Annotated in this window: 46 protein-coding genes and 2 riboswitches (1 of these 48 running past the window's edge); of the genes, 14 read left to right on the top strand and 32 right to left on the bottom strand. The window is 44.8% G+C overall.

Annotated elements, in window-relative coordinates; all coding sequences use genetic code 11:
- Positions 1–815, bottom strand: partial view of a site-specific DNA-methyltransferase gene (locus H525_RS25045; protein WP_035102223.1) — the 5' portion only. It extends 808 nt beyond the left edge of the window; only the first 815 of its 1,623 coding nucleotides appear in the window; its start codon is at positions 813–815; its stop codon lies beyond the left edge, outside the window.
- Between the two features lie 16 nt (positions 816–831).
- Complete coding sequence (locus tag H525_RS0120900) at positions 832–3,717, bottom strand: SNF2-related protein (RefSeq protein WP_027417793.1); 2,886 nt, start codon at positions 3,715–3,717, stop codon at positions 832–834.
- A 163-nt stretch (positions 3,718–3,880) separates the two neighbouring features.
- On the opposite strand from H525_RS0120900, the gene H525_RS0120895 reads away from it, so the two are divergent.
- The gene (locus H525_RS0120895) at positions 3,881–6,604 is read left to right on the top strand and encodes a TrlF family AAA-like ATPase (RefSeq protein ID WP_027417792.1); all 2,724 of its coding nucleotides are present in this window, start codon (positions 3,881–3,883) and stop codon (positions 6,602–6,604) included.
- Positions 6,605–7,649: 1,045 nt separating this feature from the next.
- On the opposite strand, the gene H525_RS25040 is transcribed toward H525_RS0120895, so the two are convergent.
- The 7 genes from H525_RS25040 to H525_RS0120850 form a co-directional block, all read right to left on the bottom strand.
- A complete protein-coding gene (locus tag H525_RS25040) occupies positions 7,650–7,826 on the bottom strand; it encodes a helix-turn-helix domain-containing protein (protein WP_211237053.1) in 177 nt (58 codons plus the stop codon).
- Between the two features lie 146 nt (positions 7,827–7,972).
- Positions 7,973–8,440: a hypothetical protein gene (locus H525_RS0120875; protein WP_211237052.1), complete on the bottom strand. Its 468-nt coding sequence runs from the start codon at positions 8,438–8,440 to the stop codon at positions 7,973–7,975.
- Positions 8,441–8,606: 166 nt separating this feature from the next.
- Positions 8,607–9,188 (bottom strand): Uma2 family endonuclease, encoded by a 582-nt coding sequence (locus H525_RS0120870; RefSeq protein WP_342664302.1) that lies wholly within the window; start codon positions 9,186–9,188, stop codon positions 8,607–8,609.
- A 145-nt stretch (positions 9,189–9,333) separates the two neighbouring features.
- Positions 9,334–10,338, bottom strand: a complete 1,005-nt coding sequence (bioB, locus tag H525_RS0120865; RefSeq protein ID WP_035102219.1) for a biotin synthase BioB — start codon at positions 10,336–10,338, stop codon at positions 9,334–9,336.
- Positions 10,339–10,621: 283 nt separating this feature from the next.
- Positions 10,622–11,122: an acetone carboxylase subunit gamma gene (locus H525_RS0120860; RefSeq protein ID WP_027417787.1), complete on the bottom strand. Its 501-nt coding sequence runs from the start codon at positions 11,120–11,122 to the stop codon at positions 10,622–10,624.
- 23 nt (positions 11,123–11,145) lie between these two features.
- Complete coding sequence (locus H525_RS0120855) at positions 11,146–13,410, bottom strand: hydantoinase B/oxoprolinase family protein (protein WP_027417786.1); 2,265 nt, start codon at positions 13,408–13,410, stop codon at positions 11,146–11,148.
- A 23-nt stretch (positions 13,411–13,433) separates the two neighbouring features.
- Positions 13,434–15,581 carry a hydantoinase/oxoprolinase family protein gene (locus H525_RS0120850; protein ID WP_027417785.1) on the bottom strand — a complete coding sequence of 716 codons (2,148 nt, stop codon included), beginning with the start codon at positions 15,579–15,581 and terminating at the stop codon, positions 13,434–13,436.
- Positions 15,582–15,851: 270 nt separating this feature from the next.
- Between H525_RS0120850 and H525_RS0120845 the strand changes: the two genes are divergently transcribed.
- Complete coding sequence (locus tag H525_RS0120845) at positions 15,852–17,837, top strand: sigma-54-dependent Fis family transcriptional regulator (RefSeq protein ID WP_027417784.1); 1,986 nt, start codon at positions 15,852–15,854, stop codon at positions 17,835–17,837.
- Positions 17,838–18,020: 183 nt separating this feature from the next.
- Here the strand turns inward: H525_RS0120845 and sdhB are convergent, their stop codons facing one another.
- The 3 genes from sdhB to H525_RS0120825 are packed head-to-tail and all read right to left on the bottom strand — an operon-like array spanning position 18,021 to position 21,214.
- Positions 18,021–18,770, bottom strand: coding sequence for a succinate dehydrogenase iron-sulfur subunit (sdhB, locus tag H525_RS0120835; RefSeq protein ID WP_027417782.1), 750 nt, complete (start codon positions 18,768–18,770; stop codon positions 18,021–18,023).
- A gap of 5 nt (positions 18,771–18,775) precedes the next feature.
- Positions 18,776–20,551, bottom strand: a complete 1,776-nt coding sequence (gene sdhA / locus H525_RS0120830) for a succinate dehydrogenase flavoprotein subunit (protein ID WP_027417781.1) — start codon at positions 20,549–20,551, stop codon at positions 18,776–18,778.
- 12 nt (positions 20,552–20,563) lie between these two features.
- On the bottom strand, positions 20,564–21,214 hold the full coding sequence (locus H525_RS0120825; protein ID WP_027417780.1) for a succinate dehydrogenase cytochrome b558 subunit: 651 nt from the start codon (positions 21,212–21,214) through the stop codon (positions 20,564–20,566).
- A 528-nt stretch (positions 21,215–21,742) separates the two neighbouring features.
- Here H525_RS0120825 and H525_RS25035 point away from each other — a divergent pair.
- Complete coding sequence (locus tag H525_RS25035) at positions 21,743–22,945, top strand: esterase/lipase family protein (RefSeq protein ID WP_051331208.1); 1,203 nt, start codon at positions 21,743–21,745, stop codon at positions 22,943–22,945.
- Positions 22,946–23,014: 69 nt separating this feature from the next.
- On the opposite strand, the gene metX is transcribed toward H525_RS25035, so the two are convergent.
- The 7 genes from metX to H525_RS0120765 form a co-directional block, all read right to left on the bottom strand.
- Complete coding sequence (metX, locus tag H525_RS25030) at positions 23,015–24,133, bottom strand: homoserine O-acetyltransferase MetX (protein ID WP_051331207.1); 1,119 nt, start codon at positions 24,131–24,133, stop codon at positions 23,015–23,017.
- 109 nt (positions 24,134–24,242) lie between these two features.
- Positions 24,243–24,354, bottom strand: a riboswitch (SAM riboswitch).
- Positions 24,355–24,525: 171 nt separating this feature from the next.
- Positions 24,526–25,767, bottom strand: a complete 1,242-nt coding sequence (locus H525_RS0120795; protein ID WP_027417779.1) for an aspartate kinase — start codon at positions 25,765–25,767, stop codon at positions 24,526–24,528.
- A gap of 136 nt (positions 25,768–25,903) precedes the next feature.
- A riboswitch (Lysine riboswitch) is annotated at positions 25,904–26,091 on the bottom strand.
- Between the two features lie 89 nt (positions 26,092–26,180).
- On the bottom strand, positions 26,181–27,965 hold the full coding sequence (uvrC, locus tag H525_RS0120785; RefSeq protein WP_027417778.1) for an excinuclease ABC subunit UvrC: 1,785 nt from the start codon (positions 27,963–27,965) through the stop codon (positions 26,181–26,183).
- Between the two features lie 201 nt (positions 27,966–28,166).
- On the bottom strand, positions 28,167–28,484 hold the full coding sequence (trxA, locus tag H525_RS0120780) for a thioredoxin (protein WP_027417777.1): 318 nt from the start codon (positions 28,482–28,484) through the stop codon (positions 28,167–28,169).
- Between the two features lie 257 nt (positions 28,485–28,741).
- Complete coding sequence (locus H525_RS0120775) at positions 28,742–29,710, bottom strand: electron transfer flavoprotein subunit alpha/FixB family protein (RefSeq protein WP_027417776.1); 969 nt, start codon at positions 29,708–29,710, stop codon at positions 28,742–28,744.
- A 13-nt stretch (positions 29,711–29,723) separates the two neighbouring features.
- Entirely contained in the window at positions 29,724–30,491 is a 768-nt protein-coding gene (locus H525_RS0120770) for an electron transfer flavoprotein subunit beta/FixA family protein (RefSeq protein ID WP_027417775.1), read from the bottom strand.
- A 183-nt stretch (positions 30,492–30,674) separates the two neighbouring features.
- Positions 30,675–31,262 carry a fatty acid metabolism transcriptional regulator FadR gene (locus H525_RS0120765; protein ID WP_027417774.1) on the bottom strand — a complete coding sequence of 196 codons (588 nt, stop codon included), beginning with the start codon at positions 31,260–31,262 and terminating at the stop codon, positions 30,675–30,677.
- Positions 31,263–31,686: 424 nt separating this feature from the next.
- On the opposite strand from H525_RS0120765, the gene csaB reads away from it, so the two are divergent.
- Positions 31,687–32,796: a polysaccharide pyruvyl transferase CsaB gene (gene csaB / locus H525_RS0120760; RefSeq protein ID WP_027417773.1), complete on the top strand. Its 1,110-nt coding sequence runs from the start codon at positions 31,687–31,689 to the stop codon at positions 32,794–32,796.
- Between the two features lie 136 nt (positions 32,797–32,932).
- Complete coding sequence (locus H525_RS27675; protein ID WP_155837489.1) at positions 32,933–33,244, top strand: hypothetical protein; 312 nt, start codon at positions 32,933–32,935, stop codon at positions 33,242–33,244.
- Here the strand turns inward: H525_RS27675 and H525_RS0120755 are convergent.
- Together H525_RS0120755 and murJ are read right to left on the bottom strand one after the other, a co-directional pair.
- Positions 33,159–34,076, bottom strand: a complete 918-nt coding sequence (locus H525_RS0120755) for an NAD-dependent epimerase/dehydratase family protein (RefSeq protein WP_027417772.1) — start codon at positions 34,074–34,076, stop codon at positions 33,159–33,161. The two genes, H525_RS27675 and H525_RS0120755, sit on opposite strands and share 86 nt — an antisense overlap.
- A 5-nt stretch (positions 34,077–34,081) precedes the next feature.
- Positions 34,082–35,647 (bottom strand): murein biosynthesis integral membrane protein MurJ, encoded by a 1,566-nt coding sequence (gene murJ, locus H525_RS0120750; protein ID WP_027417771.1) that lies wholly within the window; start codon positions 35,645–35,647, stop codon positions 34,082–34,084.
- 171 nt (positions 35,648–35,818) lie between these two features.
- Here murJ and H525_RS0120745 point away from each other — a divergent pair, with 171 nt between their 5' ends.
- The 6 genes from H525_RS0120745 (at position 35,819) to H525_RS0120720 (ending at position 40,885) form a co-directional block, all read left to right on the top strand.
- Positions 35,819–36,946: a glycosyltransferase gene (locus H525_RS0120745; protein WP_027417770.1), complete on the top strand. Its 1,128-nt coding sequence runs from the start codon at positions 35,819–35,821 to the stop codon at positions 36,944–36,946.
- Positions 36,947–37,071: 125 nt separating this feature from the next.
- Complete coding sequence (locus tag H525_RS25860) at positions 37,072–37,572, top strand: DUF4330 domain-containing protein (RefSeq protein WP_051331206.1); 501 nt, start codon at positions 37,072–37,074, stop codon at positions 37,570–37,572.
- Positions 37,572–38,045 (top strand): DUF4330 family protein, encoded by a 474-nt coding sequence (locus H525_RS0120735; RefSeq protein ID WP_027417769.1) that lies wholly within the window; start codon positions 37,572–37,574, stop codon positions 38,043–38,045. The genes H525_RS25860 and H525_RS0120735 overlap by 1 nt, the downstream gene beginning before the upstream one ends.
- Positions 38,046–38,052: 7 nt before the next feature.
- Positions 38,053–38,424 (top strand): hypothetical protein, encoded by a 372-nt coding sequence (locus H525_RS0120730; RefSeq protein ID WP_027417768.1) that lies wholly within the window; start codon positions 38,053–38,055, stop codon positions 38,422–38,424.
- A gap of 18 nt (positions 38,425–38,442) precedes the next feature.
- A complete protein-coding gene (locus tag H525_RS0120725) occupies positions 38,443–39,825 on the top strand; it encodes an O-antigen ligase family protein (protein WP_027417767.1) in 1,383 nt (460 codons plus the stop codon).
- A complete protein-coding gene (locus tag H525_RS0120720; RefSeq protein ID WP_027417766.1) occupies positions 39,815–40,885 on the top strand; it encodes a glycosyltransferase in 1,071 nt (356 codons plus the stop codon). Before H525_RS0120725 ends, H525_RS0120720 begins: the two co-directional genes overlap by 11 nt.
- On the opposite strand, the gene pdxR is transcribed toward H525_RS0120720, so the two are convergent.
- Positions 40,866–42,320, bottom strand: a complete 1,455-nt coding sequence (gene pdxR / locus H525_RS0120715; RefSeq protein ID WP_027417765.1) for a MocR-like pyridoxine biosynthesis transcription factor PdxR — start codon at positions 42,318–42,320, stop codon at positions 40,866–40,868. The genes H525_RS0120720 and pdxR overlap by 20 nt on opposite strands.
- Before the next feature lie 142 nt (positions 42,321–42,462).
- On the opposite strand from pdxR, the gene H525_RS0120710 reads away from it, so the two are divergent.
- Positions 42,463–43,083 (top strand): LysE/ArgO family amino acid transporter, encoded by a 621-nt coding sequence (locus tag H525_RS0120710; RefSeq protein WP_027417764.1) that lies wholly within the window; start codon positions 42,463–42,465, stop codon positions 43,081–43,083.
- Here H525_RS0120710 and H525_RS29775 read toward each other — a convergent pair.
- Positions 43,080–43,238, bottom strand: coding sequence for a hypothetical protein (locus H525_RS29775; protein WP_211237051.1), 159 nt, complete (start codon positions 43,236–43,238; stop codon positions 43,080–43,082). The two genes, H525_RS0120710 and H525_RS29775, sit on opposite strands and share 4 nt — an antisense overlap.
- Before the next feature lie 1,013 nt (positions 43,239–44,251).
- Here H525_RS29775 and H525_RS0120690 point away from each other — a divergent pair.
- The gene (locus tag H525_RS0120690; RefSeq protein WP_027417763.1) at positions 44,252–44,512 is read left to right on the top strand and encodes a hypothetical protein; all 261 of its coding nucleotides are present in this window, start codon (positions 44,252–44,254) and stop codon (positions 44,510–44,512) included.
- A gap of 13 nt (positions 44,513–44,525) precedes the next feature.
- Here the strand turns inward: H525_RS0120690 and H525_RS0120685 are convergent, their stop codons facing one another.
- The 5 genes from H525_RS0120685 to H525_RS0120660 form a co-directional block, all read right to left on the bottom strand.
- Positions 44,526–44,942, bottom strand: coding sequence for a DUF2642 domain-containing protein (locus H525_RS0120685; RefSeq protein ID WP_027417762.1), 417 nt, complete (start codon positions 44,940–44,942; stop codon positions 44,526–44,528).
- A 227-nt stretch (positions 44,943–45,169) separates the two neighbouring features.
- Positions 45,170–46,552, bottom strand: coding sequence for a glycosyltransferase family 4 protein (locus H525_RS0120680; protein WP_027417761.1), 1,383 nt, complete (start codon positions 46,550–46,552; stop codon positions 45,170–45,172).
- Positions 46,553–46,589: 37 nt separating this feature from the next.
- A complete protein-coding gene (locus H525_RS0120675) occupies positions 46,590–47,885 on the bottom strand; it encodes a nucleotide sugar dehydrogenase (protein ID WP_027417760.1) in 1,296 nt (431 codons plus the stop codon).
- A 280-nt stretch (positions 47,886–48,165) separates the two neighbouring features.
- Complete coding sequence (locus H525_RS0120665; protein ID WP_027417759.1) at positions 48,166–50,523, bottom strand: endonuclease MutS2; 2,358 nt, start codon at positions 50,521–50,523, stop codon at positions 48,166–48,168.
- A gap of 94 nt (positions 50,524–50,617) precedes the next feature.
- Positions 50,618–51,922: an amino acid permease gene (locus H525_RS0120660; RefSeq protein WP_027417758.1), complete on the bottom strand. Its 1,305-nt coding sequence runs from the start codon at positions 51,920–51,922 to the stop codon at positions 50,618–50,620.
- Between the two features lie 120 nt (positions 51,923–52,042).
- On the opposite strand from H525_RS0120660, the gene H525_RS0120655 reads away from it, so the two are divergent.
- Positions 52,043–52,936, top strand: a complete 894-nt coding sequence (locus H525_RS0120655; RefSeq protein WP_027417757.1) for a LysR family transcriptional regulator — start codon at positions 52,043–52,045, stop codon at positions 52,934–52,936.
- A 45-nt stretch (positions 52,937–52,981) separates the two neighbouring features.
- On the opposite strand, the gene H525_RS0120650 is transcribed toward H525_RS0120655, so the two are convergent.
- The 4 genes from H525_RS0120650 to pheS form a co-directional block, all read right to left on the bottom strand.
- The gene (locus H525_RS0120650) at positions 52,982–53,533 is read right to left on the bottom strand and encodes a CvpA family protein (RefSeq protein ID WP_027417756.1); all 552 of its coding nucleotides are present in this window, start codon (positions 53,531–53,533) and stop codon (positions 52,982–52,984) included.
- Between the two features lie 5 nt (positions 53,534–53,538).
- Positions 53,539–53,877, bottom strand: a complete 339-nt coding sequence (gene zapA / locus H525_RS25020) for a cell division protein ZapA (protein WP_081413541.1) — start codon at positions 53,875–53,877, stop codon at positions 53,539–53,541.
- Positions 53,878–54,021: 144 nt separating this feature from the next.
- Positions 54,022–56,448, bottom strand: coding sequence for a phenylalanine--tRNA ligase subunit beta (gene pheT / locus H525_RS0120640; RefSeq protein ID WP_027417755.1), 2,427 nt, complete (start codon positions 56,446–56,448; stop codon positions 54,022–54,024).
- A gap of 17 nt (positions 56,449–56,465) precedes the next feature.
- The gene (pheS, locus tag H525_RS0120635; RefSeq protein WP_027417754.1) at positions 56,466–57,500 is read right to left on the bottom strand and encodes a phenylalanine--tRNA ligase subunit alpha; all 1,035 of its coding nucleotides are present in this window, start codon (positions 57,498–57,500) and stop codon (positions 56,466–56,468) included.
- Between the last annotated feature and the right edge of the window lie 171 nt (positions 57,501–57,671).

Raw genomic sequence — 57,671 nt, 5'->3', positions numbered from 1 at the left:
CCTTTCTGCTCATTCAAATATGTTCTACGGATTAACCTTTTGCCATCATCCGAAAACCTCAGTTCTCCTGTTTTCAATTTCTCATCGATTGTTTCCTTTGACCATCTCCAACCATTTGGCGGATGCTTAATAATATCCCCATAAGGACCTATAAGATTAAATTGTAAATTTGGTCTTAAACCAGGATTATTTACAGGGTTACCATCAAACCATGGACCTCTCGGATCGTTGTCAGGATTTTTAAAATGCTTTCTTTTTTCAGGATCATTAAGAAATTTAGGTGTCCAGTTCGGCTTTTTAGAATAAACCAGAACATAATTATGATCCTGGGAAAAAGTAGTAACATTATTATTGCTGTTATCTGAGTTTCGCCAAATTACAGAGGATATAAAGCAGTTCCTCCCAAAAATCTCATCACATAATATTTTCAAATAATGAACTTCATTATCATCAATTGCAATCCATATTGAACCATCTTCGGATAATAGATTTCTCAGTATCTCCAACCGAGGTTTTATCAAATTCAACCAAATCGAATGTTCTAGACCGTCATCATAATGTTCAAAGGCACTACCAGTATTATAAGGAGGGTCAATAAAAATACATTTAACTTTCCCCGTATATTTCTGTTCTATTGCCTTAAGAGCTAATAGATTATCACCAAAAATCAATGTATTATCAAAGATATCATTTTCATTAACTCTCTTACTCGAATGGTATGATAGTAATTGATCTTCAAGTAAAATACGTGGTTCTACTTTAATTCCTTCATCCTTACCAATCCAAGTCAATTCCAACTTCGTCTTCTTGCTCATCTTTACACCTCAATTGTTATACTAATTCCCATTTAATCAAGAACAAATGCTTTCTATTAATCTTCTGCTCTAGCTTTTTCTCAACCTCGGCAAAAAGCTGTTCCTTTTGACGATCAATCTCATCTTGCGCATCAAAAAGATTGCGTCGCAGTTCACTACGATGCTTTTCTCGTTCACGTATTGTCTTGTTTAATTCCAGCTTTTCTGCAATTTGCCGAACCATTCTTGCGTCTTTTTGGAGTTGAGTAATTTCTGCATCTAATTCCTTTAATTCAATTTCTAGCTTCTCCTTCAAGTCCTTCGACCACTTATCCAGTCTTTCTAGTTCACGGTCAAGAAACTCATTCGTTCTCTCTTGAATACCCCAAAGGATTGCCGACTCTTGTTGCTTGTTAATCTCTCTTATTTGATTAGCAAAATCCGTATCTTTATTCTCCTCACCGTCAACAAGTTCCAACTCATCTGCGGGTAAATCGAATAATTTCTCACATATTTCTTGATCAATCTGATTTCCATTAGAATCAATTGCTGAGAAAATCAAATGCTCTTCATCCTCAGCAGATTTTACTTGCAAAAAGTCAAGAGACAACCAGCCATTATTCCCAATTAAGTTTTGTAATAGGCTTACTTTGCCTTCATAGTCAGAATAACGGAATAGGACTTTCTTCTTGAGCAATTGCCGACCTTTTGCTTGCTCAATCCAATTTATTGCCAATGGATGACCTAATCGATAGTGATGTACATGATCGTTTGTTGTATTCTTCTTCACTTGAGAAATCAACTGGTAATTATCATTACTATTCAATAGCCTAAAGCTTAAATTCTCTGAATCAAAGTGTGCTTGCGCTCTGCCTTCGTAAACAGACATAGCCCATAAATAACGCTCCATCTTATTTAACTGAAGAGTCGTTTGCTCGTAATGGTTTCTTAACTTCTCACGTACTTCATCATCGAAGTTTTCGAGTAGGTTCTTCCTTGTTTCCTTCATTCTGCACTGGATCTGCTCGTCCAGTTCTAATTGTAATTGATTGAATGCTTCTTGAATTTCTTCAGCAGACCGACAGGATTGATAAATTCGCTGGATTCTTTTTTCGAAGTCAACACCTGATTCGAGAGAGCCAAGCACTTCATCTGAAGAACCGAATACCCCTTCGAACAAACTGAATTTCTGATCCAGCAATTCATAAACTCTTCGATCAGCGGCATTTTTACGATTTAAAAAATTTATAACGACCACATCATGCTTCTGACCATAACGATGACATCTGCCAATCCGTTGCTCAATTCGTTGCGGGTTCCAAGGCAAGTCATAATTAACAACGAGACTGCAAAACTGAAGGTTAATTCCTTCCGCCGCTGACTCCGTCGCAATCATAATAGACGCTTCATTACGAAAATATTCTACTAATGCTGCCCTTGTATCCGCCGTTTTGGAGCCAGTGATTTGATCATCGTCTTGATGCTTCTCAAGCCATCTTTGATAAATTTCCTTAATTTCGGGTGAATTGTTTGTACCATTGAATACTACAATTTTACCATGATAGCCGTTCTGCTCAAGCATTTCCTTCAAATATGTCTGTGTTCTTCTGGATTCTGTGAAGATAACCGCTTTATCATTCGCTCCAAGTTCACGCAGTTTCTCAAAACCATTGGAGAGGGCAATAAGCAATGCTTGTCCCTTCTCGTTCTCTGTAATTGAACTGGCGAGTTCATAGTAAGAAAGCAACTCTTCACGTTCTCGGAGTAAATCTTCTCTTTCAGTAGCACGAGCGTCATCTATTTCTGATTGATCTTCATCGACATTATCTTCTGTCCATTCCTCTACCGTGCTATCCAATTCATCAATATCATTATAGATGTTCTCAATCTCATCTGTTGAACACGATTCTTCCAATGAGGCATCTAGTCTTTTGACCAGCGATAATAATGTATCCGAAATTGCGAATGACGAAGACGCTAATATTTTTCGCACCACCAATGTCATCAAATTTCGCTGACTTTTCGGCAACGCAAAAATGTCTTCACGTTGAAGGTAATTGGATACTTTTTCGTATAACTCCCACTCTAAGGCGCTGGATGTAAACTCCTGTACTAGTGGTATTCTTTTTGTATATGGAACGTACTCCGTTACCTGCCTGCGCAGTGTTCGATGGCAGACAGGTCTCAAACGGTCTTTTAAATCCAGAAAATCGTATTTCGTCATTTCCTTTGTTCCGTGACCAAATTGCTTACGAAATGTGGTCTCATCTCCAAATAATCTCGGATCAATAAAACTCACCAATCCGTACAATTCCATTAACGAGTTTTGTAGTGGAGTGGCTGTCAACAATATTTTTGGATAACCTTCCGTTGCCTCACGCAGTACCCTTGCGATTTTGTTTGACTTTTTATATACATTGCGAAGACGGTGAGCCTCATCAATGATGATTAAATCCCATTGTGTTCGCTTTATATCAGCCGATTTATTGCGGGCAAATTGAAAAGAAGTGATAACGACATTATCTCTTTGCTCAAATGGGAATGATTGCCCTTCTCGAACAGACTCATTATAGTTCTTGCTCTCCATTATAACTGAAGGTATGTAGAACTTCTCAATAAGCTCCCGATTCCATTGCTTACGCAGCGGCGGAGGGACAATGATTAAAATTTTACGCTTACGTTCCGCCCAAAGTTGGCTAATGATCAAACCTGCTTCAATCGTTTTACCGAGACCGACCTCATCTGCAAGAATTGCCCCTCGCTCTAGTGGCGCCCGAAAGGCAAACAATGCCGCTTCAACTTGATGAGGATTAAGATCAACTGTTGCATTAATCAAACACTGGCTTAAACGACTTACTGTATTAGAAGCACTCTGCTTGGTTAGCTCGTATGCAAAATATTGACTGTGATATGCTGTACTCATTTCAAGCGTCACCCTGATTTTCTATTCTTATAGCCCTAAGAGATTTATTCGACAGGATAGGTCTGTTTTCCTTGTTTTAAGGCAGACAAGTGTCGTTACTAGGAGGAAAATGTAATCATCTTGTAGAACTATCTCTTAATTAGTTTATCGGAGGAGAGTTTTAATGAGCTATATAAGAGGTTCTGAATGGAGGAAATGGGATCTACATATTCATACACCAAAATCAATCGAACAAAGATATAACGGGGACACTCCAGAAGTATGGGATAAATTCGTTGAACATTTAGAATCTTTACCTAGCGACGTTGGAGTTATAGGGATCAACGATTATTATTTTATAGACGGATATGAAAAGTTAATGAAGGAATACCGATTTAATGGTCGACTTAAAAATATTTTAAAAATCTTCCCAGTACTTGAGTTTCGAATTGATACTTTTGGAGCAGCGAACCCTAGTGAACTCCAAAAAGTAAATTTGCACATTGTTTTTAATGTTAATGAAGAAGACTTTGATAATGACATCAAACAAATTAAAGAAGAGTTCATTGAACGCATTAACGTAAGTAGCTTAAAAATACATGCAACAAAAAAGTTAAGCAGAGAAAATTTACAACTATGCTCAAGTGATAACACGTTAAAATCAGGTTTTGCGCAACTAATTCCTTCAACGGAGCAAGTATTTGATTTACTAAACTCGGAAATTTGGAGAAATAAGGTCTTCCTATTACTTGGGTACAAAGAATGGAACAATCTTGACAAAGGAAATCAACTCAAGCCCTTTAAAGAACAATTATATGATCGGGTCAGTGCATTTTTCACTGCTTCCCAAGATGATAATATTACTAAGAAAGATATCATACTGTCACATTTTGGTAACAAAAAACTCCTTCATTCAACTGATATTCATGGGTTTGATCAGCTTACCGATTACAAATGTTACACTTGGATAAAAGGAGACCCAACTTTTGAAGGATTAAAACAGTTTATTTTCGAACCTGATAGAATAAAAATTCAGGAGAATAATCCGCAACACGACTTTAAAAAACCATATTTTTCACATATATCAATAAATAGTACAACAATCTTCCCAAAACAAAAAGTGCGTTTTTCGGATACGAAGCTTGAACTTAATCCAAATCTCGTTGCAATTATTGGGGGTAGAGGTTCAGGAAAAAGCATCTTGCTTAGCTCCATAGCTAAAATGTTTAATAAGACATCTCGTATCGTAAATGATATTGAAATTCAAAAAAACTTCGATATTACATTTACTAAACAAGATGGCTCAAGCGATATTTTTAATATCGAAACTGAAAATAACTTGGACTATCTACATGTACATCAAGGGGAAGTAAAAGGAATTGCTGAAAACCCTGAACAACTCCATAAAGAAATTAAATCTTTACTCGGTTTAAAAGACAGAAAAACAGACGATGAAGTTGAGAATGCCAGGGGAGCCATTTTAAACAAAATACAAGAAATCAATGACTGGTTTACCACATCTGATCAACACGGAAATTTAATACATAGCAAAGAATATAACGAAAAATTAATGAAGAAAAATGAAGACTTTATTAAAACGGTCACAACAGAACAAAATGCTTCATTAATTAAACAATATCGTGATAATAATATTATTCTTGGTAGTGTCGAAAATAGTGTCGGGACTCTAACACAATTAAAGAAGAGAGTTATTGAATCAGTTGCAAGCTTACAAGCAGAAATCCAAAAAGCTAATGAGTTAATTGATATTGAAGAGAATAAAATACCTCTTCTAGACTGTGAGCCACAAATAAACGCCATCGACAAAGCACTTAGCATTAAGAATGCACAGCTCAAGGTGATTATTGAAACAAATAATTTAATCAAGTCCCAATTCCAACAAGCTGGGATTGAAGGAGACATTACCTCATTACTTGAAAAAGTAAAGAATTATCAAGAAGAGATTGACTCAATTAAAGAAATCATTAATGAAATCGAACTAAAAGAAAAGGAATTGTCGGAGTTATACGAAAAACGCCATAACATTGGCAACGAGTTGTTTAGTGAACTCCAATCGGAGATTAAGGAAATAGAAGGGGAATGGATCAAACTTCTAAGTGGACGAGACGGTTGGTCAGATGAACAAAAGAATATTGTATCTGAGCTTCTTTCAGACATCGAGATTTATGGGGATATTCATATTGATTTGAATTATTTCTATTCAACAATAAGTAATTTCATTAATAGAACTAAATTCAGATCAACAGGAGGGGAAACTTCCGATCAAAAGATCAGAAAAACGATAAATGTGGAGAATCCTGATGACTTTCTTCGATTAATTAAAAATGAGAAAATCATTAATCTGGCTGGAGAGAGTATTTCACTTCAAGAGTTTCTTGAGTATGAGGACTTTTTTACTCGAAATGGCGAAAAAGAATTGTTGCAATTCTTTTTCAGCGCTTTGCATAGAAGTAAGTATCTTTTTGTTATCGCAAAAACAAAATACAAAGGGAAAGAGCCAAGCGAATTATCAGTTGGACAACGTGGCACATTTTATGTTTGCTTAAAATTGGCGACAGACCCTTTCCTCACTCCATTTGTATTCGACCAGCCTGAAGATGATCTTGATAATAACTTTATTATGGAGCAACTAGTTCCACTTTTTAAGAAAATTAAAAAATACCGACAAATTATTGTCGTAACACATAATGCCAACATTGTAGTTAATGCTGACGCTGAACAAATTATTGTTGCAAGCAATAATTCAGAGGAGTTATCTTATATCAGCGGTTCCCTTGAACATACCCTAAAAGCCCAAGGGAAAGAAGGAATACGTGAATATGTATGTAACATTTTAGAAGGTGGAGAGCGTGCGTTTAAAAACCGAGAATTGAAGTATGGTATTTGAATTTAGCTTGGACTATATCCGCATTTCAAATTGGAACATTTTATTGAATTATGTTGTTCTTCGTATATATCCCTTTCTATAGGATTATCAGAGTCTATTGTATTATCGAAAAGTAGATAATATGCCTTCTGTCTCTGGGCATCGAATGTTAGCAGTTTTGAATTGCATCTCGGACATCGTTTATACATTTCCGCAATGTACTTAACTGAAGTCCTTATCGTTTTCTCCGAAGTGTTCAAAACTAATTGATTTAACCTCGAATCAATTAATTCATTTTTCGCTGAAATATAAGAATCAGCTAATAATGTTGAGTAACCATCAATTGAAAACTTAACTAGAAAGTATTTCATAACAATTCACCTGCCTCTTTCTTTAAGTACTAATATATATTCTTGTCCAATCGTAATAATGTTTAGACTATCCATAACTTAAATCAAAATTAAAAACCATGCCTAATATATCTGCGGCATGGTTTTTAATCTATTTGTTCAGTCCATTTATTTTAATAATATCCTCAAAATTATTGCTATACATCCAGTGCTGATCGTCTCACTCGCTTCTCGCAAACTTCTCTGCTACTTCCTGTGAGTTGCTTCCTGCATTAGTCTAGATCTCGAGTTCATTGAATTTTAGGAATGAGTTCAGCTTCTTTATCCATTCCATCATAGTAGACTGGCGCTCGGCTTGGTCTTCTGCATAATCCAAGTACATTGTAACGATGCCTGCGCTGGTTAACACAGCTCCGCAATTGCCTTTTGCGTCATCCAGACGGTACATTTCTCTCGCTTGACATTAATCTTAGTATTCCCATCTTCTGTTTAATATATAAAGATATCTGTATGGTTGTCCATTTCCTAAAATCCCGTGTTCCCAACTAATAAATTCGATTGCGTTTTTAAATAGCCTTTTTACCCTACCTGATCTTCTTCACCGACAGAAAAAGCACCCTACAAGGCTTGACTCGCCTCCAGAGTGCTTCCCACGCTCAATCCTACCCAAATTCCCTCAGTACCAAAAACCAATGAAATCAAGGCTTTTAGACGTTTTAGAATGGGTGTATTTCAAACCACACCACATTGCTTATGTGATTGCGCACCGTTTTCTCACTGATGAAAAGCTGCTGTGCAATGTCCCTGGTCGTCTTATCAAGCACTAATAATTCAAAAACTTCTCTTTCTCGGTTGGTTAATAACGGCTTCGCTTTCTGGTCGTTACCCAAAATGTGCTACCCCTCCTTGCTCGGGCTCTCAAGTACAAGGCAAAGGGATACAGTCACCATAGTTTATGACCAGGGAGGAAGGGTGGTGCAGTGACGGGGGAATTTTGGGCCTGCGACACATTATATTCCAGCCGGATAATTCTCGTTCCTTAATCAGAAACCTCAATTAATGCAATATGCGGAAATAACTTTTTAAGTTTAGCTATATGTGCATGTTTCTTGGTAAAAATCCAGCGGGCGAGCCGCATATCAAGAACCACAACCCCAATCTCATGACGGCTTAACTGCCAGAATGGCAAAGGGAGCGAGCGAAACGCCAACACCACATCACCGAATTCGAAGCAGGATGTAAGGCAATCTTGCAGCGTATACTCCCCGCGAATATACTCCAGTAAATGAACCGGCTCCACACCGAATTTTTCAATCAGATGCCGCCTGTCAGCCAACTGCTCCTTATTTTTCCCCCTGCTCTGCCGCGGTGAGAGAACCGGATAATGCAGGGTAAGGTACTTGTAATCAATCCCGTGAAAAAACATGGCTAAATCATCTCCAACTTTCCAACAGTAGTTGTCCATATTTTTTCCGGCTACGTTTTTGGATATGCCTAACGTAAACACTAAGTAAGCGTCGGCAATAGAATAAACCCTTTTTCTTTTTTTCGTGGTCTTTCCTTGCAGAAAAAAATTATTTTTTTCACTGCCGTATACGACAAAACGTCCCAGAAAGCTCTTCTAAGCCTTCCGGGACGCATTAACACAGTTGATTGGAGTCAACTAAACATTTTTATTCCTTGAATATCACTTTCAAATCGATGAGAAGGTCAGCGAAAATTCCAACTCGCACGGTGTCCTCTTGTCCATAAACCGAATTCAGTTCAAAATGTCCAGTCTGATTCAAAATAAAAACCTCGATTGTACTATTCGTTGGCTCAACAATCCAATATTCTTTGACACCTGCACGTTCATACAACTTATATTTAATCCAACGGTCCAATTTCCCTGTTGATGGAGAAAGAATTTCGATAACGAGGTCAGGGCTTCCCTTACAACCTTTGTCATCCAATTTATTCGGATCACAGATCACGCTGATGTCAGGCTGAACGACATTCATGATTTCGTCATCTGTCTTTTCCTCAACGAAAAGTCTGACATCAAATGGTGCAACAAATGCCTCACATGGTTTGCCCCGCAGGTAAGAGGTGAACTCAGTTGCCAATTCTCCTAAGATTTGCTGGTGTTTTCTGGATGGAGAAGGAGACATATTAAACGGAACACCATCAATGAGTTCCCATCGTTCTTTATTTGGCCAATTCAGGTAATCCTGATAGCTATACTTCTGTTTTGGATGCTGCATAAACGAACTCACGATGCATCCTCCTTCCATTTGGGCAACCTTTATCACAATTATACCATACACAATTTCTTTTTCCCAAGATAGTAAAACACCTCAGAACGTGTGAAATGCGCGAAGCCAACGCAAGATCTCAGAGGCAGTGCACCTCAACTATTTTTTACAGCGCGCACTCCTCAATTTCAAACCCGAGATCCTCAATCATTTGATGGTCGAGTGATGTTTTTTGCCCATCTGTTGTTAAATAATCGCCGATGAAAATCGAGTTGGCCGCATATAAACCCATTGGCTGAAGGGAACGGAGATTGACTTCACGGCCGCCGGAAATGCGAATCTCTTTTGTCGGGTTAATATATCTGAACAAAGCAAGCACTTTCAGGCACTTTCTTGGGTCCAATTGTTTGCTGTGTTCCAGCGGAGTTCCGGGAATTGCATTTAAGAAATTAACCGGTATGGAGTCAGCATCCAGTTCATGTAAAGCCAACGCCATATCGACAATCTCCTCATCGGATTCGCCCATGCCTATGATTACACCCGAACAAGGCGACATGCCCGCTTCCTTTACGGTATTCACCGTATTTACCCGATCTTGATACGAATGAGTGGTTGTAATCTGCGCATGGTGGCTTTCCGCCGTATTAAGGTTATGATTAAAACGGTCGGCCCCTGCTTCTTTTAACCTTTTCGCCTGTTCAGGTGTAATCAAGCCAAGGCAGGCACAAATTTTAAGGGGATTCTCTGCTTTAATTTCACGGATAGCTTCCACTACGTTATCGACTTCCGAGTCGGTCGGGCGTCTGCCGCTCATAACGATGCAGTATGTACCGGCTTTTAAATCCTTTGCTTTCTGCGCGCCTTTAACAAGCGTATCCTTCTCTAATAAGGGGTACTTCTCAATCGGAGCAGTGGATACGATAGACTGGGAACAGTATCCACAATCCTCCGGACACAGGCCGCTCTTGGCGTTAATAATCATATTCAGCTTCACTTTATTGCCATAGTAATGTTTCCGAATGTTATAGGCTCCTTGCAGAATCAGCAGCATTTCGCTGTCCGGTGCCTGAAGCAGAGCAAGCGCCTCTTCTTTTGTTATTGTTCCTCCAGCAATGATCTCATCGCTGCGTGTTAACCAATCCTTGGCCGTGTCTATCGTTCTCGTTTCCATAGTCCCTCTCCTTTTCAATATGTTAACTGTAAAACAAAATAAGTTAACATTAATTATAGATGTAGTGGGAATATACTGTCAATAAGTGGTTTGCATTTGATTTTAGAACAGGCGATAGCATAACATACATTGAGCAGCGTGACTCCCAATATGAAAAAAAGGGGTGGTACTCATGCTATCGCTATGAGTACCACCCTTTTTCAACGATTGACTTTTTATAATTTTAATCCCACAATCGACCTGCCTCTTGGAACAGCGGTAACGACCGCCGTCCACTCGCCTATTATTTCGCCTGCGGAAGCGGGCGATGTAACCATTCACTGTAAAACGCGTCAATATCCGGCTCAAAGTCTTTTAAAATTGGATACCATGGAGTCACCGCTTCTACTTCTAGCTGGGTCGCGCATTCAGGACAGTAGTATTCGCGTATCACCTGCCACTCCGGATCTGGCGCAAGCATCTTCGGGTAAAGTTCGGCCATCTTTTCCTCTGTATCGCGTACATGGATAAGGGCATGCATCTTCCAATTGTCGCTCGCTTCACAAAATTCATGTCCGCAATCACATTTTACGATTCGATCACCATTTTTCTTCTGTACAATATACAGGTGCAGCCCAGCCGGAAGCAAAATGGGATCTTCCCACGAGACGCGTTCCTGGAGAATGCTCAGATACTTATCGAAGCGGTCAGTATCCTTAAAATTAGAAAGCATACTTTTCAATTTATAAAAATCAATTGTGCCATCGATTAACTCTTCAATTGTTTTTCGATCATACGTTGTCATGTTCTCACCCCTATCATATCGATTTATTGGCGTTTAATTTTCGCACCGAAAACCGGAATCTCTAACTCGTCCTCTGTCAGTTCCCAATTTTTAGGTAAATCCCAAAATTCTTTAAACTCATTCGCAAACGATTCACTCAGTGCGAAGCTGCCAGCATACATATGACGAACTTGAACAGCCGCATCTTTGTTGACGATTTTCTCTCTTTCCTTCTTCATCCACTCTTTCGTTTTCATACCACGCTTGAGCCGTTCTTTTCTAATTTCCTTGCGGCGTTTTTCTGTCTCTTTTTCATCAACGATATAGTTACCATGTTCATCCTGGCTGATAATCGCACCGTACACCTTTTCCGCATAACGCGGCAAAATGTGCCCGTCGTTCAGGTCATCCTGAATCATTTTCGGTTTGCGCTCCAGCGGATCACCGAATCCAGGACCCCCACGAAGATAGTTTAAATACAAATCGTAATTGTCAAAAATCGTTTCCGTCGTAATCGATTGCTTGTGTCGGATAATTTCTTTCGCTTCCATTAGCTTGTCGTATTCAGGATGGTCAGGATCAGGATCCCCCCCTGTTGGAATCGGCTGTTTGTTATCGATCAATTCCTTTAGGTTCGTGCCATGAGCTTCAAATCGATAGCCTGATGCTGCCGGATATCCACCCATTAAGCCGCAGTCGCTCGACATATAGCCGTTACCCATGAAGAACATCGTCCAGTCTTTTGCACCGTACACCATTCTTAGTGTTTCATACCCGCTTCCGCCGCGGTATTTTCCATAACCAGCCGTGTTTGGCTTAATGCTTCGTCCAAGGTAAAGAAGCGGTTCAGCCAGTTCCCAAATCTCCATATCCCCCATATCACCTTCAGGGTTCCAGATGGCCGCCGCGTGGCTAATACCGTCTTTTACCGCACTTGCCCCGACACCTTCAGCAGCAGATTCAAAGCTGTTGACGGCGTGATTTTCGTTAAACTGGTTATATCCTCCACCCTGCAACCAGTTCGAGGTATTCGCGTTGCCGGCATTAACTTCTTCCAAATACCCGCGTGCAAAGTAGTTACGGCTGAGCGCACGCCATAACGGGCTCCACGCAGAAACGAGGAAGTGCCATGCATAGCTGTGTGCCGTTCGGATATCGTCGGGATTCAGCCATGAACCATATGGCAATTCAAACTTACTAGCATAGAGTGCACCGTCATTGACCCTATCGTTTGGAATCAATGTTTGGGACATCATTACCCAGATTCCGCTTGTAATCGAAACTGGTGTGGCATTATAACTGTGCCATCCCCAGCGGTTTACTCCTTCAAAATCAATCTGGAATTGGCCGTTTTTATGGACGGTAAGCTCAGTCGGTGCGTGCATGATCGTATTCACTCGCGCATACGGCGGAACATCAAGATTTTCATATGGAACATCAACAAACGACACCTGGCGATACTTGCCCGGAATTAGCAATGTTTTGACCTGATTTAAAAATCCGCGGCGTCCGTCTTCAATAACTTCACGAATAAATTGTTTGTAGTCATCAACACCTTCTTCTTTTACGATATCAAGGACAAGGTCCCTAATCATATGGCAGCCAGCAAGACGCGTGCGCTCGTCCAGCAGCCAATACTTCGTTGTACGGACAGACCGCTGGCTCTCAATTAACCAGTCTTTCGATAATGTATCGTTTTTCCCGATTTTGCGGCAGGCGACCTGGTAGCCATCATCGTAACGCGTCACAGGACCCACCGTCATACTTCCCGGAGCAGTTGCGCCTACGTCAATAACGTGTGTTACACCGCCTACCCAGCCAATAAGCTCTCCTTCATGGAAAATCGGGACAATCGTATGGACATCACACGGGTGAACATTTCCGATTTGACAGTCGTTATTACAGAAAATATCGCCGTCCTCAATTCCCGGGTTCACCTCATAATCATTTTTGATCATATATTTGATCGCTGCACCCATCGTACCCACATGTATGATAATCCCCGTGGATGTAACAACCGAATCGGCTTCAGGCGTATATAGGGTAAAGCATAATTCACCTTCTTGCTCAACAATTGGAGAGGCGGCTACTTTTTTCGCTGTTTCCCTTGCATGCACGACGCCCCCACGAAGTTTTGCAAAAATTTTCTCATAGCGGATCGGGTCAGATTCCTTCAGGGGCAATGTTTTCAGACCGGCATAGTGACCTGTGGTACGGCTGATTTCATCAATTTCCTGGCGCATTTCTTTAACGGTTTTTCCGTCCCACCCAATCGTTTTTCGCTGTTTCCTTTCTAAGATAGTCTCCATACGGTAGTACCCTCCTTTTTAAGTTAGATTTCTTTCAAATGGAAGATGCGGTGTGCATCAAGGTATGTTTCAAACCCAGGCGGAATGACAAACGTTGTTGCCGGAGATTCAATAATCGCAAATGAGTTGATTTTGTTGCCTGGTTTGAGTTTTTCCATCTCCCAAATATCCGCGTTGAGGTATTTGCCTTTCCAGTACACATTACGCTTGCCAAGAAACGCGTCTGCAGACGGTGTCTCGCTAAACATCGGTTCTTCAGGGATTCTCGGTTTTGCCACTTCCACAATTCCGCGAACGATTGCACCGGTTATACTGTAACCTAATTCGGGAGATCGTGCCGCTTTTGCGTACACTCGTGTATATGTTTCTTCAAACGCTGTGACAAGTGCATCCCAATCATCCACCCCGATAAATGCTTCAATCGGTGCTTCAATTTCCAGGTCGTTTAACTGCCCCTGATACTGCATGCGAAAATAGAGCCTGAAGTCGACATCCTTTCTCTTAAACTGGTTTTTCTCAAATTCGACGGCCACCTTTTCCATAAGCTCATCCCAGGCTTCCTGCAGTTCTTTACCTGCTTTGATCTTCTTTTCATCCTTGGCGCCGTCGTCGACATTAATATCGAGCGTTTTATCATAACGATACTCAAAGTCCGCCGCGCCGCAGCCAAATGCAGAGAATCCTGCCGCCCACGCCGGAACAAGAACATCTTCAAAACCAAGTCCCTTCGTATACCCGGCCGTATGCAACGGACCTCCTCCCCCGTAAGAGAAGCATACATATTGCGAAGGTGAATACCCTTTTCCCAGGATCATCGACTCAAGATAATTGCGCAGTTGTGACTCCAAAAGGTCAATGACACCGTAAGCTGCATCTTCAACAGACAACCCGAGCGGTTCGGCAATTTGTTTTTTTACCGCTTCATAAGCACGTTCCGGATACAGCTTCACTTCGCCGCCAAGAAAGTTATCAGGATTAATCAATCCAAGGACCACGTGGCAATCTGAAACCGTTACCGTCTCGACTCCGCCTTCTGGATAACAAACTCCTACTCTTGAACCTGCGCTATCCGGTCCAAGTGTGAGTGACTTAAAGTTCGGATCAATTCTTACATAGCTTCCGGCACCCGCTCCAACAGTATCCATCGCAACAAGCGGGAGAGAAAGAACGAGTCGAGCCATGTCAGGGCTGGTATTAATGCTTAGATCCCCCTGGGTAATGAGCGCCATGTCAAAACTTGTACCACCGATATCAGAACAGGCAATATTCGGAATACCTAGATTTTCGCCAAGGTATTTTGCACCGATTACCCCACCTATTGGACCGGACACAAGCGTTCGCGCAAGCTCATTTGCTTGCGTGCTAATCGTACCGCCGTGGCTTGCCATCACTCGTAAATCGAAATTCGCTCCGTGATCTTTTAATCGGGTGTCGATTTTTTGCAGCGTTTCACGCGAAGGATCGGCAGCGTATGCTTCAATAATTGTTGTGTTGGTACGATGGGATTCTTTTCTAACCGGATAGTAATCAACAGACGCAAATACAGGAACTTCCTTGCCAATCTTTTTCATCGTATTTTTTACAATGTCACGCACCTTCTTCTCATGTGCCGGATATTTATAAGAATGGAGTAAGCTGATAACAATAGCTTCCACATCCCGTTCTAATAGATCCTGTACGGCTGGCTCTACCTCATGTTCATACAGCGGAATGACAACATTTCCGAATAAATCAACCCGCTCTGTCACTCCCTTTGTCAATTCACGCGGAACCAGTGGCGGATCATAGCGATGTGTATTTAAATGTAGTCGGTCGGAGTAAGAATAGCCGAGATAGGCCTGGATCGCTCTTCCCATTCGGTGAAAATCTTCCATCCCTTTGTTGACAATTAAGCCAACCCGCCGCCCTTTTCTTGACACAAGTCTGTTTAACATCGCTGTTCCGGAATAAACGCCGGCAAGTAATTTTGGAAATTCCTCATCGACGGTCGTATTCCAATACGTAAGCGCATCTTTTGCAGAGTTAAGAAGACCTACAGATTCGTCTTCCGGAGTGGATTGTGCCTTTCCAACGACAAAATCACCGTTATCATCAATGATGAACGTGTCTGTCATGGTTCCTCCCGCATCAATGGCGAGAATTTGCGCATTTTTTGTTGTCACTGTTTTCATTACTTCCTCCCCTTTCTCAGCTCAGAAATGGTATTTGATTATCACTTACTTATATTGCAATCACCGTGCCATTTTTAAAATATTCATAATACGTTGTTATTATTGTTCGTTTCTCAATAACCTCTGTCTCAGATTGTAGCAATATACTACACCTGTTACGCTACAATCGTGAAACAGTGTCTTACTAAAAAAATAGGAAGATAGCCAATTTCTTTTTGAGAAAAATATGTTAAAATATTATGAATAGTTTATTTTTAAAGGGGGAAGGCAATGAGAAATCCTTACATATCGATCTTCTCTATGCATAACCTGCCCGACAAGAAAAAAGAGTTAGGCTTTTTATGGGAATGGTTTGTAACTAAATCGAAAGAGGAGGTAGTTGTGAATAATGTTCGGAAAAACGTTTTAGATTCATGGAAGCGCTGTCAAGTTACGGGTGTAAATCCAAGACAATTGCAAACAAAGCCCGCACTATCCAATCTTGAACTTAACAATTTGTTAGAAGAATCCGAACTCTACCAAGTCGCTAAGCCAATCATTGATGATTTATTTCACAAAATGGCTGGCACCGGCTATCTCATTACGTTGAACGATCAAAATGGGCGCATAATTTATTTAAAGGGTGAATCCGAAATTATAAGGCGTGCTGAAAAAATGAATTTTGCCCCCGGAATGGACTGGAGTGAACAAACCGCCGGAACAAACGCGATTGGAACAAGCATTGTAACGAAGAGTCCCATTCAAATTTTTTCAGCGGAACATTTTTGTCAGGGATGTCATCCATGGACATGCTCATCAGCTCCGATTTTCCACCCCCTGACAAAGAAAGTGATCGGTGCGATTGATTTTACCGGTCAATGGTATACTGCCCAACCGCACACGCTCGGTTTTGCCGTGTCGATTGCCCAAATGATCGAAAAGCAACTTGAATATGTTTACATGCAAGTGAACAACTATTTAACAGAATATTTTTACCAGTCGGTTAAAAAATGGAAAAACCATCACGTTCTTGTTTTGACTCATACCTTGCAGGTCTTCAAAAGTGATGGAACACTGGCCGATTCTCTCAAACTTTCACCGCTGACCAAGTTAAAACATGAACCTCGTTTCCACTCCTTAGTAAATGAACTTACAATGCTGGCAAATTTCCCAACGCAAATCTACGATGACAACCAAATATTTGTTCAAGATTTCAAAGTGATTCATCTAGAACCGATCCTCTTTAAGGGGGAAATTGGCGGATATATGGTCGTTTTTAAAGAAAACAAAAAAGCAACCCCCTTTCCATCTGCATGGATTGATCAAAATCCATGGAACAACATCATAGGAAAGTCGGATATCTTTATCAATTCATTATATAAATGCCGTAAAGCAGCACCGACCAATGTTCCTATCCTCTTGATGGGTGAAAGCGGAACAGGCAAAGAGAAAATTGCGCAATCGATACATGAAGCAAGTCAACGAAAAGATCAACCTTTTCTGGCCATTAACTGCGGCGCCATTCAAAAGGAACTAATCGGAAGTGAACTATTCGGCTATGAAAGAGGAACGTTTACAGGAGCCAGGAATGAAGGAAAAAAGGGGAAATTTGAAGAAGCAAACGGAGGAACTTTGTTTTTAGATGAAATTGGGGAAATGCCTTTGGAATTGCAGGTTCACTTATTGAGGGTGCTTCAGGAAAAAGAAATCACAAGGCTCGGATCGTCAAAACCAATCCCGGTCAATGTTCGAATCGTTGCGGCGACGAATAAGGATTTACACACGCTGATTCAAAACGGACAGTTCCGTGATGATCTATTCTTCAGATTAAATGTTGTAACGGTTAACGTTCCACCGCTCCGTGAACGAAAGGAAGACATTCCGCTGCTCGCTGATTATTTTTTAAGGCAGTTTGCCGAAAAGTACGAAAAGCAGTCACTATCTCTTGCACCAGATACACTGGATTTTCTCTATAACTATAGGTGGCCGGGTAATATAAGGGAGCTACAAAATGCTCTAGAGCACGCCGTGATTTTTAGTGATTCTTCTATTATAAAACTAATAAATTTACCCTCTTACTTATTGGAAAACCGCATGAGGCTTGCCCTATCCGAACAAAGTGACGGATTTTCATTAATCGAACAAGAAGAGAAAAAAATGCTGCTTAAACTATTAGACGAGACCGACTGGAACCTGTCCGCGGTCGCCAAACGAATGAATATTGCCCGCACCACCCTTTATCGGAAGCTTAAAAAACATGAGATAAAACATGGTTAAACTAAAGAAATTAGAGTTCCCTGGTGATTTAGTGGTTTACTACCGGCCTATGTTTAATGGCCAACATACGTTCGACGATGAATTGTACGAGAAGGGCCTGCCGTTAGAACACCCCTCTACTGCTAATATCCCATATAAAAAGCCCGTTCTAAAAAGAACGGGCTTTTTGATTATAAAAAATATTTAACTGCGGAAGAAATTTTTAATCGATTGAACGGTAGTCGCACGATTCATAGCTGCGATGGAAGTCGTGAGTGGAATACCTTTCGGACAGGATTGAACACAGTTTTGCGAGTTACCGCATCCCTCGATTCCGCCTTCTCCCATCAGGGCCTCCAGACGCTCTTCTTTGTTCATTTTTCCTGTAGGGTGTTCATTGAATAAGCGAACCTGAGAAATTGCGAACGCACCCATAAACGCTGACTTATCATTTACGTTCGGGCATGCTTCCAGGCATACTCCGCAGGTCATGCATTTTGAAAGTTCGTACGCCCACTGGCGGTCTACTTCCGGCATGCGTGGACCCGGACCGAGGTCATGTGTTCCATCGATTGGGATCCATGCTTTTACGCGTTTTAACGCATCAAACATACGATTCCGGTTAATAGCAAGGTCACGCATAACCGGGAAGGTGCTCATTGGTTCGAGCCGAATCGGTTGCTCCAATTTGTCAACAAGTGCCGTACAGGACTGGCGAGGTTTACCATTAATCACCATGGAACATGCGCCGCACACTTCTTCGAGGCAGTTCATTTCCCATACAACCGGTGCCACCTTTTTACCGCTGGCATTTACCGGATTGCGGCGAATTTCCATCAGACATCCGATGACATTCATGTTCGGGCGGTATGGGATTTTGAATTCTTCCTTATATGGTGTCGTATCAGGTCCATCCTGACGCGTAATAATTAAATGAATGGTTTTTTCAGCCATGAATATTACACCTCTTTCTTCTCAGCAACTTCATGCTTACTCGAATAGTCACGTTTACGAGGCTTAATTAAAGATACATCAACATCTTCATAGGAAAGGTCCGGACCGTTGTTGCTTGCATTAAACGAAGCAATGGTCGTCTTCAAGAAGTTCTCATCATCACGTTCCGGGAAATCAGGCTTGTAGTGGGCACCGCGGCTTTCATTACGGTTGAGCGCTCCTAGCGTAATGACGCGGGCAAGTTGAAGCATATTCCAGAGCTGGCGTGTAAAGGCCGCACCCGCATTGCTCCATTTGGATGTGTCATTAATGTTTATTTGTTTATAGCGTTCCATAAGCTCCTGGATTTTCTCATCCGTTTTCTGCAGGCGGTCATTATAACGAACAACCGTTACGTTGTCCGTCATCCATTCGCCAAGCTCACGGTGAATGACGTACGCATTTTCCGTACCGTTCATGTTCAAAATAGAATCATATTTGCTTTGCTGTTTTCGAACTTCTGTATTAAATACGGAATCTGATACATCTTCGGCCGATTTTTTAAGGCCATTAATGTACTCGATGGCTTTTGGACCGGCAACCATGCCTCCAAACACGGAAGAAAGGAGTGAGTTCGCACCGAGACGGTTCGCTCCGTGTTGCGTGAAATCACATTCACCCGCGGCGAATAATCCTGGAATATTTGTCATTTGGTTGTAGTCAACCCACAGGCCGCCCATTGAATAGTGTACAGCCGGGTAGATTTTCATCGGAACTTTGCGCGGGTCATCCCCTACGAATTTTTCATAGATTTCAATGATACCGCCGAGTTTAACGTCCAGTTCGTGCGGATCTTTATGGGAAAGGTCAAGATAAACCATGTTTTCGCCGTTGATGCCCAACTTTAAGTCAACGCAGACATGGAAAATTTCACGTGTTGCAATGTCACGTGGAACCAGGTTACCATAAGCCGGATATTTTTCCTCCAGGAAGTACCACGGTTTCCCATCTTTATACGTCCAGATACGTCCGCCTTCTCCACGTGCCGATTCGGACATCAGGCGAAGCTTGTCATCCCCCGGAATTGCTGTTGGGTGGATCTGAATGAACTCGCCGTTCGCATACTTGACACCCTGCTGGTACACAGCCGATGCAGCTGTACCTGTATTGATCATAGAGTTGGTAGATTTACCGAAAACGATACCAGGGCCGCCTGTTGCCAGAATAACAGCATCAGCTTTGAACGCCTGAATTTCCATTGTCCGCAGATTTTGAACCGTAATCCCGCGGCAAACTCCCTCATCATCGATGATAGAGGACAGGAATTCCCAATTCTCATACTTTGTTACAAGCCCGTTTACTTCCCAGCGGCGAACTTGTTCATCCAACGCATAGAGCAGCTGCTGGCCTGTCGTCGCACCGGAAAAAGCCGTGCGGTGGTGTTGGGTGCCCCCGAAACGGCGGAAATCGATGAGACCTTCCGGCGTGCGGTTAAACATAACACCCATCCGGTCAAACATATAAATAATACCAGGTGCCGCATCACACATTGCTTTTACAGGAGGCTGATTGGCCAGGAAGTCTCCGCCATATACTGTATCATCAAAGTGAATCCAGGGAGAATCCCCTTCCCCTTTCGTATTAACCGCACCGTTAATCCCACCCTGTGCGCACACCGAGTGAGAACGTTTAACAGGAACAAGTGAAAACAAATCTACAGAAACGCCGGCTTCCGCAGCTTTGATGGTAGCCATCAAACCTGCCAGGCCGCCGCCGACTACGATAACTTTACCTTTACTCATGCTAGTCCCTCCTTATGGTTGGATTGCCTGGGCCACATCAACTGGATGCGCGAATGCGAAAAGGGCCATCAATCCCATAACAGACATTAGTACAAAAATAACCATGGTTACATACGTAGAAATGCGCTGCGAACGTGGGCCGATGGTAATTCCCCAGCTAACGGCAAAGCTCCACAACCCGTTCGAGAAGTGAAAGACCGCAGAAAGCAATCCTACAATATAGAAGGCTAACATAAACGGACTCGCCAAAATTTCATTCATTAGCTTAAATAGTCCAGTTGCCTGGGTCGTGCCCATTACCAACTGAATTTTAGTTTCCCATACGTGCCACGCTACAAAAATAAGCGTAATAACGCCGGTCACGCGCTGCAGCATAAACATTACATTACGGAAATAGCCATAATTCCCCACGTTATTTTTCGCCTGGAAGGCAATATACAGTCCAAAGATCGCATGATAAAGAAGCGGTAAAAAAATAAAGACAAGCTCCACCAGAGCCAGGAAAGGAAGCCCTTCCATAATTTTGACCCGGTCAAGAAATGCTGCTTCTCCACGGGTTGCATAATAGTTGGTTAACAAGTGGATAAACAGAAAAGCTCCAATTGGTACGACTCCCAGTAAGGAGTGAAGTTTTCGATTAAAAAAATGACGGTGATTTGCCATTTTTTCTGATCCCCCCTTTTTTAGTTTGCGGCAAACAGGTTTGACACTTTTTTCACAAACGTAATCATTTGTAAAACTCTCTCTCTGGCATTAATCTTGAAACCCCTACCACTCGTTTTTATTTCTGGTATTCCCCCTTTTATGTAATGCAATAAGTTCTCTCCACATATCTTTTACCGCTGCTCATGAAATTGAACAGTTTGTGACAAATTCATTGTACTCCTAGACGAGAATAGCGTCAAGAAATAGGACTGCCTGCATCCTATCATCCATACAGGCTATCTTATAATCTAGCGCCTTTTCTTGTAACTCTAAAAAATCAGAATTTGATATGATGGTAGGTGAGGATACGATTTTTAAAATCGCGTCTGAAAATTCATGGAATCTGTGAATACTGCTTGTATGGTGGCACTCCTTTGAGCAGTATTTTCAACTTCCAACAATGGGGTGGAATGAGTGTCCTTTTGGCAAAAAATCAAAGAAAGAATAAAAAAGTGGCTGCCCGCAAGACAGGAGGAGCAAGAGGACATGACATTTGAACAACCGGAGTCTCATAATCTTCCTGATATAACTGACAAGAAAGCGGTACCTCCCTCCCCATTTATACAGCTGACGCAAACCGATTTTCCTTATCAGGTGATCGAAAGATACGATGACAGTAGATACTGGAAATGGACAGAGCGAATTAGAGGCTGTCAGAACCGATTAACACAAGAAAAATTCATTCCGGAAATTGAATGTAAGGATGAAGAAATCATTCGACATTTTGGGTCCTTGCAACCGGCTTCCTATGATGTGCTTCTTCACTATTTGCCTGCCTCAACAAAATCACACCAACATCCGGTTTTGCTTGTCCATGGTGCGGGACATCATGCCAATCTGGCCTGGTGTGAATCTTTACATCAGGAAAAAGGACTTGTCTATCCGCTATCATCCTCAGGAAGAGATATATTTGCGGTTACTTTTGCTCATCCTCATGGGGATAATTGGCAACAAGCCATTCAACTATCGAATATCATCCGGCGGATCCAAGAAGTCAGCCAAACAGATAAAATCGATTTGATTGCCCACAGTAAAGGAGGAGTTCCTGTATGGATTTATCTCGCAGGTCTCTGTGGCATGTGGGATGCACCGTATCAAGGGGAAGTCCAGCGGTATATCATGTTGGGGACACCTAACCGGGGATTAGACTTTCCCTTTCGTCATGTTTCCCCTAATTGGTCTGTCATCGCAATGGGGATCAGTGCTCCGGTTGCTTGTGATTCTATCATGTACTATGGCCTTTACAAGGATACGACGGAGCAAAGTATTTACCACGATGGCGGAGCGTTTCCGGGTTCCTGTCAGCTCTTGTATCGCTGGGACGATAAATACCCGGTTCAGATGCAGTCTAAAACCTTATACTATGGTGGTCAAAATATTTTTCTTCATTCCAGGGGGATAGATGCTGCCATTCGGGAAGGCGGTCATTTAATAGAAAAACTGCTGTCCTCGCCGATTGACAGCGAGATCAACGTCCATGTACTGGCGGGTAATCAACCTTATTTCAACGGCATACCCGGGGAGCAGGATGCGAAAAGCGATGGGCTTGTATTTGTGGAAAGTGTCCTTTTTACCGATGGGATCGCTCCTTCCCCCAATCAGGTCAAGCGAAAAGAGATCCTGCCACTTAATCATTTGGAACTGCTTTACCATCCGAAAGCACATCAATGGGTGCTGGACGGATTTTAATCAAGCCCGGGCATAAAGGATTGTTTGGCTAACGCCAAGCCAAAGGCGCAGGCGATAGCCTTAGTTGCTTCAATAGGATACATTTTGTCCGGAAGCGGCTACTTGCTTTACACTGTTAAACTCCCTATTGAGAAATTCCTCTACGAGCGGGCCTATTTTCACAAATTCTACGAGGAATCCGTCATGGCCGTAGATGGAATCAATATAGTGATAATCCACCGTTTTTCCCGCGTTGTTGAGCATCATTGCAACTTCCTGCTGGTGTTCATCCGGGTAAAGTAGATCGCGCGCTACCGCAATGGCCAGCACTTTTGCCTCAATCTTTTCCAGGGCGGATTTTATCCCGCCGCGCCCTCTGCCGATATCATGCGAATCCATCGCTTTGAGCAAATAAAGATAACTGTTCGCATCAAAGCGTTCCACGAGCTTTTCTCCCTGATACCGCAAATAACTCTCGATTTGAAATGTGGAATCGAAATTTGTGACACTTCCATCGTCTTTCAAACGCCTGCCAAAGCGAAGTTCGAATAGTTCCTGGGTTCGATATGTAATCATCCCCAGCATTCTTGCAATGGACAGTCCATTCTTGGGGCCGGGCCCAGGATAGTAATGTCCGTTTAACCAGTCAGCGTCCGACAAAATTGCCTGTCTGCCTACATCGTTATAGGCAATAGCAATAGCGGAAAGGCGTGCACAAGTAGCAATCGGTATAATCGTGCGGACCATATCGGGGTACATGACAGCCCATTCATATACCTGCATTCCCCCCATCGAACCGCCGACAACGGCAAATAATTGAGAAATACCGAGGCTCTTAACGAGGTCGTGCTGAACCCGCACCATATCACGAATCGTAACAACCGGGAAATCAGAACCATATGGCACCCCGGTATCGGGGTTAATCGAGGCAGGGCCGGTTGTACCAGAACATCCACCAAGCACATTGGAAGAGATGACAAAATATTTTTGTGTGTCAACATAACGCCCTGGTCCGATGAGGCCCTCCCACCAGCCGGGCGTTTCATCATCCCCAACCGCATGTGCACTGCCAGTCAGAGCATGGCAAACGAGAATGGCATTGTCTTTTGCTTTATTGAGCGAACCGTATGTTTCATACGCGACTTCAACGTTTTTCAATCTATATCCAGATTCGAGTGTTATTTCCCCGATAATATGTTTGCCGTACATGCAGCATATCACTCCTTCCCATACGCCTTTAAAGAAAAAACCGCCTTTTTACACGCTAACAAAGAAGCGCCCCTTCGATATAGAAGAGGCGCCCAAAGTCGCTCATTGCCTCTTATCTTTCAGAACCTGAAAGTTCTGCTGGAATTGGCACCTGATCCGCCATAATGCTGCGGGGTTGCCGGGTTTCATCGGGCCAGTCCCTCCACCTCTCTAGATAAGCAAGTATTCCGTTTTGAATGTTATTCTAATACTAAGGGGTTTACAACGTAATGTCAATAAACAGAAAGACAAAAGGGCAGCAAAAAGAGGCCGATTGAGCATCAATATCGGCCTTTTGTGCTGTTTTTTCGTTTTTATGGCACGCATCTGAATAAAGCGGCAATGTCCGCTTTCTATACGCTATGTACAACCGCCTTTTCCGCCACATCTAATCCGAATGACCGGTGCAGGTGCTGCACTGCTTTTTCCACATTTTCTAACGGAACCACACACGAAACTTTAATCTCCGAAGTAGATACCATTTTGATCGGAACATTCGCTTCCGCAAGATACGTAAACATATCTGCGGCGACACCGGGATTGGTAATCATACCGGCCCCCACGATGGAAACTTTGGCAAGACCTTCTTCTGACGTCACGCTCGTATACTGGAGCGTTTCCTTCGCGTTTGCAAGTACTTGTAACGATCTCCTCACCTGCTCTCCATCAATCGAAAACGAGACATCCGTTTTTTCCGTTCCATTTAAACTCTGGATAATAATATCTACATTAACATTTTGACCGGCAAGAATCGAGAACAGTTTCGAGAGCGTTCCGACTTTCGCTGGCAAGCCTGCCACCGTAATTTTCGCAACATTTTTATCATGAGCGATGCCGCTAATTAGTAAACCTTGCTCCATGTTAGCTTCCTCCTCTACAATGGTTCCTTCTTCCACCCCAAAGCTTGAGCGTACGGTTAACGGTACCTTATATTTCTTGGCGCATTCAACGGCGCGCGGATGCAGGACACCAGCCCCTAAATTCGCGAGTTCAAGCATTTCATCGTACGAAATACGATTCAGCTTACGCGCGCTTGGCACGATACGTGGGTCTGCGGTATACACTCCGTCCACATCGGTATAGATTTCGCAGAGATCAGCGCCTGTCGCAGCCGCAAGAGCAACCGCGGTTGTATCCGAGCCGCCTCTGCCAAGCGTCGTTATCTCACCGTCTTCCGTAATTCCCTGGAATCCGGCGACAATGACAATTTTTCCGGCCTGTACCGCACGCTCAATTGGCTTTCTGTCGATATACGTTATACGCGCTTTCGTATGAACCGCTTCTGTCATGATTCCGGCTTGCCATCCTGTCATGGAAACAGCGTCACACCCGAGGCTTTGCAAGGCCATCGTTAAAAGGGCAATCGAGACTTGTTCGCCGGTGGTCAGAAGCATATCCATTTCTCGTTCAGCCGGCGATCCGGTAATTTGTTTAGCCATATCGACCAGCACATCCGTGGATTTACCCATCGCGGATACAACAACCACCGGATGGTAGCCTCTTTTTTGTGTAACGACAATACGCTCGGCTACCTTTTTTATTCTCTCGACGGTCCCTACGGAAGTCCCGCCAAATTTTTGAACAATAATTCCCATAGTTTCTTCCCTCCTCATTCACTGACACCTCTGAATTTTTAAACTTAAGTAAAAATAAAAAAGACAACAATAAGGTAAGGAACCTTAGCTGTTGTCCTTCAGATAGCGTCAGCTAATGCCCACCTCTCGTTTTCCCATGTGAGATAGTCCTCCACCGGCAGTCGGGATGTAAAGCCGGTGACAGTCTTACACTTGTTCAATGTAAGCCCAACAGCAGGCGGTGAGAAAAACCTGCCATTTCGGCGAATTCCCCTTTCCTCTGCCTTCTGCGGATTCTCTGTCCTCCGGCAGGATACTCATGGTTTTCGCGCCTCTACCTCACCGAAAAAGTGAGGTGTTCATATTTCATATTAAGTTGATATTCATAATAACATACAACTTATGCAGCAGGCAAGTGTATGCCCAGCCGTTTGTTACTCCGCCGCTTCCTTTTCTTTTCGCAAGTGGGCAAGAATTTCCCGGGCCAGTTTGTCCCCAATTCCGATGTTGCGGTATTCATCCACAGTGGCTTCCCGCATCTTCTTAATCGAACCAAAATGCTTTAACAGCAGTTTTTTGCGTTTCTCACCGATTCCGGGAATGTCATCAAGTTGGGATTGAAATGCGCTCTTGCTGCGCGTATTGCGGTGAAACGTAATCGCAAAGCGGTGCACCTCATCCTGGATGCGCTGCAGCAGGTAAAATTCATTGCTATCCCGTTTTAACGGTACAGGGACAGGCGGGTCCCCTACCAGAAGATGAGCGGTACGGTGCTTATCGTCCTTCGCTAGGCCGCAAACAGGGATATAAAGTCCAAGTTCATTTTCCAGCACATCCACGGTTGCTGCAATTTGCCCTTTACCTCCATCGATAACGACGAGGTCAGGCATCTCCAGATTTTCTTTAAGAACCCGTGTATAGCGGCGGCGAATGACTTCTTTCATTGTGCCGTAATCGTCCGGGCCTTCCACCGTCTTCACCTTATACTTCCGGTACTCTTTCTTATCAGGTTTTCCATCGCGAAATACGATCATCGCGGATACGGCATCCGCCCCATAAATGTTAGAGTTGTCAAACGCTTCAATTCTTCCCGGGTACCCGATGCCAAGAATGTCACCAATATTTTGCACCGCTTGAATGGTGCGCGCCTCATCACGCGCCATCAAGGCAAACTTCTCCTGCAGGGCAATCTGCGAATTTTCATTTGCCATATCTACCAGCTGCTTTTTTGGTCCCCGCTGGGGGAAAATGACTCTGGAACCCAACCATTCTTCAAGTCCCTCCACAGACGCCACCTTCGGAAGCAAAATTTCCCTCGGGCGCACATGTTCACGAAAATAAAACTGTGTAACATAAGAAATAAAATCTTCATCCGCTTCCCCGTAGTATGGAAAAGAGGCGACATTGCGCTCAATCATTTTTCCCTGCCGCAGGTGAAATACCTGGATGCTCATCCAGCCTTTGTCCGTATAAAAGCCCCACGCGTCGCGGTCAATGTTATCTGAAAAGGTAACCTTCTGCTTTTCAATCACCGCTTCAATATCATTAATTTGGTCGCGTAGTTCTTTTGCCCGTTCAAACTCAAGGTTTTCAGCCGCCTCCAGCATTTGTTTTGTTAGCTGTTCTTTGATTTCACTCTGGCTGCCGTTGAGAAAGCGGGTAATTTGCTCCACGATTTCACTGTAGTTAGCCGGGTCTACTTCCAGTTCACACGGGGCAAGACACTGGTTCATATGGTAATACAGGCATACGTTTTTTGGCAAATGCTTGCACTTGCGCAGCGAATACATGCGGTCAAGCAGTTTCTTCGTCTGCTGGGCAGCCCCGGCATTCGCATACGGGCCAAAGTATTTCCCACCGTCTTTCAGCACTTTCCGTGTAACCTCCAGCCTGGGGTGCTTCTCGTTCGTAATTTTGATATACGGATACGTCTTATCATCTTTTAGCATGACGTTATAACGCGGGTCATGCTGCTTAATTAAGTTGCATTCTAAAAGAAGGGCTTCCATCGCGGAAGAGGTAACAATATATTCAAAGTCGGCAATTTCACTTACCAACCGCTGTGTTTTTCCGTCATGACTTCCGGTAAAATACGACCTCACTCTATTCTTCAATATTTTCGCCTTGCCGACGTAAATAATCGTTCCCTCGGCATTCTTCATCAAATAACAGCCGGGTTTGTCAGGCAAAAGGCTCAACTTTTCTTTTAATGCGTCCATGTTTCAAGCGTCCCTCCCCCCTTATGTTAACATATATGCAGGATGGAATCCTGATTTTTTGCGAGTTTTCCGCCGCTAACCATCATCTGCCTGTACTCTCCTTTCGTTTGGAGCGCCGCGAAGCAGCCGGAGGGTAGTAGAATGGAATAAGGAAAAAAGCCTCCCGGTTTTAATCCGGAAGGCTCGAAAAAATTTTATCGCTTACAGGTGCTTATTAATCGCGTTCATCAGGTTTTCTTTCGGTTGGAAACCGATGACTTTATCAACAACCTGACCGTCTTTGACCAACATTAAGGTAGGAATACTCATAATCCCAAAGCGTTGAGCGGAGCCTGGGTTTTCATCCACATTCACTTTCGCGATTTTTAATTTATCGCCAAGGTCGCTGCTGATTTCTTCCAGAACAGGGGCGATCATTTTGCAAGGTCCGCACCAGGGGGCCCAGAAATCAACGAGAACAGTACCTCCGCTCTCTACTTCCGTTTGAAAATTATTATCCGAAACTTGAACAATTGCCATCGAAAAATCCTCCTTTATTTATATAATCCTTTCCTAACAGCACATAGTTAATCCCGATGCCGCCGCCTCCACTCTTACGGCTCAGACATCATTAACAGTATACCACTATATACTACCAATATCCATCCAAAAAATTCGATTTAGTGTCAGTAAAGAAAACTTTCGGCTGGTGGCATTACCAAAAAGAACAGGGAGGCGTACCCTGTTCTTTTCCACTCACTACTATTTCCTAAACTCTCATGTATAGGAGAACATTTTTATACAAGAACCTTTTTGAACTCTTCCGTAAGAAGCGGTATCACTTCAAATAAATCTCCGACAATGCCGTAATCGGCAATTTGGAAAATCGGTGCTTCCGGGTCTTTATTGATCGCCACAATCACCTTGGAGGAAGACATTCCGGCGAGATGCTGGATAGCGCCTGAAATCCCGGCCGCAATGTACAGATCAGGGGTAACTACCTTCCCGGTTTGGCCGATTTGCAGCGAATAATCGCAGTATTCCGCGTCGCACGCGCCGCGGGAAGCACCGACAGCACCACCAAGCACTTCGGCCAGTTCCTGCAGCGGTTTAAATCCATCAGCGGATTTTACCCCACGGCCACCAGAAACAACAACTTTCGCTTCAGACAAATCGACGCCGCCGGCTGTTTTACGAACGACATCTTTCACAATGGTACGAAGGTCTTTAATTTCTACAGTAAAGTCGACCTTTTCGGCAGAAGAATCAGTCGGTTCACCCGCAGGAATGTTGTTCGGACGAATGGTTGCGAATACCAAACCATCGGTTGCTTTTTTCTTCTCGAACGCTTTGCCCGCATAAATCGGCCGCGTGAATACGATGTCATCCCCGTTTGCTTCCACATCGATGATGTCGGAGATAAGACCAGTGTTAAGCCGGGCAGCCAGCCGCGGTGCCAGATCTTTTCCTATCGCTGTATGCGGAATGAATAAGGTATCGGGTTTGACAGCATCCACAACCTGGCGAAGTGCCTGAAAATACGCATCCGTTGTATACACATCAAGCTCCGCGTTCGCTGCGACGTATACCTTATTTGCCCCGTAATGGCCAAGCGTATCAACATAGTTTGCCGCCTGGCTGCCAAATACGACCGCATTGATTTCTCCGCCGTCTGCCACACGTTTGGCAGCGGCAAGCGCTTCAAAAGAAACATTGCGCAAATGACCATCTCTTGCTTCAGCTACTACGAGAACTTTTTTACTCATGTGGCTTCCCCCTTTATATCACTTTCGCTTCAGTACGAAGAAGTTGAACCAATTCTTTTACCTGGTCGGCAATCTCTCCGCTAAGAATGCGGCCGGCTTCTTTTTTAGGCGGAAGATAAAGTTCGGTTGCCGTCGTTTTTGCTTTCACATCATCTTCGCCTAAACCAAGATCATCGATCGTTAATCGTTCCATCGGTTTTTTCTTAGCTTTCATAATTCCCGGAAGAGAGGGATAACGCGGTTCATTCAGACCTTGCTGGGCTGTTACCAGCACGGGAAGGGAAACTTCAATGACCTCCAAATCGCCCTCCACATCGCGTTCAATCGTTGCTTTTCCACTATCCACTTCAATTTTTGTAATGGTTGTCACTTGCGGAATGCCAAGCTCTTCCGCAAGGCGGGGGCCTACTTGACCCGAGCCATTATCAACAGCCATGTTCCCGCCAATAATAAGGTCGTATTCACGGTCCTTTAAAACAGCCGCTATAATTTTGGCCACACTAAATTCATCGCATGGAAGGTCTTCCGGGTCCACGATCACCGCTTTATCCGCACCCATAGCCAATGCGGTGCGAAGGGCGCTTTCGGCACGTTCAGGACCAACCGTTAGGACGGTAACTTCCCCGCCGTGTTCATCACGCAATTTAATCGCTTCCTCTACCGCATACTCGTCATATGGGTTGACGATAAATTCTACGCCATCTTCACTGATAGCCCCGCCTTGAATGACGATTTTTTCTTCCGTGTCAAACGTTTGTTTTAAGCATACGATAATATTCATGTGAATCCTCCTTTATCTTCGACAGGTTTTTGATAGCGATTACAGAAAAGTTTTACCTTCAGGATTTTGCCAGGTCAGGCGGTAGCTCCCTTTGTTTTACCACTTTTAATTATAATAATTTTTTTGCGTTTTTGACGATTGTTTTTTTAGCCATTTGTGAACAATAGACAATCGATTCACAATTTAAACACTTTTTAATCCGTTAAGAAACAAGTCATGGATCGGGTCAACAAGTGAAACGAGGTCGTATTTTCTATCGTTCATAATCCATGATGTAACGGCCTCATCCAGCGTGCCGAAAATCATCTTCCGCGCAATGCGTTGCTCCACATCATGGCGAAATATTTTCTGCTCTTTTCCCAGGATAATGACTTCGTCGATAACATCAAGATATTCCTTCAATACTTTATTGATTCCTTCTCGCACCGCCGGGTTGGACTGCCTCAACTCTATCTGGGTAACAATAGCCAGATTTCTGTCCTGTGAAGATTGTCGGAGATGCATGTGAATTAAGCCTCTTAGCTTTTCTTCCGCATGAAACTGTTGATCGAGGCAGGCGCGTGTAGCCTTGATAAAGGCACCCATCTTCTCTTTAAAAAGAGAAATCAATACATCATCTTTATTCTCAAAATAAAGATAAATTGTACCATCAGCAACCCCGGCTTCCCTGGCAATTTTGGAAACCTGTGCATTATGGTAACCATAGCTTGCAATAACCTTAACTGCCGCATCGATGATCGCCTGATATTTTTCTCCGTTTTTTTTCGCCATTATATCCTCAACTCTTTCCGATAGTGAATGAGCATTCACTCGAAAACAGTTTATTCTAAAAACTTGTGCCTGTCAATAGGAATGCGGCTAAGAGAAATATTTTACATTTTTCCTGCCGCTTTACACTTGATATGGTTATTCGACATTCATCACATTTTTCCTCCTATCCCCCTTCTTTTTTCTCTCATTTGCCTATTTTCTGAAGACTGTTCTATCTAATTCGCCTCCTTTCCGTTGGATGATGATACCTTTAGCATATGTGTGTGGGACCACAAGTGCGAACACACATGCTGTTATCTCCCACCCACGCCGCCGACATTTAGGAAGGAGACTTTTCGCGTACCATGTTAAACTTCCCTTACCTCTGGCAACCTGTTATACTAAAGTGTGCATGTTTAGTCCGGTTTGAAAGAAGGTCGCTTTCATGGCAAGAATCATAATCTCTGGGTACTACGGTTTTGATAATGCCGGTGATGATACAGTTTTATATGGAATTATAAGTTCACTCACCCGGTATATGCCCGAGGTTGAATTGACGGTATTATCCAATACCCCAGCTGAAACAGAAGCATTATTTGGAATCCGTGCTTTTAACCGCTGGAAAATAAAACCGATTATCGCTCAATTAAAAAAATCGGATCTTCTTGTCATGGGCGGAGGAAGCCTCCTGCAGGACGCAACAAGTCCCCGGAGTGTGATGTATTATCTGGGCATTGTTATGCTGGCGAAAATGTTGGGCAAGCCTGTTATCTTTTACGCGCAGGGAGTTGGCCCCATCACGAGGCAGATCAGCAAACAGTTTATTCGAATGGTAGTTAACCGGGTTGACGTTATTACCGTACGCGACGAACAATCGGGGCAGGACTTGAAATCATTCGGGGTTAAAAAAGTTCCGATTCACGTTACGGCCGATCCGGCTGTTACCATTTCCCCGGATCAAATTGATACAACCTTTGGAAAACAATTAATTTCCCGCTACCGCCCTGACAGCACGCGGCCGGTAATGGCTATTTCCGTTCGTCCCTGGAAAAATGAGCAGCAGTATAAAGTGGAAATTGCGAAGTTTGCAGATGAAGCAATTCACCGGGGCTGGGATATTTTCTTTCTCCCCATGCAGCGTTCGGCCGATCTCGCGCCCTCGATCGATATTGTAAATTTGATGAAAGAAAAAGGTGCCTTCGTGGTTGACGAACCGTTGAATTTCAAACAAATTTTCAGTTTCCTTGGAGCCTGCCAGTTTGTGCTTGGCATGCGGCTCCATTCTGTTATTCTCGCTGCGGTCATGAACATTCCGTTTGCCGGCATCTCCTATGATCCGAAAATGGACCGTTTTGTTCAGCGGTTGGGAATGAAATCCGCCGGCCATATCAAAGGGCTGCAGTATGAATCGCTGCTTTCGAATGTTGAACGGCTTATGGACGATTTGGAAGGTACAAAACAGCGCATCCACGCGCACATTGGCAAACTGGTGAGCGAAGCGGAGAAAAGCAGCCGCCTTGCCGTTGAATTGTTACGAAAAAACGGGACGCTGTAATCTGTCGAATTTCCCGCGAAAAACCACTTCTTTTGCCTGTTTCACACTAGTTTTGTAGATCGCAAAGGAAAGTAAACATAAATGAAGAATTCCCCCTACCATAGAGTTTCTACTCGACCGGAAGGGGGAATTTTTTATGAAACGATATGACCAAGCAAATATGGAAATCCTTTTTGATTTATTTCGCTGGAAAAAGCAGGCTGGTGAAATCATTCGTTTTGAGATTACAGAACGTTCCACCGGGTGGGTGGTTTCTTTTGTTTCAACCGACCCGCTCACAGATTACCAGCATATCTTCGCAAGCTTTCTCGGCGATACGCATGAAGACCTCCACGGCTGGTGCTTGACCATTCTAACCGATTTCACGATTTCTTTTGGTAATAACCCATCGTTTTCTCAAGTCCCTGCGCCAGAGAATAATGAGGCTCCCACCCTAGTCCTTTCTTAGCTTTTGTATTATCGAGATAGCTGTGGAGGATATCTCCTTCACGCGGTTTTTCATAGTGAACGGTGAGCGGTTGTTTTGCATACGGACGCAGCAGCTCGATTAATTCATTGACACTCGTCTTCCGGTTGGTACTAATATTGAAAATCTGGTTATCCCCTGCGGTCAGAGCCATCAGGTTTGCTCTGGCCACATCTTCTACATAGATGAAGTCACGGGTTTGTTCTCCGTCGCCGAACACACTCAGTTCTTGCCCGGCGTTAACTCTGTCGACGAAAATCGATACCACGCCCCCTTCTCCATTCGGGTCCTGGCGCTCTCCATATACGTTGGCATAACGGAAAGCCGTGTACTTTAATCCATATAAATGCTGATAGACATAAAGGTAGAACTCGGGAACATATTTTGAGACGCCATAAGGGGAAAGCGGCTGTTTATGATGCAGCTCGTCGATTCCCGTATACTCCGGGTTTCCATAAACCGCAGCCGAAGAGGCGTAAACCACCTTGCGAACCCCTGTTAACCGGCTTGCTTCCAACAGGTTAACGGTGCCGACCACATTCGTTGTCGCATCGCCAACCGCATCTTTCAGTGATCCGGGAACCGATGCCTGTGCCGCTTCGTGGATGAGGAAATCAGGTTTTTCTTTTTCAAAAATCGTCTGAATATCTGAAGATGTGATATCAACTTCATAGAAAACCGCCTTATGATTGAGGTTCTCTCTTTTACCTGTTGCCAGGCTATCGATGACAAACACATCATACCCAGCAGCAAGGCACTGGTCGACAATGTGTGAACCGATAAATCCGGCTCCGCCTGTTACTGCTACCTTCATAATTCTCACCCTTCTTCTTTTAATCGTTTGCGTGTTAATTTACCTGTAAAACGCTCAATAATCCGAACAGCTAACTGCTCACGGAGCATGACCATTGCTGCAAAAAACGCGGCTGCGCCCGCCGCGATGACGGCAAGCGTATATACCTTCTGTATGAAAAGCGACTGGAATGTAAACACTGTACCCAAATAAAGAACCACTCCCATTATACACGAGGCGGCTATTGTTTTTCCTGCGGTAATCCAGAAAGGCTGACCGATAAAAGCTCCGATATCTTTACGCAGATAATAGGCAAGCCAAAGCATATTGACAAGCGAACCGACAGACGTACCAAGGGCAATTCCCCCATGCCCAAGAAAAGGAATAAGCACGACGCTCGCTAAAATATTCGAAATGATGCCTGCGATAGCGGCTATCACTGTAATTTTTGTTTTTTCCATTGCGTAAAAAGCCCTGGTTAATAAGTCGCGGGCTGCAAGAAAAAATAGTCCTGCACTCATGTAAATCAGCGCCGTGCTCGTTAACTTCACACTCGCTGACGTAAATTCACTGTGTTTGCCGAAATGATAAATTAGCGAGACAAGCTGATCCGGCATCACAACCATGGCGGTAATCGTAGGAACCATTAAAATAAATAAATACTGCATGCCTTCGGTAATCGATGCCTTCATTTTTGCCAGCTGTCCGTTTGTAAAATATTCAACGAGGTAAGGAAAAATGGGCAGGGTAAACGCGGCAACGAATATCGCCATGGGAAGCTGGTAAAGATTGTTGGCGTACCGGAGCGAAGCCAGCTTTCCTTCACCGAGACCTGACGCAAGAAACGGGTAAATAAAGCTATAGATTTGTGTGACAAATGAGCCGAGCATGATCGGCAGAAAGCGTTCGCCTATTTTTTTCATCTCCGGCGTATTCCATTTGAAATCAATTTGTAACGGGTACTTTTCCCTCCGGACTGCCGGAAGCATCGTGAACGCGGCAAAAGCGAAGCCAATTGTCGTCCCTGCCGCCACTCCATAAATGCCGTAGAAAGGGACAAGCAGCGGGTAGGCAGCACACACGACAATAGAATTCACCACCGTGCTGAGCGTGGGAATAAAAAACATCTGGTGCGCGTTCAACGTACTCTGAAACACGCCGATTAACGCGATAAAAACAGCGGATGGCCACATGATTTGCATGATAAGGGTCGCTGTTTGAAGTTCAATTCCTTTAAATTCGCCTTTAGATAGTGCGATCACAAGCTCTTTTGAAAAAAACATGCCGATTATCGTTATGATTAAATAGAGAATCACCGTTAGGCTGAGCACCTTTTTAAAGAGAGACTCCGCTTCCTCTTTGCGGTTTCTGACGAGCATACTTTTTATGGAAGGAACAAAAATAGCGTTTAAAGCGCCGGGAATAAACAAAAATATGGTGCTTGGAATCGTAAAACCCAGCGTATAGGCGTCGGCAAGATAATTGGCGCCGAACTGGTTTGCCAGCAGCATTTCCCGAAAAAGACCGACCACTCTCCCTACTAATGTAACGACCATAATAATAGCCGCGGAACGTGCAATAGTTTGTGCCATATCGTAATCTCCCTACGTATAACGTTGCCCGCAGGCAATATCCATCTATTAATTACGACACAGTAGGGAATAAAAATCAAGCAGTTTACATTGAATAAAATGAACCAAATAAGATATAATTGTCATGATATAAAGATAGCTGCTGTGAAGTCAGGAAGTGAACAGAGGACGATGAAAATAAAAATACTGCATGCGATAGGCGGTGGCGAATTTGGTGGTGCTGAACAGCATATCCTTGAGCTGCTCACCTTCCTTTCGACTCGAGGAATAGACCCGGTAGTTGTATGCTTTTACAACTCAACGTTTGCGACTGAACTGCGCAAAAGGAAAATACGGGTTATTATCCTCGATTCTTATAAAAGATTTGATTTTCGCCTGGTTAAAGGCCTTGCCCGCGTATTTCAGGAAGAAAAACCGGCTTTAATCCATTCACACGGTGTGAAAGCCAATTTTTTTTGCAGGCTGGCGTCCAGGGCGCTGCCAAGTGCTCCTCTGATTACAACGATTCACAGTATTCTTCGCTATGATTATCCCAATCCATTGGCGTACTTCCTTGCTTCAAGAATGGAACTGTGGACGCGCAAATGGAATAAACATTACATAGCCATCTCCCGGGCCATTATGGAATCTCTTGAAGCAGATGGAGTGGATTCCAGCCGGATTTCATTAATTCATCACGGCATTGCCGTGGATCAGTTTGAATCTCTGCATGAGCATGCGTCCGATATTCGAAAGTCCATCGGCATTCCGGAGGATGCCTTTGTTGTCGGAACCGTATCGAGAATGGTTCCTGTTAAAGGGCTGCATGATTTGCTGGGCGCCATTGATTCTCTGGTGAAGGATCACCCTCACATTCACTGGCTGGCGGTCGGTGACGGGCCTGAGAAGGAATCACTTGAGAGAACGGCCACAGAAAAAGGAATTCACAACCATATCCATTTTGTTGGATTTCGCCAGGATATTCCCCGCCTTCTAAAAGCGATGGACGTATTCGTCAGCCCGTCTTATTCCGAGGGACTTGGTTTGTCTTTGCTTGAAGCTATGGCGGCGAAAAGGCCTGTTATCTCCACACTCGTAGGCGGGATTCAGGACTTCTTACGAGACTATCAGACAGGCATTGTCATTCCGGTACATGAACCGGAGGAAATTAAACAAAATATTATGATCTTGATGGAAAATAAGTCATTACGAACCAGTCTCTCTGAGGCCGCTTACCAGACCGTACTGGGTGAATATACGCTCGATCATATGGCTGACCGGACAAAAAAAGTATATCTTGAACTTCTCAACCACAGATAAACCCGCTGAAAGCGGGTTTTTTACATGGTCTGTTTTCCGGAAGTTGTCGGCATTATTGTTTATATGATATTCTTATGAAGATTGTGCAATAACGTGGTTATATCAAATAGGAGGAACAGGTTCTCATGAAAGTCATTGATCAAAAAGGAAAGTTCTTTGGTCTTATCAACATCCTTGATTTATTTCTTATTGTTTTGCTCATTGCAGCTCTCGCTTACGCAGGGGTTAAGTACACACACAATAAGGAATTGGGTCCCGGACCGGCCAAAACGAAAGAAGTCACGTACGTTCTCTATAACAGTGCTGAACACCCGTTTGTCGTCAATGCCATTACTGTCGGTGATACGATTAGAAATAAAGACAGCAACACCAATCTCGGGCAAGTTGTTAAAGTGGACAAGGGTCCCGGTCAGCAGGCGGTTCCTACCGCTGACGGCCATATGGTCATGAGCACGGTGCCCGGCAAATCCAGCATCTACATTACGGTAAAAGCACAGGCAACCGTTTCAGGGCAGAGTGGAGTTGTACAGGATACAGCCCTTCTTGCCGGTAACAAAGTGACCATTAAAGGACCAAAATATATGATTGATACCGTGATTTCCTCCGTTAATCTGGGTGATAAATAATGGATACGCGCCCCTTCTCTTTTACGCTAAGAGATGTGCTGATTACCATTCTTATCCTTATCTCTCTTTGCATTATCGGGTTTAAGGTCAATACCGCGAACCATTTAAAGATGCCCGCAAGAAATATGACGGTTTCACTCGTAATTGAAGGACAGCCTCTCGGTTACCATACGTCGATTCAACCGGGGGACAGGATTTTCCAGAAGGGCTCTCTGGCGCCATTCGGTACGGTCGTCTCCGTAGACGCGAAACCAACGCAGGTAACCATCCCGATGGACAACGGACAGCTAAGCAAGATTAGCTTCACTGGAGAAGAAGATGTATATGTAAAAATTAAGTCATCCGGATTCGTTTCACTCCATGGCAGCCCGATCATTGACGATACGTTCTTCTATGTCAATCAATATCTTCCTGCCAAAACGAACCGGGCGGTGTTCGGCTCGCGGATTGTTGATGTTGAAATAGGAAGGTGATTGGAACGTGAAGAAAACCTCCTTTTATACGTGGCTCATCCACAGCTTTGTCGATTGGCTCGTCAATGGAATGCAATGGTTGACTGAAAAGATTGGAAAGTATTCTGTCTTTAGCCGGTTGAAATCTGTTACCGATAAAAGCAGCCTGCAGCAGAGCGCATGGGTATTGTTTATTCTTGTGCTTGCGAACGTGTTTATTTTTTTGTTTGCTAAAAATATGGATCTTCATACGATTAAGAGAATCACGCTGCTCGCTGTCGGGATGGATGTCCTGGCTGCCGCGCTTCTTGTCATTGTTACGCCCGCGGGTTTGGCGCGAATGGCACGGACAAGCCTTATAGGCAGAATGTTTATTCATATGTTTGATCCAAATAAGTAGTACCGGGAGTACGATACAATGACGAAGACACGTCTTTTCATGTTGCTCGTGTCGATCATCTCGATCATCACGGGCCTTTTACAGTATAGATATAGCGCAGGAATGTCGCTTGGTTTCGTCGGAGAGCTAACAGCTGAATTGGTGTTATCGGCCTCTTTTTTAGCCATTACGCTCTACCGTAAAGAGCACGGTCTTTACCTGTTTGCCCTTTCACTTCCGATTCTTACTTACAGGCCTCTGCTTGCGCTTATATTGATTTTTATTCTGGCTCTGTTTGTTACACGGCAGGATTATACAAGCATCAAAAAGAATATAAAGAATCCGTTAAACTTTTCCGTATTTCTTTTTGTTGTGATATTATTTATTACCGGGCTCACTTCGGTCAATATCAAGGAAAGTCTGGTCAATTTCGGACTTTACTTTCTTATTAGCTTTTTCCTGTATTTGCTTCTTGTAGCTGCGATAACGCGTAAAGAAGTTCTCTACCGTTTTATCGTCACCCTTGTTTTGTCGGCAACCCTGGTGTCTGTATATGGGATTTACCAGTATTTCACGCTGCATTTTACGTCGGCAAGCTGGGTCGATGTCACCGATAATCCCGGCTTAACGAAGCGTATTTTTGCTACATTTGAAAATCCCAACTTGTTTGTCCAGTATTTAATCATGATTTTGCCGCTGAATTTTGCCCTCCTGTTCTATGCGAAAACATGGGGTAATCGAATTTTATTTGCCGGTCAATTTATGATTATATTCGTGGCAATCATCCTCACCTATTCACGTGGAGGGTGGCTTGCAGTACTCGTTTCCATCGGGCTGCTTGCGATTATGATTAGCCGCCGCCTGGTCGCGCTCGGCCTTATCGCAGCTGCCGCAGCGGTTGGCTTGAATCTTGTTCCAGACGTTATCATGAACCGCATTGCCACCATCAGCAACCCGACAGCCGATTCTTCGAGCGAATACAGGTTTAAGATGTGGACTTCTGCGGGAGCGATGATTCGCGATTACTGGCTGACCGGAATCGGTTCGGACCTTACCACGTTCAAGAAAGTATATACGGATTACATGATGCCGGACGTCCGGGTCAATCACTTCCATAATATCTTTATAATGAATTTTGTTACCGGCGGGATTATGGCGATTGTTACCCTGCTCTACATGTTTTATCATAGCATTAAGACTCCGGTTATAAGCCTGTTTATGAACGATGGTAAAGATAAACTTCTCGCATACACAGCGAAAGCCGGCATTTGTTCCGTCATTGCCATCGCCATTGCAGGGTTGACCGAAGACGTATGGCACCAGTATCGCGTCGACTTTATGTTCTGGATTCTTCTCGGCATTATTGCTGTTGTTTATAATCTGGTGCGCAATCAGAAGGAGAACGCGGCCGATGAAAACTAAAAAATCAATCGCAGAAATTGGCGTATACCCCCCACCTGTTGGGGGGATTTCTATACACATTGAGCGTTTGTGCGACCATTTGGAGCAAAGCGGCATACCGTTTACGATTTATGATGGGAACGGAAATCAGGCAGGGAAAAACCGGCCGGTGGTTCCCCTGCCTTCGATTGAAAAATGGTCGTGGACCTATCTCTTTCGAAAAAATGAAGATATAATTCACAACCATTTTCTAAGGTGGCAAATGCGCTTTACGCTATCTTTATTAAAGCTCAAAGGCAAAAAAGTGATTCACACGATCCACAGCCTGCGCAATGATGGGGAACAGCTTTCAGCCATCCATAAAATGATGGTGTACCTGACAGGAATGCTGTCCGATCATTTCGTGGCGGTAAGTGAAGAAATTAAGGAAAAGCTGCTTGAACTGCGCATTCCGGCCCGTAAAATCAGCGTGATACCAGGCTTTATTCCACCGGATTTGTCGGAAAGTTCCCTTGCGATCGCACAGCAGGCCGTTCCTTCTTCGATTTGGGACTTTTTCGTTCGTTACCGTCAGGTTGTTGTAGCGAACGGAGGCGCAGGAAACCTATACAACGGCCATGAGCTGTATGGCTTGGATTTATGCGTCGATTCGTTTATTGAACTGGCGCAGGAAAATAACGATCTTGGGTACATTTACTGTATTACCCATGTAGTCGACAAGTCCGTGATCGAAACGTGTAAACAAAAGCTAAGTGAGCATGGATTGCAGCATCGGTTCATGCTTGTGCAAGAGAAAATACCTTTCTATCCACTGATCGAAAAAGCGGCTTTATTTGTCCGCCCTACGGCGAGTGACGGAGACGCCATTTCCGTCCGGGAGGCGCTTTACCTGGGGACGCCGTGTATAGCAAGCGATGTGGTCAAACGGCCTGCAGGCGTGATTTCGTTTGAGAACCGCAACGTTCGGGATTTTACAGCAAAATGCCGAAATGTGCTGGTGGATCCGCCCACTGACCTTTCCGGCTATAAAGAACAGCAGGAACAATATTTGAATCAATTGCTTACGATTTTATTTCCCTGATAATCTTTGAAAGACGATACAACCCTTCCTCCAATTCGGCCGGCTTTGCATAGGCGTAAGAGATGCGCATGTGCTGCCGGTCGTTTCGATCATAGATGTTTCCCGGGTTCAGCAGGATCCCCTCCTCCAGCGCCTTCGCAAACAATTTTTCCGGTGAAATATCTGCCTTTATTTTCAGCCAGATATAAAAGCCGCCCCCGGACTTTTCCCAGCATGCGATATCGTTAAAATACTTATGCAGCACGATTAACGCCAATTCACGTCTTTTGCGGAGCTGTTTTCTTACCTCCTGCACGTGTTCCTCATACACTCCGCTTTCCAGCCACTCGGCTGCAACCCACTGCGACAGGGAACTGGAACCATAATCGGTCTGCATTTTAATGTCGGCCAGGCGATCGATGACGGGGACGGGTCCCACTATCCAGCCGATTCTCAGGCCGGCGCTTACTGTTTTTGAGAGGCTTCCGGTATACAGCACGCTTCCGGTTTTATCATACGCTTTTAAAGGCGGCGGTGGAGACGTATCTATCCACAGATCCCCGTACACATCATCCTCAATCACCGGCAGCCTTTCCCGTTCACAAACAGACAGCAGTTTGCGGCGATTTTCTTCCGACATAACCCTTCCGGTTGGGTTATGGAAAGACGGAATCGTATAAAGAAGCGCAGCATTTTTCAGCTTCTTGACGTCCGTTAACCGGCGGAGAAAATCCTGATAATCTTGCTCGATCGGCAGACCATACAGTTCCATTCCGGCTGACTGAAAAACATGGATTGAATAAAGGTAGGACGGTTTTTCCAACAGAATGGTCGAACCACGGTGGAGAAGTCCGACAGAAATAAGCTGAAGTGCCTGAAGGGACCCGGAGACAATCAGAATAGAATCAGGCGAAGCTTCGATCCCTTTTCCAAGCAAATATCTGCTCACCTGTTCGCGCAGCCGGAGAAGCCCTTTTGGCTCTTCATATCCGAGTGCATCGATTTGTGCGATCAGGCGTCTAAGAACGGATTGCATTTTCTCTTTTGGAAATAATTCCGGTGAGAGTTCACCCGTTCCAAGGCGAATGATTCCGGGGATAAACTCTGCTTGATTAATTTCCCGAATCGCAGGCAGATTCGGTTGATGAGCGCCCGCATGGACGTACGCATTCCAATCGGGCGGAGGTGCTGCGGCAAGCAGTGTCCATGTATTATTCGTGATAACGGTGCCTCTCCCGCTCTTTCCTTCAATGAGTCCCTCGGCAGACAATTCGGCATAGGCGGCAACCACGGTACTGCGATTCACGCCGAGCTCTTGTGCGAGAGCACGTTCCGTCGGTAGTTTGCTTCCTACCGGCCACTCCCCCGTCTCAATCTTTCCCTTAATCAAGTCGGCGATTTGTTTGTAAATCGGCAGAGCAGATGTGCGCACCGGCTTCCAATGCAATGTAAACACTTATCAATTCCTCCCCAGTAAACTTGGTTGGGCTCTTATCCAACCAATTGGATGAAGACATTTTACAATACATTTTCTAAAATAAAAATAACTTTCGGAAATAAACGGGAAACAACTAAAACAAAGAAAGAGGAAAAGACGTATGATTAGAGCATTTGCCCATGGCATCATTCTGGCGTTTGGTCTTATCCTGCCGCTTGGCGTGCAAAATATTTTTGTATTTAATCAGGGAGCGACACAGCGTACCTTACGCCGGGCTCTTCCCGCAATTTTAATGGCCGGTTTCTGCGATATGCTGCTGATCACCCTTGCCGTACTCGGTGTTTCGCTGCTTATGTTCAGCTTTGCCTGGCTGAAGATATCCGTTTTTATCATAGGATTTTTTTTCTTGCTGTATATGGGCTGGGCTACATGGAATAGTAAACCGGGGGAAAAGAAAGAAGAACCTGTTTCGCTCTCAGGCAAAAAACAGGTAATCTTCGCCGCTTCTGTATCCCTGTTAAATCCGCATGCGATCGTGGATACCATTGGCGTCATCGGCACGAATTCACTCGCGTATGCCGGGAAAGAAAAATGGACGTTCACGCTTGCCTGTATTCTCGTTTCGTTTATCTGGTTTTTCGCTCTGGCGATTATGGGAAAAATGATGCGGAGCCTTGATCACAGCGGCCGGTGGATGAAAACGATGAATCGGCTGTCTGCTCTTCTCATCTGGGGGGTCGCCGTGTATATGGCGGTACAGTTACTTTACAACAGTTTCTAACCGGCTATTATATCTCTTACATCGTCTTTGCGCAGCCATCGCCATCTGATATACATCAGAAAAAAGCGAATGATAATCATAAGAACTGCGAAGCCAAGGTTAAATTCTTTTTGCTTTGATTTTTTCTGTTGGGAGTGCCCTTTTAGCAGAACCATCTTTGCATGGATGGAAATATACAAACCTTTATATTGGAGATTTATTTATGGGGTGCCGATTTATTTTGTGATTTATTTATTGGCAAATCAAATCAGCAAAAACAAAAATTTCAGTCCCTTATAAAAAATGATTCACAAGTTCCAAAATTTATGAAAAATTAACAGAGGCTTTATAACCGTTTTACGATATAGAACTATAATTCAATTCATAAGCACAATTTGTCTGCCTCCTTTTACTTTAGCAAAGGAAAGTGGTGCATATGAAACGATTAATTGAAAAGGTTATCATTAGTCTCTTTTTTGGTATTCTTATTGGTTTTACATGCAGTACAGGTTATTTTATCGAGAGTATATTTTTTTGCCTTTTAGCCGTGGTTGTGTTTTGTCTGCCTGATCCGGCAAAAAACGAAGGATAATTTGATGAATCCATTTGTCTGTGCCTAGTGGAACGAATAGACGTGCAAAGATTACAAAAAGCAACTTGTCATATAGACAGGCTGCTTTTGATTTATATAGTAATCTTTAGTAATACATAAATGTAGCAATAAAAATAAATGCAAACAAGCCACCTTGCCGGGTGGCTTCACGTATAACTGAGGTGATATCGTTTATGGCATAATACGGGGTAGAAGATAAAGAGTTTCATTCCTATGGCAGGCTTCTCCAAACAAACTTACCGAATAATGAATTCAAATGGATACCCAATGTTAAACATCAGATTCCAACAAAGGCGCATATTGAATTAAACAATCTAATCAAGCAGTTTGTATTTGCTTCCAAATAAGTACATCACGATATAAAGAAGGGAAACCATATTGCGGATTATAAACGCAAAATCGACCAGAAAATAGGCTTACTTGGAATCTAAAAACCAAGGGAAATGTCTACGCCATTTTGTAAAAAATGGCGTAGATTAAATACATAAAAACTAACTGTTACTATCTCAAAGTTGATTGGAAAAACAGGACGACTGTGCGCAACGCTCATTACCATTTAATTAAGGAGGACGAGGAATGGAAGCGAATCATGATGAATTAAAAGAACCTCATATTCCTGCTTTGGAGGAAGAAACACCCCGTAAAGAAGCTGAAAAAACAGCTGTGCTTACAGGCATGTTACATCGTTATAAACAGCATCTCAGAGAGTTGGAAGTAGATACGGTAAACGTAAAAACGGAAGCTGAATATAAAACTCTTATAAATCAGATATCAAACGCCATTGATAAGATAAGGATATTGGAATCCATGCTAAAGGAAAATAATGCTCGTTATTAATCCTTTGAAGTTTTTATTTGAAATACACAATTCCTTCAGGTTTGATATGGTAACTTTCCTCCTGTGCTTTCACTAAAATGCAATCGGGGAAAATTTCCTCTAAGGTGCCGTTAATGACTGCATTTTGAGTAGCCACTGATATTGTTTTTCCTCTTCTTTTCCCTAGGTAATTCAGGAAATGTTCGGTAGAGGTATTAACTTCTTTCAAAGAGGGCTCCTCTGTCTCGATGGCTTGAACTTCTTCAGCCTTGTCTTCAATTTCCTGTACTGTCGGAGATGACACTGCTTTTTTTAACTCATGTTTAACAGTAGATTTCTGAATAAACGCCGGCATTTTATTTGTGGAATGATATGGGGTATATAAGGGCTCTGAGGGATAGTTTGCATAAGGGTATGATACGGGATATACATGATAAGGATTTTGGTACACAGGGTGACACTCCTTTTAACTGTTTTTTTAAATTACCATACAACTTATGCAGAATAGGTTTATGTTGAGCCTAAAATTTTATGTTGCGCCAAGCCGAAGGCGCTGGCGATGGCCTTAGTTGCACTTATGTAGATAAGAAAGTTACGCTTTCTTATCTATCAAAGAAACCCCCTCTGGTCAGAGGGGGTTTCTTTGATGCGTATCGGTTACTGTCCGAAATGAATTCGTTATCGAATATACTCCTCCATAAGCTGTCCAAGCTGTTTAGCCTGAATCTGCCGGTTGTAAATCGCCAGATCCCCTTCAAACGCACGCCGGAGAATATCATTGGGCTTTGTTTTCTCTTCATTTCGCTGCTCTTTCCAATTCTCATACAGCTTTAGAAAAGCGGTTTTCATCTCTTCCTTATTAAGCGGCTCCACTACTTCACCCAGTCCAAACTTACGAATAATTTTAGTTGATTCTCCTTCTACGGAAAGAGCGAGAATCGGGTGGTTAATCGCCATATATTCATATAACTTTCCTGGGATGTACACTCCGGAACCTGGAGCGGTATCACCGATGAGCAGCAGCACATCTGAGGCTTTCATCGCAGCGAGCGCTTTTTTATGCGGAAGGTTGCCCATGATTTCAACAACATCTTCGAGTTTAAACCGGTGGACACAATCGATGTTTTCCGTATAGCCCGGGTAATCGAAGACTCCAGCAAACCGGAGTCGAATCATCGAACGATCAATTTTTCCTTCGTCAACAAGTTCAGCCACGGCTTCAAGAAACAATCGGGGATTTCGTTCTTTGTACAGAATCCCCGTATAGATAAGCGTAAATTTCCCGTCATCCGGGAACGTCTCTATGTTTTGATAGTCATTTGGATCAAATCCGTTGTATATCACTTCAATGCGCGAAGCTTCCCGGCCGAATTTCCGTTGAAAATTGTCCGCAAATCCACTGGTTACCGTCGTAATCGCATCGGATTCTCGCATGACGCTGCGCTCCATTTTTTCTTCCCATTCTTCCCGCCAGGCGATACCTGGACGGTGCATATTCTGCGTCCACGGGTCACGGAAATCGGCAATCCAAGAAACTCCGGTTTTACGCTTGAGATTCCTTGCTACCAGATGACACGTGTACGGTCCAGAAGTCGAGAATATAACCGGAATTTGATGCTGCCGGATGACCTGCTCTCCAACCTTTACCGCATCCGGCAGCCAGCCGATCATATCATCAGGAATCATCAGCGTGTTTTTTGCTTTTTTTAGCATGGATACGACGGCCTGTTTCACCTTTTGCCTGATACCGGGATCCCGAACCGATCCTGTCGATTTTTTATCCGCTGCTCCCTGCGTCTGCGTGTTCCCCGTAGCTTTTGCGGCACGGACACCGGCAAGCGGATTCCATTCTTTCGCCCTGTGAATGATGACGTTGGGGGGCAGCTCTTTTAAGAGAGATTCGTCTTTTGTTGCATAATACGCCTCTTCTACCGTCAATACATGCACTTCCCAACCTGATTCAGCGAGGTATTTGGCCATTTTCACAGCACGGGTGACACCTCCTCCGCCAATCGGGGGAAACAAATAAGAGACGAGAAGCATTTTTTTTCGAGCGTTCATCAGTAAGAAACGTCCTTTACCATTTTCGTTGTTCTCATTAGATGCGGAGCAGCGCAGCTTTTTCCGCGATTCGAAGCGGAATCCGGTTTTTTGCATCCAGAATCACCGGATTCTCATTCATTTTGCTGAGGGATTCATCCCAGTTGATTTCAAGAAATTCCTCCTGTACGGTCAGATACAACAGCGCGTCCGCCCCGTTGAGAGCATCTTCCAGGCGATCTGCTTTATAGCCGTAGCGTGAAGGAACGGCGGGGTCGTAAGCGGCTACGGTTGCCCCTGCTTCCTGCAGCAAATCTACTACATAATGCGGCGGGCTGATCCGGTCATCATTGGAAAAATCCTTCATTGCGAGCCCGAGGACCGCGACTTTACTCGTCGCAAGCAGTTTGCCTCTTTTTCTTAACTCTTCTTGCACCATATTTACTAACATTTGCGGTATGTGATCATTAATCTGCCGCGCGGTTTCCAGAAGGGGCAGTTCCACACCAATCTCTTTCGCTTTGGGCAGCAAATAATACAGGGCGTTCGGCAAACAATATCCGCCTACACCCGGCCCGGGTGTCAGTAAGTTCACGCGCGTATGCGTGTTGGCCACACGGATCAGTTCGAATGTATCGATGCCAGCTTTCTCTGCAAAACGGGCAAATTGCTGAACCATGGCAATATTAACATCACGCTGCACATTTTCGATAACTTTGGATGTTTCCACAACTTTTATATCAGAGATGGTAACCTCAGCTTCTGTAACAAACTTGAGTACGTCGTGTGCCCGCTTTGCGCTCTGTTCGTTAATGCCACCCATGGCAAGTGGCATATGGATAAATTCTTCAAAAGCACGACCTTCTGCAATCCGTTCCGAAGCATACGCAAGGTAGAAATCTTCCCCTGCGACAAGACCGCTTTTTTCAAGGAGCGGCTTAACCAATTCTTCAGTTGTTCCAGGAACGACCGTGCTGCGTAAAATAACGGTATCTCCCTTTTTCAGAACGGGTGCGAGGGATTCGCAGGCAGCCGTTAAGTAATGAAGATTCGGGTCGCCGTCTTTAACCGGTATCCCGACCGTAATGATATAATGATCGACCTGCCTGGCGGCGTCCGCATAACTGGTCGTCGCTTTAAAGCGTCCGGCTTCGAGCTGTACCTTTAAAATATCGGCAAGCGATTTGCCTTCATAATATTCTAAATGATAGGATATCCCCTGGTTAATTTCGTTAATGAGCGCTTCATTTACATCAATCCCCACAACATGAGCCCCGTTACGGGCATAGCTCAATGATAAAGGAAGACCAATAAATCCTAATCCGATTACTGCAACATTCAGCGACTTCTTCATGAAAAATCTCCTCCGACCTCTCGGCAACTTAAACGTAGTATATTTTATCATAAATGAAAGAAAAGAGCGATGTTCCACGCTCTTACTTCCGCTTCTATCTATGAAAAACCGTAAAATATAAAATACCGGCAAGAATGAAAAAGGCAGATACAGCGGCGAGAATTTTTGCCAGCCGATCAAGCATACGTGTAACCTCCTACTCCCATAGGGGCAAGCTGTTCGGGGAACCCTTTGCCATTATACCGTACTCCCCGCTTTTCATCAAAGGCTTTGTATATGATTATTTGAGTTCCACAACGGTGGCGCCGAGGCCGCCTTCACCCTGGCCGCCATAGCGCAGCGCTTTAACCAGCCGGTGTTTTTTTAAATATTTCTGAACCCCAATGCCTAAGGCCCCGGTTCCCTTGCCATGGATGATGGACACCTGATTTAAACCACCGATGAGGGCCTCATCTAGATATTTATCAATTAGTAGGATGGCGTCTTCGACGGTGTTTCCCCGAACATCCAGTTCCATTCTCACCGGATCCCGTGTCGACCGGAATTTAGTTATCTGGTGGGTGACCTGCGGTTTGGACGGCTTCAACTTCTCCAGATCGGACGATTTCACATTGATTTTCAAAATGCCAATCTGGACTTGAAATTCTTTACTGCCAACCTTATCGACAATTTCTCCTTTTTGGTTGAGGGAAAGCACACGAACTTCATCCCCGACTTCAAGCGGCTGCTGGCTCACCGGCACATTCACCTGCTTCGCCTTTTTCTTGCGCAGCTTTGGATTGGCCTCTTCCAGCCGCTTTTGCGCTTCGATCAATTTGTGTTCTTTAATCCCTGCCCGTTCTTCCTGTGCCGTACGGCGGAGGTCTGCGATAATCGTATTCGCTTCTTTGCGCGCTTTCTCAACCGCACGTCTCGCTTCTTCCTCTGCCTGCTGATAGAGCCTGTCCTTATTCTCGTCGAATTCCGTTAATTGCTGCTCCACCTGCCGCTTTGCCTCTTCCATTTCCCGGCGGAGACGTTCGGCTTCCTGGCGGTCGGCTTCTGCCTGACGCTGGTTTTCTTCCAGCGAAGCAATCATCGTATCGATTTTCGTTTCTTCCTTACTGACCATCTGGCGGGCCTGAGTCAGAATTTGCCCGGGCAGGCCCAGCCGGGAAGCAATGCTGAAAGCGTTGGAGCGGCCGGGTATCCCAACAAGCAGGCGGTATGTCGGACGCAGGGTTTGCTCGTCAAATTCTACGCTCGCGTTAATCACCTCGGGCCGTTCATAGGCGTAGGCTTTCAGCTCACTGTAGTGGGTGGTCGCTACGATGCGGGCCCCGCGCTGGTGAACATAATCGATGATCGCCATGGCAAGCGCTGCCCCTTCTGTAGGATCGGTTCCTGCTCCAAGTTCGTCAAACAGCACAAGGCTTTTATGCGTAATTTTTCGCAAAATGTGCGAGATGTTGGTCATATGGCTGGAAAACGTACTGAGGCTTTGCTCAATGCTTTGCTCGTCCCCAATATCCGCGTAAATCCCTTCAAAAATCGTAAACTCCGATCCATGTTCGGCGGGTACCTGCAGCCCTGACATCGCCATCATCGACAGCAAACCAACCGTTTTTAGCGTCACGGTTTTCCCGCCAGTATTTGGCCCTGTGATGACAATTGCCGTATAACTGCTCCCAAGTTCCACGTCAAGAGGAACCACTTTTCCCGCGGGAATCAGTGGATGTCTGCCCTTTTTTATGTTGAGCCGGCCTTCATCGTTAATGATCGGCTCACTTGCTTTTACATCGTGAGCGTAGACCGCTTTCGCAAAGATAAAGTCCGCTTCCGCCAGACATTCAACGTTGTGGAGCAGGGCATCCGCAACTTCGGCTACAGAAGACGTTAAAGCGAGGAGAATCTTTTCAATTTCCCGCTCTTCCTTCATTTTCAGTTCACGCAGTTCATTGTTGATCGTAACCACAACGCCCGGTTCAATAAATAACGTTGCGCCCGAAGCGGACTGGTCGTGCACAATCCCGCCAAACGCATGGCGGTATTCCTGCTTGACCGGAATAACAAAACGGTCGTTGCGAATCGTGATGATCGCGTCCTGCAGCATTTTTTGCGAATTGGAATTGCGGATGATTTGTTCCAGCCGTTCGCGCACCCGGCGCTCGGCTCCGCGAATCTGCGAACGAACCTGAGAGAGCGCAGAGCTTGCTGAATCCACGACGACCCCATTTTCATCGATCGCGCGGGTGATCTGGTCCTCCAAATCGCGCAGCCTCTCCACCTGGTTCATTAATTCCTCCAGCAGAGGCAGCGGTTCATTCTCTGCAATGCCCGCGATAAATCCTTTCAAACGCCCGCCTGCATATAAGGTAGAAGCTACGTCTAACAGCTCGGCGGTATTCAGCGTACCGCCAAGCCGGGCGCGTGCACAGGCCGGGCGAATATCCCGAATCCCTCCGAGAGGGACAGTTCCTTTCAGCCGATATACCGTGCATCCTTCCTGCGTCGCCTGCTGCCGGCGCTTGACCTCGGCAATGTCTGTGGAAGGCGTTAATTGTTCTATTTTTTCTCTTCCTAAAGAAGAAGTAGCTTTAGCTGATAACTGTTCAATTACTTTGTTAAATTCCAGTGTAGTAAACGTACGTGCTTCCAAAAATAATCCCCTTTCCGTATAGAAAGACAGCGCCCAAAAGACGTCTCCTTTCATTATATCATGTGTCTCGTTCAAGGGAATTATTTCGGCACAACTAGCCGCTTATTTTCCGGAATTCACGTTCCTGCTCAGCCCTTGATTCACCCGTTGTTTTTCTTGCCCTTTTTAAAATCCAAACGGCTCCGATTATAACAAGCGGGTAGAGAATTGCCCAGCCAACGAACGGGAAAATGACAGCGGTCAACAGAAAAGACAGCCAGCTGATTCCAACACCCCATGCATTTCCTTTGAGCAGACGAATTCCGGCTGCACATCCTCCCAGGTACGTAAGAATAAAGGTCGCATTCGGGAACTGGATAAGCGTCGTAAGTGAAACCGCCCCGCTCCCGTATAAAGCCAGCACGACGACAAAGCAAAACGTGAGGAAGCCAATCCCGCCGATCGGTGTTCCAAACTGTTTGGATACCTTCCCCATCCATCGCGGTGCTTCTCCCTCCCGCGCGAGGGCATATGCCAGACGGGAAGCAGCGCTGGCATATGCAATAATCGTCGCCGTACAGATGAAAACACCTGTTAATCCTGCTACTATCGCTCCGCCGGAACCAAGTATTTTTTCGATGACCAGCACAAGCGAAGCGTCGGATCCGGCTGCGTGGTAACTGTGCGTTCCTACAGTAGCAAGCGCCGTCAGAAAATAAAGCACCCCCACAATAATTGCCGCAATCGTGACCCCTTTTACCGCTTCACGCTGCGGATCGACGAACTCCTCCGATAAATGGGATACGGCTTCCCACCCGATAAAACACCAGAACAAAATCGCAGCCGATTGTCCTACACTTACCCAGCCGTGCGGCATGAAGGGTGTAAAATTTCTGGTCTCTATATTCGGCGCGGCTCCGATAATAGCAAGAACAAGCACGGCGATAATTGCGAATACAACTGCAATTTGAACCTGTGCGGCAATCTTCATGCCGACTACATTTGTCAGCAGGCCAAAGACGAGCATCGCGGCAGCAATGACAATACGGGCGGTGTTATCCCACCCCATGGCGGCCGTCATATAACCGGCGCCAGTCAATGCGGCAACCGGAGCACCAATCGGCACCGACATTAAGAAGAACCAGCCGATTAGAGTCCCTGCACGCGGTCCGAACGCCATCGTTGCAAAATGTGAAACCCCGCCTGCATTTGGAAACTTAGCCGACAGCAACCCCATCGACAGTGCCAGCGGCAGAACGAGCAAAGTCATTATCCCCCATGCCAGAAGTGAAGCGGGCCCAGCCATTTGTGCGGCCAGCCCGGGAACAAGCAGCACCCCTGAACCAAGCACTGCTCCTATATAAAGCGCGATTGCCTGCGGCAGACCGATCGTACTTTTAAGACTTTTATGACTCCCCACTAAAATCTCTCCTTTTTACTCTTGCTGTTTATTCTATCGTAACAGATAATAGTTGTATCAGAAAAACGAATGATTCCGATGATATGAATCGGATAATCCGATAGAAAGGAGAGATAGACAGTGGAGCTTCGTCATTTATATACCTTTAAAGTCGTAACGGAAGTCCGCGGCTTTACCCGCGCCGCTGAGATACTAGGCTATGCGCAATCGAGTGTGACGGCGCAAATTCAATCTCTGGAAGAGGAGCTCGGAACCCCGCTGTTTGACCGGTTAGGGAAAAAAGTAGTTCCGACGGATGCCGGGCAGCGCCTTCTTCCTTATGCCCTGGAGATTATTAAGATGCATGCATCGGCGAAAGATGCCATCCAGTCGTCTGCGACACTATCCGGCACGTTAACCATCGGCGCGCCCGAATCACTTGCCTCGTTCCGCCTTCCGGAAATTATCCGCGACTACAAAAAACGTTACCCCGAGGTAAAAATGATTTTAAAACCAGGTATGTGCTGGGAAATGAGAGAGTTTGTCCGCCGCGGCGAACTCGACCTTGCTTTCCTGATTGAACCCGAGACACAAGAAACTGATTTATCCATTGAAACTCTGGTAGAGGAAAAAATCGCGTTGATAGCACCGCGGGATCACCCGCTGGCTTCTTACACAACCGTCACCCCGAACGATTTAAAAAATGAAACGATCCTTCACACCGAACCAGGCTGCAGCTATCGGCTGTTAATCGAAAAACACCTCAACAGCCAAGGCATCTTTCCAAGTCCTGACCTTGAATTCTGGAGCATTGAAGCGATTAAGAATTGTGTCATGTCAGGGCTTGGACTTTCTTTTCTCCCGCTAATTGCGGTCCGAAAGGAACTGCAGGAAGAAAAACTTGTTTCCCTGGCATGGGATGACCGCCCTCACCGCGTGGCCACCCAGCTTGTCTACCACAGGAAAAAGTGGCTGTCACCGGCCCTGCAGGAATTCCTGTCGCTTGTGAAGCAGCATGCGGCAGAGTGGGGCTAAAGCGGAAAATAGGAAGTGTGCCGGGGGATGCATTAATCCGTTGGATTAGAGTTTAGGTTCGGGCTTTTTCACCATGTCTTTAAACATTTGCACGATTCCAGGAGAGCTCTTTACGGCGTAGGAAGCTATAAACGAATTTTCCATCGTCTGGTGCAGGGCCGTAATTGGTAGGGCATAGGCAATAACGAGCAAGAGCAAGAGAATAACCCCGTTCTTTATTAATCCTACCGCTCCACCCAGCCAGCGATTAATAGTGGAGAGGACAGGCAGATTCGCAATGCCGTTTAAAAATCCGCCAAGCCATCTAATTAGAAAACTTGTTGCTACCAGCAGGATAAAAAAAGCCAAAAAATTATACAGCGCGTTTTCAACCGGCAACATTCCCCCTACCGTTGATAACGTTCCGCTTCCGGTAAATTTGGACAGGGGAAACCACTCCATTAGTTTAACCCCAAAAGATTTATGATAAAGAAAAGCTATAGCAAAGGAAAAAACAAAAGCGACGAGCTTTATGAGCTGTTTGATAAGCCCCTGCCTGTATCCGCTCCACAATCCGCTAACAAGTAAAATCAGTAGAACAATATCTAAAATACTCATGGTGCTTACTCCTTATCTGTCTTACTTTCCAGCTGTGCGTTTTCATTTTTTTCATCCACGTCGTCAAACGCAGTTTGTTCCAGAAGTTTTAGCAGCTCCTCATATTCCTGTCGGAGCTTAAAATATTCATCCGCCATATTAAGGGCGGACAAAACCGCGAGTTTGTTCGTGTCGAGTCTTGGGTTGGCGGAAGCAATCTTCCTCATTTTGTCATCAACATATCCTGCTACCATCCGCATATGAGAAGAACTGCTTTCACCTTTCATGGTATAGTATTGTCCATATATCTCAACTACAACGCGTTCCTTGTTATTTTCATGCACGGCGGAAATCCTCCTCAACATATATCTTCTTCTCATAATATACTATTTCATTAAAAGTAAGGAAAGAAAAGCCCCACGTCAATAAGGAAAACTTGGCTGTAGTCCCTCATAATTAAAAGGTTTCCAGCCCTAATAGGATGGAAACCTTTCATTTCGTTTAACCTGCTATTTTCTAAGTTCCGCACCACACTGGGCTGCCAGTGCGCCCACGACTCGCTCATGAACTTCCTGCACTTCTTCATCCGTTAATGTTTTTTCCGGATCCCGGTAGGTACATGCCAGCGCCACACTTTTCTTATTTACGCCAAGCCTGTCATCTACATACACATCAAAGATCCGTACGGATTCAAGTAAATGTCCCGCCGACTGTTCAACGGTTTCCTGCAGCTTCCCTGCCGTTACTTCCCTGTCTACCAGGACCGCTATGTCACGGGAAATAGCCGGATATCTCGGCAGTGAAACCATGCCCGGATGAATGGTCGCAAGCTCCAGGAGGGATTCTACGCTAAGCTGGAATACATACGATTCTTCCACTTCGTACTTTTGCTGCATTATCGGATGAACCTGGCCTATATATCCTGCTGGTTTGCCCTGCAGCAGAATCTGAGCGGTTCGGCCCGGATGCATGCCCGCCAGATTTTTGACAGGGTGGTATTCTACACCGGCGATACCCAACCGGTCAAACAGCGCATCAAGCATCCCTTTTACCAGGTAGAAATCAACAGGCGCTGTCTTTTCAGTCCAATGCTCAGCGACACGGTGCCCACAAAGCAATCCGCCCAGTGTCAGTTTCTCCCGGGGAAGTTTTGTCAACGTTTCTTCTTCCGCCATAAATACATTGCCAAGTTCAAAAATCGCAATGTCACGCTGCTTGCGATTTATATTGTAAGCAGCCGTCTCTAACAGGTGCGGCAGCATGTTCGTTCTGAGCACGCTTCTTTCTTCACTCATCGGCATTGCCAGGGAAATAGAATGCGTCTCACCGTAAATATTCATAAAGTCGTTTAAATTTCCGGGGGTTGTTAACGAGTACGTGATAACTTCATCTAATCCTACACTCGTCAGCGTTTGACGAATCGTCCGGCGCAGCATCTGACTGCGGGTCAGCATTCCCAGGGTGTTATCTCCAAATGGCATCGTCGTTGGAATATGGTCATAGCCATATAAGCGAGCCACTTCTTCAAATAAATCTTCCTCACGCTCAATATCCTGCCGACGGGTCGGCACCGTTACATGGATATTGTTCACTTCCACTTGATAAGGAAAGGAAAGACGATCAAAAATGCCGGTTACTTCTTCTATTGAAAGAGAGGTTCCGAGAAACTTATTTAACCGGCCCATTCCAAGGGTTACGGATTTATCGTCAGGAATCTCCACAACGGATTGTGCAATTCCCCTTGCCACTTTTCCGCCGGCAAGTTCAGCCATCAGGCTGGCCGCACGGTCAAGAGCGAATTCCACGGCTTTCGGATCCACTTCCTTTTCAAAGCGGAGACTTGCTTCCGAGCGGAGCCCGAGCTTGCGCGATGTTTTGCGAATGGACGAACCGACAAAGTTAGCCGATTCAAGCAAAATATTGCACGTGCCCTCGGTGACCTCTGAATTCGCCCCGCCCATCACTCCGGCAATGCCTATCGGCTTCGTGCCATCGGTGATCAGAAGCATTTCGGAATCAAGCGTGCGCTCCACGTCGTCCAGTGTCACAATCTTTTCGCCGTCTTTGGCAAGGCGCACGACAATATTGCCCCCGCTCACCGCTTTGTAATCAAACGCGTGCAGCGGTTGGCCCGCCTCCATCATACAGTAATTAGTAATATCCACCACATTGTTGATTGGGCGGATTCCCGCAGCCATCAGATAGTTCTGCATCCAGAGCGGGGACGGGGCGAGTGTCACGCCGGAAATAAGGCGGGCCATATAACGTCGGCAGTGATCCGGCGCGTCAATTTTAATGTGTACTCTATCTTCAATGATATCGGATTCTTCTTTGACATTGAACTCAGGAAGCTTAACTTCGCGATTTAAAATAGCGGCAACTTCATAAGCGGCGCCTATCATGCTCAGGCAGTCCGAGCGGTTCGGCGTAAGACCGAGTTCCAGGACAACATCGTTGAGTCCAAGGACCTGTTCAATCGGCTGGCCGAGGTGCAGGCTCTCAGGTAGAACGAGGATTCCTTCCTGTATTTCTTTTGGCAGCAGCTTGTCGTTCATCCCAAGTTCTTTTGCTGAGCAAATCATCCCCTGGGATTCCACGTTCCGCAGCTTCGCACGCTTGATTTTTACGTCATTTGGCAGCTTTGCGCCCACTATAGCGACCGGAACCTTTTGCCCCACGTCTACGTTCGGTGCCCCGCAGACAATTTGCAGATTTTCCCCGGTGCCTACATCCACCTGGCATACATTAAGCTTATCCGCATTCGGATGCTTTTCTTTTGCCGCAACATAACCGACAACGACATCCGATATTCCTTTATTCAGATGTTCAACCGACTCTACTTCCACGCCTGAACGCGTTAATTTTTCCGCAAGTTCCTCCGGCGTCACACCGGATAAGTCAACATATTGTGATAACCAATTATAAGAAACTTTCATGATTTACCCTTTCCTCCTTACACCCGATTGAATTGCTTTAAGAAACGCAAATCGTTCGTATAAAAATGACGAATGTCATCAATGTTGTATTTCAGCATGGCAATTCGTTCTACCCCCATCCCGAACGCAAAGCCTGTGTGTTTCTCGGGGTCATATCCCGCCATTTCCAGAACACGCGGGTGAACCATTCCGGATCCCAGGATTTCAATCCATCCCGTATGCTTGCACACACGGCAGCCGTGTCCGCCACAGAACATACAGGAGACATCAACTTCCGCGCTGGGCTCAGTAAATGGAAAAAAACTGGGGCGCAGGCGAATGCGCGCATCCTCACTGAACATCTGACGGGCAAACGCAAGCAAAACCCCTTTCAAATCGCTCATTCGAACATTTTCTCCGACCATTAGCCCTTCTACCTGTGTAAATACGTGCGAGTGGGTCGCATCATCATTATCACGGCGGTATACACGACCCGGGCAAATAATTTTAACCGGAACCTCACCTTTCATTTTTTCCATGGTGCGAACCTGGACCGGAGAGGTATGGGTACGCAGCAGGATTTCTTCTGTAATATAGAAAGAATCCTGCATATCACGCGCCGGATGATCTTTCGGCAAGTTTAACGTCTCAAAGTTATAGTAGTCGGATTCAACTTCAGGCCCTTCAGCTACCGTAAAGCCCATTCCCAGGAAAATGTCTTCAATCTGTTCAATCACCAGGGTGAGCGGGTGCCGATTTCCAATATGAAACATCCGGCCCGGCAGCGTTACATCAATCGCTTCACATGCCAGTTTCTTTTCGATTTCTGCCTGATCCAGCAGGTTCTTCGTCTCGTCAAGCTTACTTTCGATGACTTCCCGCACTTCATTAGCCAGTTGTCCGATTAACGGACGCTCTTCAGCGGACAATTTCCCCATTCCCCGCAGAATTTCCGTTAACAGACCCTTCTTTCCAAGAAACTTGACACGCAGTTCCTGAACCTGACTCACTTGCTCAATCGACTCCAGTTCGGCCAGCACATCCTTTTTCAATGCTTCTAATCGTTCGCGCATTTAGTAAAACCTCCTTCTGTTTATGTAGAAACCTTGGCTATCTCAAAGCTACAGGCGCCTGCCATAGCCTTAGTGGCACTTATGCAGATGAGAAAATTATCGTTTCTTATCCTGCAAAAAACATCATGAGAAAAACTCGCGGGCGTTGCCGCTCGTCCTTTTTCTGCAGGG

The organism is Aneurinibacillus terranovensis DSM 18919 (assembly GCF_000430625.1).
GTDB classification, from domain to species: domain Bacteria; phylum Bacillota; class Bacilli; order Aneurinibacillales; family Aneurinibacillaceae; genus Aneurinibacillus_B; species Aneurinibacillus_B terranovensis.
This window is presented reverse-complemented; position numbering and strand designations above follow the sequence as displayed.

Coding starts and splice junctions, on each gene's coding strand:
- bioB (WP_035102219.1), bottom strand. CDS start 10,338: ATGGAAACGAGAACGATAGACACGGCCAAGGATTGGTTAACACGCAGC.
- H525_RS0120895 (WP_027417792.1), top strand. CDS start 3,881: ATGAGCTATATAAGAGGTTCTGAATGGAGGAAATGGGATCTACATATT.
- H525_RS0120845 (WP_027417784.1), top strand. CDS start 15,852: ATGAGAAATCCTTACATATCGATCTTCTCTATGCATAACCTGCCCGAC.
- murJ (WP_027417771.1), bottom strand. CDS start 35,647: ATGGCACAAACTATTGCACGTTCCGCGGCTATTATTATGGTCGTTACA.
- sdhA (WP_027417781.1), bottom strand. CDS start 20,551: ATGAGTAAAGGTAAAGTTATCGTAGTCGGCGGCGGCCTGGCAGGTTTG.
- metX (WP_051331207.1), bottom strand. CDS start 24,133: ATGTACGGCAAACATATTATCGGGGAAATAACACTCGAATCTGGATAT.
- H525_RS0120825 (WP_027417780.1), bottom strand. CDS start 21,214: ATGGCAAATCACCGTCATTTTTTTAATCGAAAACTTCACTCCTTACTG.
- H525_RS0120675 (WP_027417760.1), bottom strand. CDS start 47,885: ATGAAGAAGTCGCTGAATGTTGCAGTAATCGGATTAGGATTTATTGGT.
- H525_RS0120690 (WP_027417763.1), top strand. CDS start 44,252: ATGGAAGCGAATCATGATGAATTAAAAGAACCTCATATTCCTGCTTTG.
- H525_RS0120710 (WP_027417764.1), top strand. CDS start 42,463: ATGATTAGAGCATTTGCCCATGGCATCATTCTGGCGTTTGGTCTTATC.
- H525_RS0120850 (WP_027417785.1), bottom strand. CDS start 15,581: ATGAAAACAGTGACAACAAAAAATGCGCAAATTCTCGCCATTGATGCG.
- sdhB (WP_027417782.1), bottom strand. CDS start 18,770: ATGGCTGAAAAAACCATTCATTTAATTATTACGCGTCAGGATGGACCT.
- H525_RS0120860 (WP_027417787.1), bottom strand. CDS start 11,122: ATGACAACGTATGATCGAAAAACAATTGAAGAGTTAATCGATGGCACA.
- csaB (WP_027417773.1), top strand. CDS start 31,687: ATGGCAAGAATCATAATCTCTGGGTACTACGGTTTTGATAATGCCGGT.
- uvrC (WP_027417778.1), bottom strand. CDS start 27,965: ATGGACGCATTAAAAGAAAAGTTGAGCCTTTTGCCTGACAAACCCGGC.
- H525_RS0120855 (WP_027417786.1), bottom strand. CDS start 13,410: ATGGAGACTATCTTAGAAAGGAAACAGCGAAAAACGATTGGGTGGGAC.
- H525_RS0120725 (WP_027417767.1), top strand. CDS start 38,443: ATGACGAAGACACGTCTTTTCATGTTGCTCGTGTCGATCATCTCGATC.
- H525_RS25860 (WP_051331206.1), top strand. CDS start 37,072: ATGAAAGTCATTGATCAAAAAGGAAAGTTCTTTGGTCTTATCAACATC.
- H525_RS0120680 (WP_027417761.1), bottom strand. CDS start 46,552: ATGAACGCTCGAAAAAAAATGCTTCTCGTCTCTTATTTGTTTCCCCCG.
- trxA (WP_027417777.1), bottom strand. CDS start 28,484: ATGGCAATTGTTCAAGTTTCGGATAATAATTTTCAAACGGAAGTAGAG.
- pheS (WP_027417754.1), bottom strand. CDS start 57,500: ATGCGCGAACGATTAGAAGCATTGAAAAAGGATGTGCTGGCCGAACTG.
- H525_RS25035 (WP_051331208.1), top strand. CDS start 21,743: ATGACATTTGAACAACCGGAGTCTCATAATCTTCCTGATATAACTGAC.
- H525_RS0120900 (WP_027417793.1), bottom strand. CDS start 3,717: ATGAGTACAGCATATCACAGTCAATATTTTGCATACGAGCTAACCAAG.
- H525_RS0120775 (WP_027417776.1), bottom strand. CDS start 29,710: ATGAGTAAAAAAGTTCTCGTAGTAGCTGAAGCAAGAGATGGTCATTTG.
- zapA (WP_081413541.1), bottom strand. CDS start 53,877: ATGTTGAGGAGGATTTCCGCCGTGCATGAAAATAACAAGGAACGCGTT.
- H525_RS0120720 (WP_027417766.1), top strand. CDS start 39,815: ATGAAAACTAAAAAATCAATCGCAGAAATTGGCGTATACCCCCCACCT.
- H525_RS0120735 (WP_027417769.1), top strand. CDS start 37,572: ATGGATACGCGCCCCTTCTCTTTTACGCTAAGAGATGTGCTGATTACC.
- H525_RS29775 (WP_211237051.1), bottom strand. CDS start 43,238: ATGGTTCTGCTAAAAGGGCACTCCCAACAGAAAAAATCAAAGCAAAAA.
- pheT (WP_027417755.1), bottom strand. CDS start 56,448: ATGAAAGTTTCTTATAATTGGTTATCACAATATGTTGACTTATCCGGT.
- H525_RS0120650 (WP_027417756.1), bottom strand. CDS start 53,533: ATGAGTATTTTAGATATTGTTCTACTGATTTTACTTGTTAGCGGATTG.
- H525_RS0120770 (WP_027417775.1), bottom strand. CDS start 30,491: ATGAATATTATCGTATGCTTAAAACAAACGTTTGACACGGAAGAAAAA.
- H525_RS0120755 (WP_027417772.1), bottom strand. CDS start 34,076: ATGAAGGTAGCAGTAACAGGCGGAGCCGGATTTATCGGTTCACACATT.
- H525_RS27675 (WP_155837489.1), top strand. CDS start 32,933: ATGAAACGATATGACCAAGCAAATATGGAAATCCTTTTTGATTTATTT.
- H525_RS0120765 (WP_027417774.1), bottom strand. CDS start 31,262: ATGGCGAAAAAAAACGGAGAAAAATATCAGGCGATCATCGATGCGGCA.
- H525_RS0120745 (WP_027417770.1), top strand. CDS start 35,819: ATGAAAATAAAAATACTGCATGCGATAGGCGGTGGCGAATTTGGTGGT.
- H525_RS0120795 (WP_027417779.1), bottom strand. CDS start 25,767: ATGGGAATTATTGTTCAAAAATTTGGCGGGACTTCCGTAGGGACCGTC.